The organism is Bacillus sp. EB V-12 (assembly GCF_056158125.1).
Genome location: NZ_JBUXJL010000003.1, coordinates 461,372 through 518,589, shown reverse-complemented (window position 1 = coordinate 518,589; position 57,218 = coordinate 461,372). Strand labels below are relative to the sequence as shown.

General features: G+C 34.0%; 65 protein-coding genes and 3 pseudogenes (2 of these 68 running past the window's edge). 48 read left to right on the top strand and 20 right to left on the bottom strand.

Annotated features, from left to right (window positions below; all coding sequences use genetic code 11):
- A protein-coding gene (locus ACZDYH_RS14215) for a DUF3939 domain-containing protein (protein WP_000488210.1) crosses the window boundary here: on the top strand, positions 1-317 show its 3' portion. 139 nt of this gene lie to the left of the window's left edge; 317 of the gene's 456 nt are visible here — the last part of the coding sequence; its start codon lies off the left edge, out of view; its stop codon occupies positions 315-317.
- A 213-nt stretch (positions 318-530) separates the two neighbouring features.
- Positions 531-1,475, top strand: coding sequence for an alpha/beta hydrolase (locus ACZDYH_RS14210; protein WP_000798313.1), 945 nt, complete (start codon positions 531-533; stop codon positions 1,473-1,475).
- Between the two features lie 44 nt (positions 1,476-1,519).
- On the opposite strand, the gene ACZDYH_RS14205 is transcribed toward ACZDYH_RS14210, so the two are convergent.
- Together ACZDYH_RS14205 and ACZDYH_RS14200 are read right to left on the bottom strand one after the other, a co-directional pair.
- Positions 1,520-2,521, bottom strand: a complete 1,002-nt coding sequence (locus ACZDYH_RS14205; RefSeq protein ID WP_474886437.1) for an LLM class flavin-dependent oxidoreductase — start codon at positions 2,519-2,521, stop codon at positions 1,520-1,522.
- 104 nt (positions 2,522-2,625) lie between these two features.
- The gene (locus tag ACZDYH_RS14200) at positions 2,626-2,817 is read right to left on the bottom strand and encodes a DUF3896 family protein (protein ID WP_000683359.1); all 192 of its coding nucleotides are present in this window, start codon (positions 2,815-2,817) and stop codon (positions 2,626-2,628) included.
- A 177-nt stretch (positions 2,818-2,994) separates the two neighbouring features.
- On the opposite strand from ACZDYH_RS14200, the gene ACZDYH_RS14195 reads away from it, so the two are divergent.
- Positions 2,995-4,458, top strand: coding sequence for a flavin monoamine oxidase family protein (locus ACZDYH_RS14195; RefSeq protein ID WP_001168130.1), 1,464 nt, complete (start codon positions 2,995-2,997; stop codon positions 4,456-4,458).
- 84 nt (positions 4,459-4,542) lie between these two features.
- Positions 4,543-5,127, top strand: a complete 585-nt coding sequence (locus ACZDYH_RS14190) for a GNAT family N-acetyltransferase (RefSeq protein ID WP_001068736.1) — start codon at positions 4,543-4,545, stop codon at positions 5,125-5,127.
- A gap of 24 nt (positions 5,128-5,151) precedes the next feature.
- Here ACZDYH_RS14190 and ACZDYH_RS14185 read toward each other — a convergent pair whose 3' ends face one another.
- Positions 5,152-6,054, bottom strand: a complete 903-nt coding sequence (locus ACZDYH_RS14185) for an aldo/keto reductase (protein WP_474886434.1) — start codon at positions 6,052-6,054, stop codon at positions 5,152-5,154.
- A 164-nt stretch (positions 6,055-6,218) separates the two neighbouring features.
- Here ACZDYH_RS14185 and ACZDYH_RS14180 point away from each other — a divergent pair, with 164 nt between their 5' ends.
- The gene (locus tag ACZDYH_RS14180; RefSeq protein ID WP_000613422.1) at positions 6,219-7,169 is read left to right on the top strand and encodes a CobW family GTP-binding protein; all 951 of its coding nucleotides are present in this window, start codon (positions 6,219-6,221) and stop codon (positions 7,167-7,169) included.
- A gap of 112 nt (positions 7,170-7,281) precedes the next feature.
- Here ACZDYH_RS14180 and ACZDYH_RS14175 read toward each other — a convergent pair whose 3' ends face one another.
- Positions 7,282-7,752: a GNAT family N-acetyltransferase gene (locus ACZDYH_RS14175; RefSeq protein ID WP_221839539.1), complete on the bottom strand. Its 471-nt coding sequence runs from the start codon at positions 7,750-7,752 to the stop codon at positions 7,282-7,284.
- Between the two features lie 138 nt (positions 7,753-7,890).
- Entirely contained in the window at positions 7,891-8,841 is a 951-nt protein-coding gene (locus tag ACZDYH_RS14170; RefSeq protein WP_001126148.1) for a metal ABC transporter substrate-binding protein, read from the bottom strand.
- 265 nt (positions 8,842-9,106) lie between these two features.
- On the opposite strand from ACZDYH_RS14170, the gene ACZDYH_RS14165 reads away from it, so the two are divergent.
- The gene (locus ACZDYH_RS14165; protein WP_000540932.1) at positions 9,107-9,256 is read left to right on the top strand and encodes a hypothetical protein; all 150 of its coding nucleotides are present in this window, start codon (positions 9,107-9,109) and stop codon (positions 9,254-9,256) included.
- Positions 9,257-9,371: 115 nt separating this feature from the next.
- Entirely contained in the window at positions 9,372-10,031 is a 660-nt protein-coding gene (locus ACZDYH_RS14160; RefSeq protein WP_001042733.1) for an oxidoreductase, read from the top strand.
- 29 nt (positions 10,032-10,060) lie between these two features.
- On the opposite strand, the gene namA is transcribed toward ACZDYH_RS14160, so the two are convergent.
- A complete protein-coding gene (namA, locus tag ACZDYH_RS14155; protein ID WP_001086180.1) occupies positions 10,061-11,098 on the bottom strand; it encodes an NADPH dehydrogenase NamA in 1,038 nt (345 codons plus the stop codon).
- A 133-nt stretch (positions 11,099-11,231) separates the two neighbouring features.
- Between namA and ACZDYH_RS14150 the strand changes: the two genes are divergently transcribed.
- From ACZDYH_RS14150 to ACZDYH_RS14125, 6 genes are all read left to right on the top strand, one after another.
- A complete protein-coding gene (locus tag ACZDYH_RS14150) occupies positions 11,232-11,684 on the top strand; it encodes a methylated-DNA--[protein]-cysteine S-methyltransferase (protein WP_000283907.1) in 453 nt (150 codons plus the stop codon).
- Between the two features lie 7 nt (positions 11,685-11,691).
- Positions 11,692-12,696 carry a DUF2628 domain-containing protein gene (locus ACZDYH_RS14145; protein ID WP_002023926.1) on the top strand — a complete coding sequence of 335 codons (1,005 nt, stop codon included), beginning with the start codon at positions 11,692-11,694 and terminating at the stop codon, positions 12,694-12,696.
- An 84-nt stretch (positions 12,697-12,780) separates the two neighbouring features.
- Complete coding sequence (locus tag ACZDYH_RS14140) at positions 12,781-14,442, top strand: peptide ABC transporter substrate-binding protein (RefSeq protein ID WP_000824278.1); 1,662 nt, start codon at positions 12,781-12,783, stop codon at positions 14,440-14,442.
- 59 nt (positions 14,443-14,501) lie between these two features.
- Positions 14,502-14,918 carry a FosBx1 family fosfomycin resistance bacillithiol transferase gene (gene fosB / locus ACZDYH_RS14135; RefSeq protein WP_000943774.1) on the top strand — a complete coding sequence of 139 codons (417 nt, stop codon included), beginning with the start codon at positions 14,502-14,504 and terminating at the stop codon, positions 14,916-14,918.
- Between the two features lie 13 nt (positions 14,919-14,931).
- Entirely contained in the window at positions 14,932-15,477 is a 546-nt protein-coding gene (locus ACZDYH_RS14130; protein ID WP_400855422.1) for a short-chain dehydrogenase, read from the top strand.
- A 13-nt stretch (positions 15,478-15,490) separates the two neighbouring features.
- Complete coding sequence (locus ACZDYH_RS14125; protein ID WP_000858832.1) at positions 15,491-16,102, top strand: phosphoserine phosphatase 1; 612 nt, start codon at positions 15,491-15,493, stop codon at positions 16,100-16,102.
- Positions 16,103-16,147: 45 nt separating this feature from the next.
- Here the strand turns inward: ACZDYH_RS14125 and exsB are convergent, their stop codons facing one another.
- Entirely contained in the window at positions 16,148-16,726 is a 579-nt protein-coding gene (gene exsB, locus ACZDYH_RS14120; RefSeq protein ID WP_000817498.1) for an exosporium protein ExsB, read from the bottom strand.
- 181 nt (positions 16,727-16,907) lie between these two features.
- Between exsB and cotH the strand changes: the two genes are divergently transcribed.
- The 8 genes from cotH to ACZDYH_RS14080 all read left to right on the top strand — a co-directional run bounded on the left by cotH (position 16,908) and on the right by ACZDYH_RS14080 (position 24,757).
- A complete protein-coding gene (gene cotH / locus ACZDYH_RS14115) occupies positions 16,908-17,984 on the top strand; it encodes a spore coat protein CotH (protein WP_000938001.1) in 1,077 nt (358 codons plus the stop codon).
- Between the two features lie 104 nt (positions 17,985-18,088).
- Entirely contained in the window at positions 18,089-18,706 is a 618-nt protein-coding gene (locus tag ACZDYH_RS14110; RefSeq protein WP_000153583.1) for an NUDIX hydrolase N-terminal domain-containing protein, read from the top strand.
- Positions 18,707-18,810: 104 nt separating this feature from the next.
- Complete coding sequence (uptA, locus tag ACZDYH_RS14105; protein ID WP_000880691.1) at positions 18,811-19,413, top strand: undecaprenyl phosphate transporter UptA; 603 nt, start codon at positions 18,811-18,813, stop codon at positions 19,411-19,413.
- A 97-nt stretch (positions 19,414-19,510) separates the two neighbouring features.
- Entirely contained in the window at positions 19,511-20,890 is a 1,380-nt protein-coding gene (locus ACZDYH_RS14100) for a putative polysaccharide biosynthesis protein (RefSeq protein ID WP_474886427.1), read from the top strand.
- Between the two features lie 331 nt (positions 20,891-21,221).
- Complete coding sequence (locus ACZDYH_RS14095; RefSeq protein ID WP_000932389.1) at positions 21,222-22,163, top strand: magnesium transporter CorA family protein; 942 nt, start codon at positions 21,222-21,224, stop codon at positions 22,161-22,163.
- 198 nt (positions 22,164-22,361) lie between these two features.
- Entirely contained in the window at positions 22,362-23,258 is an 897-nt protein-coding gene (locus ACZDYH_RS14090) for a permease (RefSeq protein WP_000418716.1), read from the top strand.
- Positions 23,259-23,261: 3 nt separating this feature from the next.
- Positions 23,262-24,131, top strand: coding sequence for a TIGR03943 family putative permease subunit (locus tag ACZDYH_RS14085; RefSeq protein WP_000488043.1), 870 nt, complete (start codon positions 23,262-23,264; stop codon positions 24,129-24,131).
- Between the two features lie 119 nt (positions 24,132-24,250).
- A complete protein-coding gene (locus ACZDYH_RS14080; protein WP_000141164.1) occupies positions 24,251-24,757 on the top strand; it encodes an acyl-CoA thioesterase in 507 nt (168 codons plus the stop codon).
- Between the two features lie 126 nt (positions 24,758-24,883).
- Here the strand turns inward: ACZDYH_RS14080 and ACZDYH_RS14075 are convergent, their stop codons facing one another.
- Positions 24,884-24,970, bottom strand: coding sequence for a YjcZ family sporulation protein (locus ACZDYH_RS14075; RefSeq protein ID WP_000505094.1), 87 nt, complete (start codon positions 24,968-24,970; stop codon positions 24,884-24,886).
- A 160-nt stretch (positions 24,971-25,130) separates the two neighbouring features.
- Between ACZDYH_RS14075 and cls the strand changes: the two genes are divergently transcribed.
- From cls to ACZDYH_RS14055, 4 genes are all read left to right on the top strand, one after another.
- Positions 25,131-26,315 (top strand): cardiolipin synthase, encoded by a 1,185-nt coding sequence (cls, locus tag ACZDYH_RS14070; protein ID WP_002023919.1) that lies wholly within the window; start codon positions 25,131-25,133, stop codon positions 26,313-26,315.
- Positions 26,316-26,350: 35 nt separating this feature from the next.
- Positions 26,351-26,809 (top strand): spore coat protein, encoded by a 459-nt coding sequence (locus ACZDYH_RS14065; RefSeq protein ID WP_000340527.1) that lies wholly within the window; start codon positions 26,351-26,353, stop codon positions 26,807-26,809.
- Between the two features lie 225 nt (positions 26,810-27,034).
- Positions 27,035-27,214 (top strand): hypothetical protein, encoded by a 180-nt coding sequence (locus ACZDYH_RS14060; protein WP_001045960.1) that lies wholly within the window; start codon positions 27,035-27,037, stop codon positions 27,212-27,214.
- A 101-nt stretch (positions 27,215-27,315) separates the two neighbouring features.
- Entirely contained in the window at positions 27,316-27,939 is a 624-nt protein-coding gene (locus tag ACZDYH_RS14055; protein WP_049107633.1) for an NAD(P)-dependent oxidoreductase, read from the top strand.
- A 24-nt stretch (positions 27,940-27,963) separates the two neighbouring features.
- Here ACZDYH_RS14055 and ACZDYH_RS14050 read toward each other — a convergent pair whose 3' ends face one another.
- From ACZDYH_RS14050 to ACZDYH_RS14040, 3 genes are all read right to left on the bottom strand, one after another.
- Positions 27,964-28,446 carry a DUF456 domain-containing protein gene (locus ACZDYH_RS14050; protein WP_000217339.1) on the bottom strand — a complete coding sequence of 161 codons (483 nt, stop codon included), beginning with the start codon at positions 28,444-28,446 and terminating at the stop codon, positions 27,964-27,966.
- Position 28,447: 1 nt separating this feature from the next.
- Complete coding sequence (locus tag ACZDYH_RS14045) at positions 28,448-29,755, bottom strand: hemolysin family protein (RefSeq protein ID WP_000353738.1); 1,308 nt, start codon at positions 29,753-29,755, stop codon at positions 28,448-28,450.
- Between the two features lie 208 nt (positions 29,756-29,963).
- On the bottom strand, positions 29,964-30,833 hold the full coding sequence (locus ACZDYH_RS14040) for a hypothetical protein (protein WP_000055265.1): 870 nt from the start codon (positions 30,831-30,833) through the stop codon (positions 29,964-29,966).
- 256 nt (positions 30,834-31,089) lie between these two features.
- Between ACZDYH_RS14040 and cbpA the strand changes: the two genes are divergently transcribed.
- The 4 genes from cbpA to ACZDYH_RS14020 all read left to right on the top strand — a co-directional run bounded on the left by cbpA (position 31,090) and on the right by ACZDYH_RS14020 (position 34,473).
- A complete protein-coding gene (gene cbpA, locus ACZDYH_RS14035) occupies positions 31,090-31,737 on the top strand; it encodes a cyclic di-AMP binding protein CbpA (RefSeq protein ID WP_001220526.1) in 648 nt (215 codons plus the stop codon).
- A gap of 456 nt (positions 31,738-32,193) precedes the next feature.
- Positions 32,194-33,531, top strand: coding sequence for a branched-chain amino acid transport system II carrier protein BrnQ4 (gene brnQ4 / locus ACZDYH_RS14030; protein WP_011110049.1), 1,338 nt, complete (start codon positions 32,194-32,196; stop codon positions 33,529-33,531).
- Between the two features lie 65 nt (positions 33,532-33,596).
- Positions 33,597-33,926 (top strand): chaperone CsaA, encoded by a 330-nt coding sequence (gene csaA, locus ACZDYH_RS14025; protein ID WP_001263013.1) that lies wholly within the window; start codon positions 33,597-33,599, stop codon positions 33,924-33,926.
- Complete coding sequence (locus tag ACZDYH_RS14020) at positions 33,907-34,473, top strand: DUF1572 domain-containing protein (RefSeq protein WP_474886419.1); 567 nt, start codon at positions 33,907-33,909, stop codon at positions 34,471-34,473. The genes csaA and ACZDYH_RS14020 overlap by 20 nt, the downstream gene beginning before the upstream one ends.
- Here the strand turns inward: ACZDYH_RS14020 and ACZDYH_RS14015 are convergent.
- Together ACZDYH_RS14015 and ACZDYH_RS14010 are read right to left on the bottom strand one after the other, a co-directional pair.
- Complete coding sequence (locus tag ACZDYH_RS14015) at positions 34,446-34,751, bottom strand: hypothetical protein (protein ID WP_002164560.1); 306 nt, start codon at positions 34,749-34,751, stop codon at positions 34,446-34,448. The genes ACZDYH_RS14020 and ACZDYH_RS14015 overlap by 28 nt on opposite strands.
- Positions 34,752-34,755: 4 nt before the next feature.
- The gene (locus ACZDYH_RS14010; protein WP_048535520.1) at positions 34,756-35,052 is read right to left on the bottom strand and encodes a hypothetical protein; all 297 of its coding nucleotides are present in this window, start codon (positions 35,050-35,052) and stop codon (positions 34,756-34,758) included.
- Between the two features lie 88 nt (positions 35,053-35,140).
- On the opposite strand from ACZDYH_RS14010, the gene spoIIP (ACZDYH_RS14005) reads away from it, so the two are divergent.
- The 4 genes from spoIIP (ACZDYH_RS14005) (at position 35,141) to ACZDYH_RS13990 (ending at position 38,271) form a co-directional block, all read left to right on the top strand.
- Entirely contained in the window at positions 35,141-36,295 is a 1,155-nt protein-coding gene (gene spoIIP / locus ACZDYH_RS14005; RefSeq protein WP_001079278.1) for a stage II sporulation protein P, read from the top strand.
- Between the two features lie 256 nt (positions 36,296-36,551).
- On the top strand, positions 36,552-37,049 hold the full coding sequence (locus ACZDYH_RS14000; RefSeq protein WP_000617576.1) for a GNAT family N-acetyltransferase: 498 nt from the start codon (positions 36,552-36,554) through the stop codon (positions 37,047-37,049).
- An 11-nt stretch (positions 37,050-37,060) separates the two neighbouring features.
- Positions 37,061-37,801: a M15 family metallopeptidase gene (locus tag ACZDYH_RS13995; protein ID WP_000747647.1), complete on the top strand. Its 741-nt coding sequence runs from the start codon at positions 37,061-37,063 to the stop codon at positions 37,799-37,801.
- 23 nt (positions 37,802-37,824) lie between these two features.
- Positions 37,825-38,271, top strand: a complete 447-nt coding sequence (locus ACZDYH_RS13990; protein ID WP_474886416.1) for an NUDIX hydrolase — start codon at positions 37,825-37,827, stop codon at positions 38,269-38,271.
- Between the two features lie 216 nt (positions 38,272-38,487).
- On the opposite strand, the gene ACZDYH_RS13985 is transcribed toward ACZDYH_RS13990, so the two are convergent.
- Positions 38,488-39,705, bottom strand: coding sequence for an MFS transporter (locus ACZDYH_RS13985; protein WP_113304843.1), 1,218 nt, complete (start codon positions 39,703-39,705; stop codon positions 38,488-38,490).
- Positions 39,706-39,979: 274 nt separating this feature from the next.
- Here ACZDYH_RS13985 and ACZDYH_RS13980 point away from each other — a divergent pair, with 274 nt between their 5' ends.
- The 6 genes and pseudogenes from ACZDYH_RS13980 to ACZDYH_RS13955 all read left to right on the top strand — a co-directional run.
- Positions 39,980-40,408, top strand: coding sequence for an NfeD family protein (locus tag ACZDYH_RS13980; protein ID WP_113304844.1), 429 nt, complete (start codon positions 39,980-39,982; stop codon positions 40,406-40,408).
- Positions 40,409-40,410: 2 nt separating this feature from the next.
- Complete coding sequence (locus tag ACZDYH_RS13975) at positions 40,411-41,379, top strand: SPFH domain-containing protein (RefSeq protein ID WP_000226251.1); 969 nt, start codon at positions 40,411-40,413, stop codon at positions 41,377-41,379.
- A gap of 20 nt (positions 41,380-41,399) precedes the next feature.
- Positions 41,400-42,605: a stage II sporulation protein P gene (gene spoIIP, locus ACZDYH_RS13970; RefSeq protein ID WP_306426789.1), complete on the top strand. Its 1,206-nt coding sequence runs from the start codon at positions 41,400-41,402 to the stop codon at positions 42,603-42,605.
- Positions 42,606-42,694: 89 nt separating this feature from the next.
- Positions 42,695-43,285: a histidine phosphatase family protein gene (locus tag ACZDYH_RS13965; protein WP_086388644.1), complete on the top strand. Its 591-nt coding sequence runs from the start codon at positions 42,695-42,697 to the stop codon at positions 43,283-43,285.
- Positions 43,286-43,291: 6 nt separating this feature from the next.
- Positions 43,292-44,068, top strand: a complete 777-nt coding sequence (locus tag ACZDYH_RS13960) for a Cof-type HAD-IIB family hydrolase (RefSeq protein WP_000278974.1) — start codon at positions 43,292-43,294, stop codon at positions 44,066-44,068.
- Positions 44,069-44,098: 30 nt separating this feature from the next.
- Positions 44,099-44,602: pseudogene (locus ACZDYH_RS13955) on the top strand (MFS transporter); the annotation flags it as partial.
- 8 nt (positions 44,603-44,610) lie between these two features.
- On the opposite strand, the gene ACZDYH_RS13950 reads toward ACZDYH_RS13955, so the two are convergent.
- Positions 44,611-45,072 (bottom strand): DinB family protein, encoded by a 462-nt coding sequence (locus ACZDYH_RS13950; RefSeq protein WP_000498002.1) that lies wholly within the window; start codon positions 45,070-45,072, stop codon positions 44,611-44,613.
- Positions 45,073-45,243: 171 nt separating this feature from the next.
- On the opposite strand from ACZDYH_RS13950, the gene alr reads away from it, so the two are divergent.
- Complete coding sequence (gene alr, locus ACZDYH_RS13945) at positions 45,244-46,419, top strand: alanine racemase (protein WP_002182683.1); 1,176 nt, start codon at positions 45,244-45,246, stop codon at positions 46,417-46,419.
- A gap of 22 nt (positions 46,420-46,441) precedes the next feature.
- Here the strand turns inward: alr and ACZDYH_RS13940 are convergent.
- From ACZDYH_RS13940 to ACZDYH_RS13930, 3 genes and pseudogenes are all read right to left on the bottom strand, one after another.
- Positions 46,442-46,704, bottom strand: a pseudogene (locus ACZDYH_RS13940) (class I SAM-dependent methyltransferase); the annotation flags it as partial.
- The gene (locus ACZDYH_RS13935) at positions 46,705-47,574 is read right to left on the bottom strand and encodes a GNAT family N-acetyltransferase (RefSeq protein ID WP_086388647.1); all 870 of its coding nucleotides are present in this window, start codon (positions 47,572-47,574) and stop codon (positions 46,705-46,707) included.
- A 23-nt stretch (positions 47,575-47,597) separates the two neighbouring features.
- A pseudogene (locus ACZDYH_RS13930) lies at positions 47,598-48,476 on the bottom strand (nitrate reductase).
- Between the two features lie 399 nt (positions 48,477-48,875).
- On the opposite strand from ACZDYH_RS13930, the gene ACZDYH_RS13925 reads away from it, so the two are divergent.
- Together ACZDYH_RS13925 and ACZDYH_RS13920 are read left to right on the top strand one after the other, a co-directional pair.
- Entirely contained in the window at positions 48,876-50,084 is a 1,209-nt protein-coding gene (locus tag ACZDYH_RS13925; RefSeq protein WP_149149524.1) for a macrolide family glycosyltransferase, read from the top strand.
- Positions 50,085-50,264: 180 nt separating this feature from the next.
- Complete coding sequence (locus ACZDYH_RS13920; RefSeq protein ID WP_000755127.1) at positions 50,265-51,110, top strand: YitT family protein; 846 nt, start codon at positions 50,265-50,267, stop codon at positions 51,108-51,110.
- Positions 51,111-51,199: 89 nt separating this feature from the next.
- Here ACZDYH_RS13920 and pdxR read toward each other — a convergent pair whose 3' ends face one another.
- Positions 51,200-52,615: a MocR-like pyridoxine biosynthesis transcription factor PdxR gene (pdxR, locus tag ACZDYH_RS13915; RefSeq protein WP_048558200.1), complete on the bottom strand. Its 1,416-nt coding sequence runs from the start codon at positions 52,613-52,615 to the stop codon at positions 51,200-51,202.
- Positions 52,616-52,744: 129 nt separating this feature from the next.
- On the opposite strand from pdxR, the gene ACZDYH_RS13910 reads away from it, so the two are divergent.
- Together ACZDYH_RS13910 and ACZDYH_RS13905 are read left to right on the top strand one after the other, a co-directional pair.
- Complete coding sequence (locus ACZDYH_RS13910) at positions 52,745-53,167, top strand: GNAT family N-acetyltransferase (protein ID WP_001101118.1); 423 nt, start codon at positions 52,745-52,747, stop codon at positions 53,165-53,167.
- A 173-nt stretch (positions 53,168-53,340) separates the two neighbouring features.
- Positions 53,341-54,468: a metallophosphoesterase gene (locus ACZDYH_RS13905; protein WP_000721376.1), complete on the top strand. Its 1,128-nt coding sequence runs from the start codon at positions 53,341-53,343 to the stop codon at positions 54,466-54,468.
- 20 nt (positions 54,469-54,488) lie between these two features.
- On the opposite strand, the gene ACZDYH_RS13900 is transcribed toward ACZDYH_RS13905, so the two are convergent.
- A complete protein-coding gene (locus tag ACZDYH_RS13900; protein WP_088345897.1) occupies positions 54,489-55,115 on the bottom strand; it encodes a DUF1648 domain-containing protein in 627 nt (208 codons plus the stop codon).
- Between the two features lie 136 nt (positions 55,116-55,251).
- Here ACZDYH_RS13900 and ACZDYH_RS13895 point away from each other — a divergent pair, with 136 nt between their 5' ends.
- The 4 genes in view from ACZDYH_RS13895 to ACZDYH_RS13880 are tightly spaced (at most 12 nt apart) and all read left to right on the top strand, a layout consistent with a single transcriptional unit that may run on beyond the window.
- The gene (locus ACZDYH_RS13895; protein WP_368935286.1) at positions 55,252-55,818 is read left to right on the top strand and encodes a GNAT family N-acetyltransferase; all 567 of its coding nucleotides are present in this window, start codon (positions 55,252-55,254) and stop codon (positions 55,816-55,818) included.
- Positions 55,819-55,824: 6 nt separating this feature from the next.
- Positions 55,825-56,385: a 2'-5' RNA ligase family protein gene (locus tag ACZDYH_RS13890; RefSeq protein ID WP_474886409.1), complete on the top strand. Its 561-nt coding sequence runs from the start codon at positions 55,825-55,827 to the stop codon at positions 56,383-56,385.
- Complete coding sequence (locus ACZDYH_RS13885; RefSeq protein ID WP_368935282.1) at positions 56,382-56,867, top strand: N-acetyltransferase family protein; 486 nt, start codon at positions 56,382-56,384, stop codon at positions 56,865-56,867. The genes ACZDYH_RS13890 and ACZDYH_RS13885 overlap by 4 nt, the downstream gene beginning before the upstream one ends.
- Positions 56,868-56,879: 12 nt before the next feature.
- A protein-coding gene (locus tag ACZDYH_RS13880) for a cupin domain-containing protein (protein WP_000688074.1) crosses the window boundary here: on the top strand, positions 56,880-57,218 show its 5' portion. Its footprint extends 27 nt past the window's final position; only the first 339 of its 366 coding nucleotides appear in the window; its start codon is at positions 56,880-56,882; the stop codon falls past the right edge of the window.

The window sequence follows — 57,218 nt, the reverse complement described above, 5'->3', positions numbered from 1 at the left end:
ATGATTTGTTAAAACCGTATTTACCTGCATTTCCAACAAATGATTTTCTCATAACGAAGGAAACGCTTGAGGTATTTGAACATACAGCAGAAAATTTAAGCCTAGTGAAAGAAATTGATGTCGTACAAAAAGCAGTAGACCAATACGTAACAGAAAAAGAAATGTTCCCAATTGTTGAAGGTAGCGAAGATCGCCTCATATGCGGAATGAAGCTAGGACCTTACTTAAATCGTAGCTTAAAAAGAGACTTATATATTTCAGAAAAACATTATTTAGTTTCAAGTAAACCAGATAGAAAAAAACAAAAGAGCGGGTAGATGTAATGAAAACAACAATACATATATTGTTGTCTTTTTTTGTTTGTTAAAATATTGATTTTTCAGTCTATTATTATTTATACTAAATGTATTGGACAGGGAAGAGTAACTATTAAGCATCATTTTGAGAATAAGGTATTGTTAGCGTGGGTTATACAAAGTGGTATAAAGATTCGCAAAAAATATTATAAAAGGTTTCGGGGGAATTGGTACATGAAAAATAGCATGACTTACATTCAATTATTAAATGAAACGTTACGTTGTTATGCAAATAAAGGAAGTTTTGAAGCGTACAATTATATAATGGAAAACGCTACAGGTGTAATAGGGAATGAGGCGCAAATATATAATTTTAAGTATGCACTCGCAAGTGCATCGGGACTTGAAAAAGAAGCATTACATTTAATGAGAGAGGCCATTATAGAAAAGGGATTCTGGTATGGAAATGAGTATTTAATTTCCGACGAAGATTTAAAATCACTACATAAATTTGAAGAATTTCATACAATGGTGCAATTATGTAAAGAAAGAGAAGAATTAGCACATAAAAAGGAAAGACCAGATGTGAAATATATATACAGCAAGAAAGAGGGAAATCTACTACTTACATTGCACGGTGACCAAGAAAATATACAAATAGTAGAACCATATTGGAAATCTGTGTTGACACAAGATTATATGTTAGCTTTACCACAGTCTTCACAAATTGAGTTTTCAGATGGATTTGTTTGGGATGATATAGAGAGAGGAAAAGAGGAATTAAAAGAGCATTACAATAAGTTTATAGAAAATCATACAGTAGAAAGTGTAATCATTGGTGGTTTTTCTGCAGGGGCGAGAGTAGCTTTATATACGATTTTACAACAAGATATAAATGTAGATGGTTTTGTTTTTATGGCACCATGGCTTCCCGAGATTGAAGAATGGGATGAGTTGTTAAGAGTGCTGCAGGATAAACATATAAAAGGATATATAGTATGCGGGGATCAAGATGAAGATTGTTTCGAATCCACGCAGCAATTTGTACAACTATTAAGAGAGAAGAATATAGAACATAAGTATAAAGTTGTGCCTGACTTAGATCATGATTATCCTATTAACTTTGAAGAGCTATTAAAAGAAGCTATTGAATATATAGGAAATGAAAACAATAAGTAGTAAGAAAAAGAGATGCATCACATGTGATGCATCTCTTTTTAGAATTATAAATTAAAAGCATTTGCTAATAAGCGATAAGACTTTAATTTATGTTCAAATTGATGAGTAATCGTGACAATCATAAATTCGTCAGTATTGTATGCTTTGCTTAAGTTTATTATTTTTTCTTTTACAGAAGACGGATCACCAACAATCATACGTTGACGATTTTCTTTTATACGGAATAAATCATAAGCGCTGTATGAATAATTTTGAGCAGTTTCAATAGAAGGTGTACCAGTAGTTCGTTTTCCTTGCTCTAATAATAAGATTGATAAATCTAAACTAGAAGCATTTTTTTCCGCTTCTTCATTTGTTTCTCCGCATATAACAAAGATGGCAACGATTGAATTAGGCTTATCTCCTAAAAATGAAGGCTGATATTGTTCTTGGTAAGCCCTCATAACTTCAGGGCCTCCGAAGCCGTTAATAAATTGTGCAAATGCGAAAGAAGCTCCGTTGTTTGCAGCAATTTTAGCGCTCTCTCCGCTAGAACCGAGCATCCACATTTCAGGAGACGTTGGGATAACTGGAGTGGCTTTTAAGTTTGCATAGTGATGGTTTTCTGGTACTTGATCATGTAAGTACATTGCAACGTCTGCAATTTGTTCTGGATATTGATCAAGTGAGACCATTTTCCCTTCTTGAAGTGCGCGAGTTGCTATTGGCATACCACCAGGAGCTCTACCAACACCGAGATCGATGCGGTTCGGATACAATGCTTCTAGAACACGGAAATTCTCAGCAACTTTATATGGGCTATAATGCGGTAACATAACACCACCTGAACCGACTCTAATACGGTCCGTTTTTGCGGCAATATGAGAAATAAGTATTTCTGGACTTGAACCGGCTAAGCTTACGGAATTATGATGTTCGGATACCCAAAAACGTGTGAATCCGAGTTTTTCAACTTCTTGTGCAAGCGTAACTGTATGTGAAAAAGCTTGGGCTGCTGTGCTACCATCTGAAATAGGTGATTGGTCTAATACACTTAACTTGATCATAGAATATACCTCTCAATCTTAATGTACATCCTATTATATATTTACTTATGAAAAATGCGTAGTGAAATGCTCAAAATGAAAAGCGGATAATCTTATTTCCGCTTTTAACGAGAAAATCCGCGTTCATAATGATTCATTTCGACTAGATTTAAAATATATTCATAGTTGTCAATTTCACGTTTTAGTTGTTCACGTTCTTTTTCAGATAGTGTCATATTGCTAAGTTTTTTACATAAGTTTTGTTTCTTTAATTCTAAATGTTTTTTTGTAGCATCATAGTCATAGGTATGTTTCATTTTTAACCACTCCTTCTTTGTAGTTGCTATATTATACGAAGTATAAAGAAAAGTGAGATCTGTCTCTTATGTACTTTTAGTGAATATTCAAATTGCAATGGTGTTATGTTTATGGGGATGTATGAATAAAATGCACTAAACCACTAACGTCCATTTGATGAAGTAAGGGGTGGAATTGTGCAGAAAGATATAATGTATAACACTGAAATGGATGAAGCGTTAAAAGTTATAGATAAAGGATTGAATAAGACGACAAGCCCAAAACAGATTATTGTAGTGGGAGCTGGTATGGCTGGGTTAGTTTCAGCCTCTTTATTAAAGGCTGCAGGACATGATGTGAAAATTTTTGAAGCAAATAACCGGGTAGGTGGCCGTATAGAAACGGTTAGAATGGAAGATACCGGATTATATTTAGATGTTGGAGCAATGAGGATTCCATATTCGCATACATTAACGATGACATATATAAGAAAATTTGGGCTACAGGTGAGACCTTTTATTAATAGGAATGAGACGGATATTATATACGTAAATGGACGGAAAACGACGTTAAAACAATATGAAAAAGATCCAAGTATTCTAAGATATCCTGTGGAAATGAATGAAGTTGGAAAAACGTCAGAGGAATTATTATTGTTAGCGGTACAGCCCATTATAAATTTTATAAAAAAGAACCCAGAAAAAAATTGGGACGTTGTAGTAAAGGATTTTGGAAGATACTCTACTGGGCAATTTTTAAAGTATCATCCTTATCAGTATAATACTTACTTTTCGCCAGTAACAATTGAGATGATTGGTGTTCTATTAGATTTAGAAGGTTTTTTGGAACGATCGTTTGTAGAGACTTTACGCTTTCTATACATTATGCAAGAGGAGAGCGGATTTTGTGAAATTGTGGGCGGGAACGATAGATTGCCAAAGTCATTTTTACCGCAATTAGAAGAGAATATTATATATAATCAAAAATTAATGAAGCTACATCAACACGATAATGGTGTGACAGCTTTCTATCGGAACGAGGAAACTTTTGAATATAGTAGTATTACAGGAGATTTAGTTATTGTTACCATTCCGTTTTCGACAATGCGTTTTGTAGAAGTAGATCCGTTTGATTCTATATCTCATGAAAAATGGAAAGCAATTCGTGAATTACATTATATGCCTGCGACGAAAATAGGAATTCAATTTAAAAGCCGATTTTGGGAAGAACAAGGACAATTAGGCGGCAGAATTATAACAGATTTGCCAATTCGTTATGCCTATTATCCAAGTTATGGAATTGGGCAGAAAGGACCGGCTATGATGTTAGGTAGCTATACATGGTCTTATGACGCGTTGTTATGGGATGGTTTATCAAAAGGTGATCGTATTTATTACGCATTACACAACTTAGCAACAATATTAGGTGGTCAAGTGTATGATGAGTTCATATCTGGAATATCAAAAAGCTGGACATTGGATCCGTATGCGCTTGGAGGATTTGCACTTTTTCAAGCAGGTCAAGAATCTGAGTTGCAACCAGCGATTGTCAAACCAGAGGGGAGAATATTCTTCGCTGGAGATCATACAACGCTATATCACGGATGGATTCAAGGTGCGATTGAATCTGGAATTCGTGTAGCGGTGGAAGTGAATGAGTAAAAGGTTTTCAATTCAGAAAATTCTTTACTATATAACTTGAGATGGATATTATTATATATAAAAGAAATATAGGGAGTGTTTACAGTGAATCCGTTATTATTCGATTTTCCTTCTGAATTTTATACTGACAGGCTTTTTATTCGAATGCCGAAACCAGGAGATGGTAAAGTTGTATATGATGCAATTCAGGCTTCAATAGAAGAACTAAAACCTTGGATGGTGTTTGCACAAAAAGAGCAAACAGAGCAAGAAGTAGAAGAAAGTATTAGAAAATCACATATTCAATTTTTGCAACGTGAGGATTTAAGATTACTAGTATTTTCGAAAGAAACAGGTGAATTTATTGCTTCAGCCGGATTACATCGTATTAATTGGGATATACCTCAATTTGAAATCGGATATTGGATTGATACAAGGTTTAGCGGAAAAGGCTATATGGTAGAGGCTGCGAAAGGTATAACGGATTACGCTTTTTCTGAATTGAAAGCAAACCGTGTAGAAATTCGTTGTGATTCTTTAAATAAGAAGAGTAGAGCGATACCTGAGAAATTAGGTTTTAAGTTAGAAGGTACGTTAGAAAGTGCGAGTGTTGCGGTAGATGGAAACGGATTAAGGGATATGTGTGTATTTGCCATGACTAGAAATACATATGAAAAAGAAGAGCTGTAAGAAAATAGCTCTTCTTTTTATGCATTATGGTACAGGATATCCATTAGAGCTTTCGAAAATTGTAAACCATTGTTGACGGTCTAAGTTAACTTTTGTAGCAAGAGCGGCAGTTTTTACGCGATCTAATTTACCAGAGCCAACGATTGGCATCATATTAGCTGGATGAGCAAGTAACCAAGCATACATAACCGTATCGATATTAGAAACACCTAGCTCAGTAGCAACTTTTTGCACAGTTTCGCGTACACGTACAGCACGTTCTGATTGACCAGTAAAGATCTCACCACCAGCAAGAGGTGACCAAATCATTGGATTGATTCGTTTTTCTTGGCATAAGTCAATTGTTCCTTTTTCAAAATGCTCAAGCTGCAATGCAGAAACTTCAATTTGGTTCGTAATAAGTGGAAAATCTAAGTACGAATTTAACATATTAAATTGTGAAGGTAAGAAGTTAGATACACCGAAGTGACGAACTTTTCCTTCTTGTTTTAATTGTGAAAATGCCTTTGCCACTTCATTTGGATCCATAAAAGGATCGGGACGATGAATAAGTAATACGTCAATATAATCTGTATGTAAATTGTTAAGTGATGCTTCTACACTTTGCATAATATGCTCTGTACTAGTATTGTAGTGAGGGACATATCGTTCTGGAAATTTCGGTGATGGGGGAGCGATTCCACACTTTGTAATAATTTGCATGTTTTCTCGTAAGGAAGGCTTTAATTGTAAAGCTTCGCCAAATAACCCTTCACACGTATATGCGCCGTAAATATCAGCGTGATCAAAAGTAGTAATTCCCATATCCATACAATCTTCAATGAAAGAAAGTAATTCTTGTTTTGTCATATTCCATTCTGCTAAACGCCAAAATCCTTGAATAATACGAGAAAATTCTAGCGTTTCAGCCATTTGAACTCGCTCCATTATAAGTACCCCCTTGATGAATAATAATGTTTTGAAAAGGCTTTCTTACTACATATTATTATATAGTTAATTAGGTGTACAGACAATAAATATGTTTTGCTACAAAAATGATTTTCTCTATATGTTATAATGTAGAAACATATAGCTATAAGGAGATGTACGAAATGATTCCAGTAACAATATTAACTGGTTTTCTTGGATCGGGGAAAACGACATTATTAAATCGTATTTTATCAGAAAATCACGGTAAGAAATTAGCGGTGATTGTAAATGAAATAGGGCAAATTGGCATTGATAATCAGTTGATTATGAATGTGGAAGAAGAAATTATGGAAATGACAAATGGCTGTTTATGCTGTACTGTACGTGAAGACTTACTTGTTGCTTTAAAACAGTTATTGGACGTAAAAGCAGAAGGGAAAATGGATTTTGATGGTTTAGTAATTGAAACGACTGGCCTTGCAAATCCAGGCCCGATTATTCAAACATTCTTTTTAGATCCAGTCATCCAATCTGCTTACCAAATTAACGGTGTTGTAACGGTGGTAGATAGTTATCATATACATAAACATTTTGAAAAAGGATTAGAAGCAAAAGAGCAAATTGCGTTTGCTGATGTTGTTTTAGTAAATAAATTAGATTTAATTGAAGAGAATGAGAAAGAAAATCTCTTGCATGAAATTCAAGGAATTAACCCGACTGCAAAGTTAATTGAGGCGACTAACTGTGAGGTAGATATACCATCTTTATTACAAATCCAAACGTTTAAAACGAAAGATACGTTGCAAATTTACCCTCATAAAGAACATAACCACTTAGAAGGTGTGAAATCATTTGTATTACGTGAAGAACGTCCGCTGGATTTACAAAAGCTTAATGAGTGGATGTCAGCTGTCGTGCAAGAGCTAGGGGAATATTTATATCGTTACAAAGGAATTTTATCGATAGACGGAGTAGATAAACGTATCGTTTTCCAAGGTGTACATACGTTATTTGCTGCTTCGTACGATAGAGAGTGGCAAGAGGGCGAAGAGCGAGTAAGTGAAGTAGTTTTTATCGGAAGAGATATTAATAAAGAGTGGTTCCAAGAACATTTCGAGGAGTGTGTGAAATAAGTCTGCGTAAATTGTAGGCTTATTTTTTATGAGTATTCTATTAGATTGCAAAACAGAATTAAATAAGGGAAAGAAACTAAAAATTGATGACTGTATAATAAAAAGCCTGTTTTCACAGGCTTGTATTTTCGTCTATTAGTAACTCCATTACAACACCTACAACTGGACCTTCATCATCAATATCCCCATTTAAGCGGAAACCAAATGATTCATACAGTCCCATTGCAAGTTTGTTGTCTGGATGTAAACTTAAGTAAATTATTTTACATTCAAATTTTTCTTGTAAGAATTGAATAAGTAAGCGAAGGAAACGTTTTGCGTATCCTTTTCCTTGATATTGTTGGTCAATCATAAAGCGATCGAGCCATACACTTTTATGTTTTACTGAATACCATCCATACATTGCGTATCCTACAAGTGTTTCGCCATCATATAAACCTACTGACGTTCCGTTTCCTTCATATAATGATTCTGCTAAAGAAAACGCGTTACTTTCAATAAATTGTTGCTGATCTTTTGTGACGTCTAAAGCAACTACTGAACGCCAATTTTTTGCTGTTACTTCACAAATGTGAAGATTCATAATTCCAACTCACCTTCTAAATTAATATAGCTTTCAAGCTAATATGGATAATTTTACTTGTTATTTTGGCCAAGTCAAGGATAAATACATAAAAAGGCAGCTGAATAACAGATTCAGCTGCCTAGAAAATATAATGGATTAGTTTGTTGCTTCTTTCAATGTATTTACGTTTTCTTCCATTAAAGTGAAGTAATCTTTATTATTTTTTGCATCATCTTCAGAAATAGTAGCTAAGTGATTTAAGCGTAAAACTTTTGTACCAGTTTCTTTTTGAATTACGGATGCTACTTTTGGAGTAGAGAACGTTTCGAATAAAATATATTTTAGATTATGTTCTTTTACTGTTTTTGTAATGTCAGCAAGCTGCTTTTGAGATGGTTCATCAGAAGCTGAAATTCCAGCGATAGGAATTTGTTTTAGGCCGTATCGTTGTTCCCAGTAACCATAGGCAGCATGAGAAACTAAAATTTCTTTCGTTTTTGCGTTCGCTACAGCTGCCTTAAATCCATCGTCTAAATCAGTAAATTTAGTTTGAAGTGCTGCAAAGTTTTTTTCGAATTCTTTTTTATGTTCAGGTTGTAATTCTACAAGTGCATTTTTAATTTTTTCTGCTTGTTTCATTGCTAGAGTAGGATCTAACCAAACATGTGGGTCTTTATCGTGATGATGTTCATCTTCTTTATGGCCATCTCCATGGTCATGATGCTCTTCTTCAGTAGAAGCACGAAGCTCAATACCTTTAGATGCATTTACAATTTTAACATTTTCTTTTTGTAATGTTTTTTCCATTTTTTCAGCAAATGGTTCTAATTCAGCGCCGTTATAAACAAATAAATCGGCTTTTGCAACTTGTACTGTTTGTTTTTGACTTGGTTCAAATGTATGTGAATCTGCACCAGGTGGGTAAATTGCTTCAACATTTACATAGTCGCCACCAATTTTCTTTGCGAAATCAGCAAGTGGGAAAATCGTTGTATAAACTGTTAGCTTTCCATCTTTCTTGGCATTACTTTCTTTTTTATTTGAGCAGCCAGCGAAAATTAAGGTAAAAATAAGTAAGAATGAAAATATAGTCAATCTTTTAGGCATGAAGTTCTCCTCTTTTCTTTTTTACGGATATATTTTCCCCAATTATAGAAGAAAAATATCATTTTAATACAAAACGGAATAATTACGTTTTAGTTTGCGAACTTAGTATAATACATCTTTAATAAAGTTGCAATAAATAATAATCATTCCGATTTGTTTTTGTTATAAATTTGTCAAATATAGGTGTATTATTTTTGCAAATGCATGCATATGTGACAACGCTGTTTTCATATATTGAAAAGGAGGTAAAGAGGGGGATGAGCGCTTGGGTTACTTAATGGAAGCTATTTTATTAATATTAGCGGTAGTATTGCCATTATCTTTCGTATTAATTTTTTTAAGAAGATTAATAAGTAATTTAGGGGACGCTACAACAATAACGAAATTACAAGAGAGAGATGAGAAAAAAGAGTGAGTAAAACACTATGCGTACGCATAGTGTTTTACTTGTGGTAAAATAAGAGCAGGAAACTCCTAAAGGTTGTATTTTACTGAAGGAGAGAAAAGTAAAATAAGAGGTATATGTATATATGAATAAGCGAACAGCGTTAATACTTGGTGCAAGTGGTTTAGTTGGACAAGAGATAACGCGTCTATTACTTGAATCAGATTACTACGATTCGGTTACTATTTTTGTAAGAGAGCCAATGCAATTGCAACATGAGAAGTTACAGCAGAAACAAGTTGATTTTTTGGTATTAGAGGAATATAAAGAGTTCTTTGCTGTGGATGATGTTTTTAGTTGCTTAGGAACAACAATAAAAAAAGCAAAAACAAAAGCAAATTTTAAAAAAGTAGATTATGAATATACGTTACGAGCTGCTTGTTTAGCTGAAAAACAAGGGGTACAAAATTTTCTTGTCGTGTCTTCTATGGGAGCGAATCCTAAATCATTTTTCTTTTATTCACAAGTGAAAGGGAAAATGGAAGAAGAATTGCAAAAGTTAGTGATCGGTGGTATTCACATTTTTAGACCATCATTATTAGTAGGAAATCGACAAGAATTTCGTTTCGGCGAACAAATGGCTGAAAAGTTATCTCGTATTATTCCTTTTATCTTTAAAGGGGCTTTCAAAAAGTATAAACCAATTTCAGCTAAAGATGTGGCGAAAGGGATGTATATAACCGCGCTGCGAGAAGAATCGGGTATCCATACTTATAATTCAAATGAAATTACAACGATAGAATAAATAAAACCGAGAAGAATGACTTCTCGGTTTTATTTATTCGTATGAATTTTCCCTGGCGCTCGCTCATATTGATACGGTTCTTCTAACTCAAAGCCAAGTTCATTGGCGGCTATTCGTGGAAAGTAAGGATTGCGAAGTAACTCACGTCCGATAAAAATTAAATCTGCTTCGTTATTGTTTAAAATTTGCTCTGCTTGTACTCCGGTCGTAATCAATCCAACTGCACCAGTTGCAATGTTAGCATGCTCTTTAATATGTTTAGCATATTGTACTTGATACCCAGGATAAACATCGATGCTTGCAGGGACAACAGCTCCAGAGCTACAATCGATTAAATCTACTCCTTGTTCTTTCATCCATTTTGTATACTGAACATAATCTTGAACTGTTAACCCTTCAGGATGATAATCATTTGCTGAAATACGGACAAATAACGGTCCGTTCCAAACTTCATTTATCGAGTCAATGATTTCGCGTAAGAAACGATAGCAGTTTTCAGGTGAGCCGCCGTATTCATCCGTCCGTTTATTAGTAAGTGGTGATAGGAATTCATTGATAAGGTAACCGTGAGCGCCATGTATTTCAATAACATCAAATCCAGCTTGTTTTGATCGTACTGCAGCTTGCTGAAAAGCTAATACAGTATTTTTAATTTGGTGTTTGCTCATTTCTATTGGCATTTTCATTGTTTCATTAAATGGAATGGCTGAAGGAGCTAACGCATCTGTTTCTAATTCTGCTTTTCTTCCGGCGTGAGCGAGTTGAATGGCAGCTTTTGCGCCGTTATCATGTATAAAAGTAGTCGTTTTATGTAAGCCTTCAATTAGGTTGTCATCCCAAATACCTAAGTCTTTGTTAGAAATTCGTCCTTCAGCTAACACCGCAGTTGCTTCAACCATAACTAAACCTACTTGGCCAGCAGCGCGAGTTCCATAATGAATGAGATGAAAATTCGTAACGCTGCCATCCTCATTCCCCGAGGAATACATACACATAGGCGACATAACGATACGATTTTTTAGTGTAACGTTCTTAATTGTATAAGGTGAAAAAAGCTTGGAATTCATCAAATAGCCTCCTTGATTGAATTTTCTTATATTTTACCATTCTCTTTTTTGTTTCTCTAATAAAACGCTTATACGAAAAATTTTGTATATTCGTGTTACAATGACTAATATGAACTGAATTGGAGGATGGCATATGTACCAGGCTTATTATGAAAGCGAATTAGGTTTGCTTGAAATTACAGCGAATCAAGAAGGAATTACGTCTGTTATATTTGTTGATGAACGACAAGAAGAAAATAAAAATGAAATGATAGAACAATGTATAAATGAGTTAGATGAATATTTTAAAGGGAAAAGAAAAGAGTTTACGGTCCCGCTGTCTGCGGAGGGAACAGCATTTCAAAAAAATGTATGGGATGCACTTTATACTATTCCATACGGCGTAAGTGCTTCATATTTAGATATTGCAGAGAAAGTTGGAAATATAAAAGCTGTACGGGCAATAGGAGGGGCAAATAGTCGGAATCCAATTTCAATAATTGTTCCATGTCACCGTGTAATAGGAAAGAGTGGAAAGCTTGTTGGATATGCTGGTGGTTTATGGAGGAAAGAGTGGTTATTAAAACACGAAGGTATTTTGAAATGACGTATGGATGGGAAGAGGGATTGTTTTGAAATGTATAAATTGTGGGCAACCTTGCGAGGAGGAACAGTTAAATTGTGCAAGTTGTCAGCGAAACTTGGATAATGAACAAGAGGAAGGTAGCTCGTTAATAGATAAAGAACTGGAAGTATATGTAGGGAGACAATATCCGTATTACAAAAGGAAATGGGATCTTGAGAATAAGCGGATTGCTAGGTGGAGCTGGAATGGTTGGGCTGCTATTTTCAATATAGGCTGGCTAGGATATCGTAAGTATTATGTACCAGCTGCTTTATTTATGTTGTTATTAGTAGCGTGTGATGCATTTTCGTATTATATGGGATTTAATGTAGCGTTGCCAATCATTAATATGGTGCCTCTTACGTTTTTATTACTCATTTTTATTCTGTTTGGAATGGGGATTTTTGCAAATGGATTATACTATCAATTTGCGGAAAGACGTATATACCGAATAAAAGCAAGAGAAATAAAAGATAAATCAGTTGAAAACTATCTAATCAATGATAGCGGCGGAACGAGCAAAATGGGAGCGACAATTGTTACTATTTTAGCAGTTGCTAGCATATTTTTTAGTCATTTCTTTTTTCCGACTGATCGAGACGTTATTCAAAAGGTTCGTACAAGCTCGCTTTATGAATATCCTTTCTTTTCAATAGGTGAATCTTTCGAAAATTATTTTCAAAATTCAGGTTGGATATATTATCGTGGAACGGAAGGGTTAGAATTAGTAGAATTCCAAGGATATAACACCGGAACGCCAAGACAAAAGGTGAAGATTCAATTTGTTGTCGATTATAAATTAGGTGAAGTGGAACCATACTCACTTATGGTTAATGGTGAATCTAAAACTGAAGAAGAGTTTTTAAAGCTGATGGAAGAAATATTTAAAGTTCAAAATCCATTTGATATAGAGGATGGATTACAAGTAAATGCTATTCAAGAAAGCGGCTGGAAAGAAATTTCCGATCGCTTTTTTCTATGTTTGTTAAAATAAATATTTAAAATAATCAGAATCTTTTGTATAATGAAATATATTATATAGGATTTAACTTATACATATAGATTGGGGGAAGGAAGAATGAAGAGAAAGACAACAACAATTGCTGCACTTGCGTTAACGACAAGTGTATTGGTTGCAGGATGTGGGAATGGTGAGAAGGCTTCGACAACGAAGAAAGAATCGAATAAGGGAATGGCCGATAAACAAGTTTTAAATTTGCTAGAAACAGCTGAAATTCCTTCAATGGATACATCTAAATCAACGGATTCTGTATCTTTCCGTGTATTTGTAAATGCAATGGAAGGTTTATATCGTCTAGATAAAGATAATAAACCAACACCAGGTATGGCAAAAGATGTGAAGATTAGTGAAGATAAAAAGACATATACATTTGAATTACGTGATGCGAAATGGTCAAATGGTGATCCAGTTCGAGCACAAGATTTTGTATATGCATGGCAACGTACATTAGATAAAGCATTAGCGGCAGAATATGCATTCATTTTATTTGATGTGAAAAATGCACAGAAAGTAAATAAAGGTGAATTACCAGCAGATCAATTGGGTGTTAAAGCGAAGGATGATAAAACGTTGGTAGTAGAATTAGAGCAACCAGCACCTTATTTTCTTGAGCTTACGTCGTTCCCTACATTTTTCCCATTAAATGAAAAATATGTGAAAGAGCAAGGAGATAAATACGGATTAGAAGCAGATAAATTAGTATATAATGGACCATTTACAATGAGTCAATGGAAACATGAACAAAATTATCAGTTGAAGAAAAATCCTAATTATTGGGATAAAGATACTGTAAAATTAGACGAAATTAATGTAAGTATTGTGAAGGAAACAAGCACGGGAGTAAATTTATATGATAGTGATCAAGCAGATCGAGTTATTTTAACTTCTGAATTTGTTGATAAATATAAAAAGAATAAGCCAGATGAATTTAAAACGAAGTTAGATCCACGCATATATTTCTTGCGTTTTAACCAAAAAAATGCAACATTTAAAAACCAAAAAGTACGTGAAGCGATTGATTTAGCATACGATAAAAAAGGAATTGCTGATGTCATTTTAAATGACGGTTCATTGCCAGCATATTTCTTAGTACCTGAAAAATTCACGACAGGTCCGGATGGAAAAGATTTCCGCTCTGTAAATAAAAACTTCCGTGATAGTAAAGATAATGCAGAGAAAGCAAAAAAATTATGGGAAGAAGCGAAGAAAGAGCTTGGTCAAGATACAATTACGGTTGAATTACTAAACGATGATAACGGTAGCCGGAAAAAAGTAGGCGACTTTATTAAGGAAGAACTAGAGAAGAACTTGCCTGGTATTAAAGTAAATTTGAAACAGCAACCATACAAGCAGAAGCTAGATTTAGAAAAGAAATTCCAATACGAATTCTCATTATCTGCATGGAGCCCTGATTATCCGGATCCAATGACTTATATTGATATGTTTGTTACTGGAAGCTCATTTAATGAAATGGATTATTCTAATCCGAAGTATGATGATTTAGTAGCGAAATCAAAAGGAGAGCTATTAAAAGATGATAAAGCACGCTGGAATGCACTTGCGGAAGCTGAAAAAATCTTAATTGGTCAAGACGCAGCAATTTCTCCTACGTACCAACAAAGTACAGCTTATTTAGAGAAGCCGTTTGTAAAAGGCATTGCTAACCATACGTTTGGCGGGGACTTCAGTTATAAATGGGCATATATTACAAAAAAATAGTATAATGAAAGGTGAGTGAATTTTCGCTCATCTTTTATTTGTATAAGGAGGAATTATAGTTGTTAAGGGGAATCAATCATATTTGTTTTTCGGTATCTAATTTAGAAAACTCTATTATGTTTTATGAAAAAGTATTAGAAGGAGAATTATTAGTTAAAGGAAGAAAATTGGCTTATTTTAACATATGTGGAGTATGGATAGCGCTTAATGAAGAGACGCATATTTCGAGAAATGAGATTCATCAATCTTATACGCACATTGCATTTTCTGTTGAACAAGAAGACTTTAAATGTCTAATACAGCGATTAGAAGAAAATGATGTTCATATTTTACAAGGAAGAGAACGTGATGTAAGAGATTGCGAATCTATATACTTTGTTGATCCTGACGGTCATAAATTTGAGTTTCACTCAGGGACACTGCAAGACCGTTTAAATTATTATAGAGATGAGAAACCTCATATGACATTTTATTAGGGAGGGATAGCATTTGCATGCACTTGTAATTGGTGGAACAGGAATGCTAAAGAAAGTTTCTATGTGGTTTTGTGAGAAAGGATTTTATGTTTCTATTATCGGGCGAGATGAAGTGAAATTAGAAAATGTTAAGCGAATGAGTTCTGCACCAGAAAATATTACATGCCTTTCGTTAGATTATCATAATGATGAAGATGTAAAGCTAGCTATTAAAAGTACAATTGAGAAAAATGGCCCAATCACATTAGTTGTTGCATGGGTACACACAAGTGCAAAGCATGTACTATCAAATATTTGTAAAGAACTAGATTTGTCGTCTAAAACATATAGTTTATTTCATATTTTAGGTAGTAAAGCATCACGTATGCCTGCACAAAAAATAGGGAGTACGCGATGGATTTATCATAGAATTATTTTAGGTTTTATTTTAGAAGATACATATGGAAGATGGCTTACTCATGAAGAGATAGCTGATGGAGTTATAAAAGGGATTGAAAGTAAACGAGCGGAGTGGATTGTAGGGAGAGTTGAACCGTGGGAATTACGACCAACATGGTGAGGGGGAGTAAGAAATGAAAACAACTATATATGTAACAAGGCATGGTGAAACAGAGTGGAATGTAGCGAAGCGAATGCAGGGACGGAAAAATTCTGCTTTAACTGAAAATGGTATAGTTCAGGCGAAACAATTAGGGAATCGAATGAAAGATTTACCAATCCATGCGATCTATAGTAGTCCGAGCGAAAGAACACTTCATACGGCAGAGTTAATAAAGGGGGAACGTGATATACCCATTATAGCGGATGAGCATTTCTATGAAATCAACATGGGTATATGGGAAGGACAAACAATCGCGGATATAGAAAACCAATTTCCAGAAGAAGTGCATCTGTTTTGGAATGAGCCACATCTTTTTCAGTCAACATCAGGCGAAAATTTTGAGGCCGTTTATGAAAGAGTAATTGAAGGGATGCAGCTTCTTTTAGAGAAGCATAAAGGACAAAACATATTGATTGTTTCTCATGCGGCAGCAGCAAAATTACTTGTAGGGCATTTCGCGGGAATTGAAATAGAAAATGTGTGGGATGATCCATTTATGCATAGTGCCAGTTTGAGCATAATAGAATTTGAAGAGGGTATTGGTAAAGTGAAACAATTTGCAGATATAAGTCACTTTCAATAAATGTAAAAAAGGCCGCAAAACGGCCTTTTTTGGGTGGTATAAAAACTAGCAGTTACGTTTTTTATACCAGAAGTGATCGAATTTCTTATTTTTGCAAGATGGGAATTTATGTCCGCCTTTGCAATCATTCCATTTGTGTCCGCTATCGTGACAGTCTTTACCATGATCACATGAATCATCGCAAGAGTGACCGTGTCTGTTAGGGAAGAATTCGCATTTTTTACAGAAACTTCGTTTTGTCCAGAAAAATTTCTTTTCAAAGCGTATGCATTTTGTAATGAATGTACAATGTTTTCTGCGAGTACGTTTTGTAACTAATACGCATTCTTTTCTACGCGTTACTTTCGTAACGAACGTCCATTTTTGAACACGTACACGTGTACATTTCGTAACAAATGTCCATTTTTTTACGTGCGTACATTTTGTAACGAACGTACAATGTTTCACGCGAGTACATCTTGTTCTTGGACATTTACCCCCAGTTGTACATTTACATCCAGTTGTACAATGATGATGAGTGAATTTATCATCATCGCATTCAAAAGTACTTGGATCTTGGTGTAAGAAATCCTCCATCCCAGCACTTTTGATTTCTTCAACAGCTTTTCTAATATCACGTTTCATAGAAATCCTCCTTATCATGTATTAAAGTGAAAAGGTATTCTTTTTCCTTAACATGATATGTATGTAGGCATCTTTCTGAACAGGACAAGAGTGTAATTTTATATAAATAGATGATTGCGGATGTATGGACAAGACAAGGCGCATACATTGAATGAAGAGAACTGAGAAGGGATGAGAAAACATGCTGCCTTCATATGATTTTTTTGTTCATCCAATGTACTTAGTGGAATTGAAAAAGGACATTTGGTCAGATAGTCCAGTGCCAGCAAAATTAACTTATGGAAAAAAGAAGTATGATATTGATATCGTATACCGAGGAGCTCATATTCGCGAATTTGAGAAAAAGTCTTATCATGTTATGTTTTATAAGCCTAAAAAATTTCAAGGTGCGAAAGAGTTTCATTTGAATTCGGAGTTTATGGATCCGTCTCTCATACGAAATAAATTATCTTTAGATTTTTTTCATGATATTGGTGTACTTTCGCCAAAATCACAACATGTATTTATAAAAATTAATGGTCAAATTCAAGGTGTGTATTTACAGTTAGAATCGGTTGATGAAAATTTTTTGAAAAATAGAGGATTACCGAGTGGTTCTATTTATTATGCGATAGATGATGATGCGAATTTTTCATTAATGAGTGAACGAGATAAAGATGTTAAGACAGAGCTCTTTGCGGGTTATGAATTTAAATATTCGAATAAAAATAGTGAAGAACAACTGAGTGAATTTGTATTTCAAGCGAATACTTTGACGAGGGAAGCCTATGAAAAAGAAATTGGGAAGTTTCTACATGTAGATAAATATTTACGATGGTTAGCAGGAGTTATTTTTACGCAAAACTTTGATGGTTTCGTTCATAACTATGCACTATATCATAACGATGAAACAAATTTATTTGAAGTTATACCGTGGGATTATGATGCGACTTGGGGGCGAGATGTACAAGGGAGACCACTTAATCATGAATATATTCGCATTCAAGGGTATAATACGTTAAGTGCAAGATTGCTAGACATACCTGTATTTAGAAAGCAGTATCGAAGTATTTTGGAAGAAATATTAGAAAATCAATTCACAGTTTCGTTTATGAGGCCGAAAGTAGAAGGGTTGTGTGAATTGATTCGCCCATATTTACTACAAGATCCATACATGAAAGAAAAATTAGAAACATTTGATCAAGAGGCTGATATGATTTATGAATATATAAATAAAAGAAGAAAGTATATACAAGACCACTTACATGAATTAGATTAATTTTGAAAGAGATTGAAACGTTATCAATCTCTTTTTTTTGTATAATAAAGATGTATCAATAAAAATGAAGTAATATATTTGATAGAGAATGGGGATGCGGATATATGACGATTAAATGGATTGATTGGGTAAAACAAATACAATCTATAGCTCAAGCGGGTTTAACGTATTCTAAGGATGTGTATGATATTGAGCGTTTCCAGCAATTACGAGATATTTCTATTTCAATGATGTCACATTACACGAAAACAGATTGGGAAGTCGTAGAGAAATTATTTGCACGTGAGACAGGCTATCAAACACCTAAAGTTGATATAAGAGCGGTTGTTTTTCAAAATGAAAAGTTATTATTTGTGAAAGAAAAAAGCGATGGGAAATGGGCATTGCCAGGTGGATGGGCTGATGTCGGTTATACGCCAACCGAAGTTGCAGCAAAAGAGGTTTTCGAAGAGACTGGTTATGAGGTAGATCATTTTAAGTTACTAGCTATATTTGATAAAGAAAAACATCAACCCTCTCCATCGGCGACGCATGTATATAAGATTTTCATTGGATGCGAGATTATTGGTGGAGAAAAGAAAACTAGTATTGAAACAGAAGAGGTGGAGTTTTTTGGTGAAAATGAATTGCCTAATTTATCAATTGCTAGAAATACAGAAGACCAAATTAAAGAGATGTTTGCCTACATGAAGGACCCGCAGAAAGAGAAATTAATAGATTAATCCTGCTTGAATTGTACATATTGTTAAAATGAAGATATTGGCAGATTGCAGCCTTTATGTAATAATGGGATGGTATGTGAAGAAAAAAGGAGATAAAAAAGAACATGTTAGCAAACATAATAGATCAGTTATTGCAATTTTTTGCAAGCTTAGGTTACTTTGGAGTAGCTCTTGCTTTAATGATTGAAGTAATCCCGAGTGAAATTGTACTTTCGTATGCTGGCTTTTTAGTAGCGAATGGTAAAATTAGTTTTGTGGGTGCAGTTATCGCCGGAACGATTGGTGGTACTTTAGCGCAAATCTTTTTATACTGGCTTGGATACTACGGAGGGCGTCCGGTTGTAGAGAAATATGGGAAATATCTACTTATTAATAAACATCATTTAGACATAGCGGAAGGTTGGTTTAAGCGTTATGGAGCAGGCGTAATATTTTCTGCGCGCTTTATCCCAGTAGTACGTCATGCGATCTCTATTCCAGCAGGGCTAGCTAAGATGCCATTAAAACTATTTACACTTTATACGGTTGTAGCGATCATTCCATGGTCAATTCTATTTATATACTTAGGTGAAAAACTTGGTGGGAATTGGCGACAAATTAAAGAGTATGCATCTGATTACACACATTACATAATTATAGGAGCTGTTCTTTTTATTGCTCTATACTTTGGTTTAAAGTATTTCAAAAAGAAAAAAGCAGCGCGTTAAAGTCAATGATTTTTCATTGGCTTTTTTTGTTTGTTTCGGTTCTAAAGAAAAGGAGTTGTCCATAATGTGTAATAATAAAGCGTAGCGGAGGAATGTGATGAAAGGGTCACCGTTTATACGTGGAACGATATTTTTAACGATGGCAACGATGATATCAAAAATGTTAGGGTTTATATATGTTATACCATTTACAGCGATGGTCGGTACGAGTGGTTACGTTCTATACACATATGCATATCGTCCTTATACCATCATGCTCAGTATAGCAACAATGGGATTACCGCTAGCTGTTTCAAAGATGGTATCAAAATATGATCAACTGAATGATTATCATACGGTTAAGAGAGTGTTGAAAAGTGGAATCGTGTTTATGTTTATAATGGGAGTCATTTCGTGTTTTACGTTATATATGCTAGCTCCGCATTTAGCTAAACTTGTCATCGATGGGAATGATCAAACGGGGAATAGTGTAGGAGCGGTTACTACTAATATTCGAATTGTAAGTTTTGCGTTAATACTTGTGCCAGTAATGAGTTTATTAAGGGGCTTCTTTCAAGGATTCCAATCGATGGGGCCTTCTGCATTAAGTGTAGTTGTAGAGCAATTTTTTCGGGTTTTAACCATTTTAATAGGAAGCTTTGTCGTTTTATATGTTTTAAAAGCTTCTGTTTCGCTAGCGGTTGGTATTTCAACGTTCGGTGCATTTATGGGAGCTGTAGGTGGATTAACTGTTTTAAGTGCGTATTATATAAGAAGGAGAAGGCACTTAAAGAAAAAAGAGATGGAAAGTATACCACAAACAACGAAATCTTTTTTCTCATTGTATAAGGAGCTCTTTACATATTCTATGCCTTTTGTTGTGGTGGGCTTAGCAATTCCGTTGTATCAGACGATTGATACATTTACAATTAATAAACTACTTATACAAATAGGGTATATGCAAGGAGAAGCGGAAAAAATTAATGCGATAATTGGTCTTGTTCAAATGGTTGTGCTTATCCCGGTATCCGTTGCAACAGCTTTTAGTATGTCTCTCGTACCAGAGATGACGAAAGCTTACACAGCAGGAAATACGAAGCTATTGTACAAACATTTTACGAGAACAAATGTATTAGTAGTAGCAATTACGGTACCGGCGGCAATTGGAATGATGGTGTTAGCCAAACCTGTATATACTCTTTTATTCGGTGCTGGAAATGATCCAGAGATGGGGAGAATCATTTTACAGTATTATGCTCCTGCTTGCATACTATTTTCTCTTTTTACAGTAACGGCTGCTATGCTACAAGGAATCAATCAACAGCAGAAGACGGTGCTAGGACTAGTGATTGGAATTATTGTGAAGATAGTTTTAAATATTGTATTGCTTCCGTATTTCGATTATGTAAGTTTTATCATTTCAACATACGCGGGCTATACGATTTCAGTCGGGTTTAACTTGTGGATGCTTTCTAAATATGTTATAAAGGCAACATAAGCTTTTAAGGCAGAGAGCACTCTGTCTTTTTCTATGTTTATCCCGCTTTAACGGGCAGTGAGACCCTCACCGCACAATTCAACGAAAGAAAAGAAGTTTGGTTGGGGGCGGATAACCCGTAAAAGCCCGATTTGTAAGGGCTAATAATTAGGGAGGATGAAGCCCCCACTGATTAAAGTTTCACTTTATAATATTTTTCTTATAAAAACGTTTTCAAAATAATTTTTCTATTGAAATTTAAACGTATGTTTCATATGCTGAGAATGGCGGTTTAAAAACTGTGATTTAAGAGAGGTAGATTCCTACATGTAAAAAGAATCGGGGTGATAGTATGTTAAATATATATTTAACAGACCGAAACGGAAAACTACAAGAGATTGAGGAAATGCAAAAGGGGTGCTGGATTAATGTACTTCATCCAACAGAAGAAGAAATTCAATATCTAGTACAAACTTTAAATGTAGACTTAGATTTCATTAAAGACCCTTTGGATGATGAAGAACGCTCTCGTATTGAAAAGGAAGACAATAATACTTTAATTATCGTGGATATTCCGACAGTTAGACATGATGAAGAAGGAAATTCGATTTATGACACGATTCCAATAGGTATGATTGTGATGCCGGATTGTTTTGTTACAATCTGCTTAGAAGAGAATCCAATTTTTGAACGTTTTATTAATCAACGTATTAAAGAATTTTATACGTTTAAGAAGACGCGCTTTGCACTTCAGCTCTTATATACGATTTCTACTTATTATTTAAGATACTTAAAGCAAATAAATCGAAAAACAATTGATTTAGAGCATCAATTAAATCAGTCAATGAAAAATAAAGAGATTTTCACATTGTTAGGCCTTGAGAAAAGTTTAGTATACTTTACAACGTCATTAAAGGCTAATAAAATTGTAATTCAAAAGTTAATGCGTAATAGTACATTTTTAAAAATGTATGAAGACGATCAAGATTTATTAGAAGATGTATTAATTGAAAATAAACAGGCTATTGAAATGGCGGAAATATATAGTCACATTTTAAGTGGAATGATGAATACTTTTAGCTCCGTTATATCAAATAATTTAAATAGTGTTATGAAACTGTTAACGTCAATTACGATCATTTTATCTTTACCGACGATGGTTTCTAGTTTCTTTGGAATGAACGTAAAGGTTCCGTTTGAAGGGGAAGCCCACGGTTTTGTAATTGTACTCATCATATGTGTAACACTATCTTTCACGTTAGCTTTTGTTTTTTGGAAGAAACGTTACTTTTAACGATAAGAAAGCTGCTCTAGCATAGTTATATAACTACGCTAGAGCAGCTTTTTTGCTATGAAATCTCAAATTTTGAATAGAATATAACTTGTACAATGTAATGTATATAAAGGGTATGTATGCCATATAAACCTTGTTCAATTAATGAAATGGGGTTAAAATTACATATTGTTAATGAAAAGTTGGAGGAAATACATCATGGAATTGTTTCAATTACCGAAAGCATTCCTGCAAATGAATACAATTTTTATCTCCATATTGATCGAAGCACTTCCTTTCGTGCTCATTGGTGTATTTATTTCAGGATTCATTCAAATGTTCGTGACAGAAGATATGGTGGCAAAATGGATGCCGAAGAACCGATTTCTGTCTGTTTTATTAGCTACTTTTTTAGGTATGTTGTTTCCGGGTTGTGAATGTGGAATTGTTCCGATTGTAAGACGATTAATCGGAAAAGGCGTTCCACCATACGCAGGGATTGCATTTATGTTAACTGGTCCAATTATTAATCCAGTTGTTTTATTTGCAACATACGTTGCCTTTGGGAGTAGTATGCACATGGTATGGTATCGTTCTATTGTAGCGATTATCGTAGCCATTATCGTTGGAATTATATTATCCTTTATGTTTAAAGAACATCAATTAAGAGATGATCACTTCCCAGAAGTGAATAATAAGCGTCCACTGCGTAAAAAAATGTGGGATGTATGTACACACGCTGTTGAGGAATTCTTCTCAATGGGAAAATATTTAGTACTAGGTGCATTAATTGCAGCAGCGGTACAAACGTTTGTACAAACTTCAACACTTCTTGCTATTGGACAAGGTCCGTTTTCTTCATCAGCTGTTATGATGGGACTTGCTTATATATTATCACTTTGTTCAGAGGCAGATGCATTTATCGCTTCTTCGTTCCAAAGTACGTTTTCAACAGCTTCACTTGTCGCGTTCCTCGTTTATGGACCGATGGTGGATATTAAAAATATGTTTATGATGCTTGCGACATTTAAAACTAAATTTGTAATTGTTGTTATAGTTACAGTTACTCTTGTTGTTTATGCAAGCTCACTACTCATTTATGCGATGGGGTGGTAGGTTATGTTTCGAGCATATATATTATTAGGTTTTACAATATTAATTGCGCAGCTTCATATTTCCGGTAACATTACGAAGTATATCAATATGAAGTATGCCTATTTATCAACAACAGCAGCAATTATTTTAGGTTTCTTAACGATTATACAAATTATCGTCGTTTTCCAAAAAGAGCACCAAAAGGAAAAAGAGAAAAATGATTGCAGTTGTGACCATAGCCATTGCGGGCATGATCATTCAAAAGATGAGAATACATGGTGGAAAAAAGCATTTTCGTACTCCTTGTTTTGTTTTCCAATTATCTCAGGGTTATTTTTCCCAATTGCGACGTTAGATTCGGATATTGTTAAAGCGAAAGGATTTCACTTTCCTGTTGCACAAGCAGAAAGTAAGGATCCATTTATGACAAGACAATTTCTAAGACCTGATACGAGCATTTATTACGGGAAAGAAGGATACCGTGGTGTAATGGAAAAAGGGAAGAAAGAGTTTGTTACGAAAGACAATATTAATTTGAAAGATGAAGACTTCCTAAAGGGTATGGAAACAATTTATAATTATCCTGGCGAGTTTACTGGGAAAAAATTATCTTTTAAAGGGTTTGTTTTTAGGGATGATTCTTCTAAAAAAGAACAATACTTCTTATTCCGTTTCGGTATTATACATTGCGTAGCAGATTCTGGTGTGTATGGTATGTTAGTGAAAAAGCCAGAAGGCGTAGAGTGGAATAATGATGACTGGATTCAAGTAGAAGGAGAGATAACTACTGAGTTTTATCAGCCGTTTCATGCGAATATTCCTGTATTAGAAGTAACAAAATGGAATAAAGTTGAACAGCCGAAAGAACAATATGTATTTAGAGGAGCCGATTGATAAAATCGGTTCTTTTTTGTGGACTAAAAGTTCTGAATGTTGTTAATATTAAACGTGTAGTTCATTTAGTATAGTGATTATTGAAATATTAGGGATAAATCATTAAAGGGGTGATAACAATGACAGAAGTAAAGGGGAAAACAGCCAATGAGTCAAGGGTGTTCAAAACGAGCCGAGTATTCCCAACAGATTTAAATGATCATAACACGCTATTTGGTGGGAAGATATTAGCGGAGATGGATATGGTTGCTTCTATTTCAGCATCCAGACATTCGAGAAAGGAATGTGTCACAGCATCTATGGACTGGGTCGATTTCTTACATCCTGTTCGTTCTTCAGATTGTGTTAGTTATGAATCTTTCGTAATTTGGACGGGAAGAACTTCGATGGAAGTGTTTGTGAAGGTAGTGGCTGAAGATTTAATTTCAGGTGAGAAGCGTATAGCGGCAACGTCATTCGTTACTTTTGTAGCACTTAGTAAGGAAAATAATCCAGTTCCTGTACCGCGTGTTATCCCTGAAACAGAAGAAGAGAAAGAATTACATCGTATTGCTGTGTTACGTGCAGAACAGCGTCATATACGTAAGGCAGAGAGTAAGAAAGTAGCCACATTGTTAACCTTTTGAGATGAATATTTAGCCATTTAAGTTACTATAGTAGGCGGAAATGGTTTTAAAATGAAAAGCGGACACCTAAAAATAGGTGTCCGCTTTTATAGTTTTTTCATCCACATATCATATGACAGTAGCTACTTAGCAGAAGCAAGCAGCACCGACGATGATTAAGAGGATAAATAATACGACTAATAGCGCAAATCCATTACCATGTGCGAAGCCCATTGTTATTTCCTCCTTTTATTTTAAGATACAACATACAATATGCAAATGAGCTATTGTTTGATATGGACATATATCATGCAATGACATATTTTCTTGAATGATAATGTAATAAAAAAGGGAAGATATAGAAATAACAGTAAGTGGAGAAAGGAATTTATCCATGAAGCACTTTTTCGCTATAATCCTTTGTTTAATAGGTGTATTCATTTGGATGAACATCGATGTGGAAATGGGGAAGGAAATGGCTAGTGAATATGAATTAGGACAAGTTCGATTAGGTGAATTTCAATTATATACGAACGGTGAAGAGTTATATAGAAAATTATTTGAGGATATAAACGATGCAGAAAAGTATATATATATCCATTTTTATATTGTAGGAAAAGATGAAATAAGCCAAGAGTTTTTACAGTTATTAGAGAAAAAAGCATCTAGCGGAGTAGAAGTGAAATTGTCAGTCGATCGGATAGGTGGATATAAGCTGAAGAAAAAGGTAATTAGCCGATTAAAGGAAAACGGTGTGAAGTTTACATTTAGTAAAAAACCGAAACTGAAAAATGTGTTCTATTCTTTGCATCAACGGAATCATAGACGTATTGTTACGATAGATGGAAAGGTATCATACGTCGGTGGTTTTAATATCGGAAAGGAGTACCTTGGACAAAATCCAAAGTTTGGGCCATGGCGTGATTATCACGTGCGCATCCATGGTGAGGGTGCAGCGGATATGGAAAGAAAGTTCGCCGAAGATTGGAAAGAAGATACAGGAGAAAAAATGCCTATACATGAAAGTATACCTACATTAGGGAATGTGAAATATCAATATTTATTTTCAAATGGAAAAGGCTTATGGGAAAAGTATGGGGCACTTTTAAAAAAGGCTAAAAAGTCTTTAATTATCGCTACACCATATTTTGTACCAAGTAAAGAAATGGTGAAAGAGTTAAAAGCTGCATTAAATCGTGGTGTTAATGTGAAAATTCTCGTGCCATTTAAAAGTGATGCCATATTGTTAAAACAAGCTGCCTATCCATATTTGAAAGATATGTTACATGCTGGAGCGGAGATTTATCAATATCGAAATGGATTTTTTCATGGGAAAGTAACAATTATTGATGGAGAAATTGTTGATATTGGGACAGCGAATTTTGATAATAGAAGTTTTTATTTAAATTGTGAGTCTAACTGTATCATATATGATAAAACAGTTGTTGATGAAGTATGGAGTCGATTACAGGTAGACTTTCATAAATCAAAACGATTTTCTGAAGAAGATTTTGAGAAAATTAGTAGATGGGATTGGTTTTTAGCGAGAATAGCGAATGTTTTAGCATCATATTTATAGTATATGGACAAAAAAAAGAGAAGGGAGGCGCTTTAATGGACTGTATGAAAGAATTAATGAAATATAGTTATATGCTAATATACAAGGTTGGAGAGTATGCTGGAAAGGTCAGAGACGAAGAATTAAAAAATCTATTACAGCACCATTTACCATATATGTTACAAGCATATAATGAACAAGTAAATTTTCAAGAAGGAGAGAATGTGCAGCATATAACCTGTGAAACAATGGAGTTTGATTTGCATGAAATGGGAAAGGAAACAGTTAGTAAATATACAGGGGATATTCATATTGCAACCAGTTATATTGCGCATTTGAAACGATTAGCTTTAAAGTTTGCTCAAGTTGCAGTGGAAGTTGCTAACCCAGAGTTTCGCTCATTTTTGGAAAATTGTTTCCTGAAAATGAACCGTTACGCTTATAGTGTGTGGCAATATGTTATGAAGAAGGAATATAAGATTACACATCTATATGAAAATGAAAAGTTTGCATGAGAAACTAAGGCGAAATGGTATGCGCCTTAGTTTTTTTACGTCTATTGAGAGAAAAAACTAGTTTTATTGTGTATCGATTGGAAATGAAATATATAAATTAAAATTAGGTTTTGTTATCGGAAAATTTACAAAAATTTACCGTATATTTACTGTTTTTCAATCTCTCCTTTAAAAATAGAGAGTAATATGAGGTTGTACATATTCTATCACAAGGAGGAAACGCAAATGAACAAATGGGTTAAATCATTAACTGCTATGGCACTTGCAAGTTCTTTATTAATGGTAGGTTGTAGTAAAGGTGAGGACAAGAAGAAAGAAGACGACACAACAACACAACAAGAGGACAAAAAGGATAAAGAAACAAGCGGAACCGAGAAGTCTACTGATTCTAAAGAAAAGAAATAAAGTAATAATAAAGCTTCCTCTTATATATGAGGAAGTTTTTTTGTTGTAAATTGACTGAGATTATTGAAAAATAGAAAGAGAATGAAAGAGGGGGAAAACAAATGAAAGTATGTATATTGGGAGCAACAGGACGAGTAGGTTCAAACATAATTAATTTAGCATTAAAGGATTCAGCTGAAGTGACTGCATTAGCGCGTGATTTAAATAGAATAGAAATACAACATGAAAGGTTAAGAGTGATAGAAGGGAATGTATTGAACGAAAATGATATAAAGAAAGCGATAGAAGGAAGTGATATAGTAATTAGTGCACTTGGAACGGATCAAAATGGAACATTAGCGAAGAGTATGCCACAAATTATAAAGGAAATGGAAGAAGATGGGGTTCGTAGGATCATAACAATAGGAACAGCTGGTATTTTACAAGCAAGAACAGATCTAAATTTATATCGTTTTCAATCAACGGAATCAAAACGGAAAACGACAACGGCAGCGGAAGATCATTTGGCTGCATATAAGGTACTAAGTAATAGTAATAATTTATGTTGGACAGTTGTTTGTCCGACACATTTAATAGATGGTGAGGCGACAGAGGTATATCGAACTGAAAAAGATATATTGCCAGAGGGTGGATCAAAAATTACAGTGGGTGATACAGCACACTTTACATGGGATCTATGTAAGAAAAATATATATGAAAATAGTCGAGTAGGTATTGCATATTAAAAAACCATCCCGAAGTCGGGATGGTTAAAAGATGATATAACACAAGAAGATGATAATCATAATGATTTGGAGAATTGCTTTCGCTACTGTACTGCTTAAAAAACCAACTACAGTAGCGACTCCAACTAGAAAAGCATCTTTTGGCGATTTTTTATGTACTAGTTCTGTTATAAATACTGATAAGAACGGTATGATAATAAGTCCGAATGGTGGGAAGAAGAACGAGCCCACAATGATAGAAATCATTCCGACACGTTCGCCCCATTTAGAACTACCGTATTTTTTTAAGAAATATCCATTTGCAATAAAATCAGCAACGAAAATGAAAAGAGTGAAAATGACTTGAATAATCCAAAAAGAAGTTGTTAATTCGCCTCCATTTATACCGAAATGGTAAATCAAATATCCAGCCCAGACAGCTAGTATGCCAGGGATAATTGGATAAATAAAGGCGAGAAATGAAACAACGAAACAGGCAATGATACAAATTGTTAATAAAACAGTCACTTTATAGCTCCTTTTTAATATCTAGTTTATGTACAGCAACTTTTTTGACTTGATGTCCATCAAGTTCTAATACTTTAAATTGAAAACCAGCGTATTCAATGGAATAGCCAGCTTCAATATTTAAGTCAACTGCTTGAGAGAGAAGCCATCCTCCGATTGTATCTAAATCACTATCATCAATATGTAGGCCAAACATATCATTTACTTCAGAAATAAGCACCTTTCCATCTAAAACAGTAAGCTTAGGTGTACGCTTTTCAATCATAGGTGATTCATCAGCATCGAATTCATCTTGAATTTCTCCAATGATTTCTTCAAGAATATCTTCCATCGTTAAAAGTCCGGCAGTACCACCATATTCATCCATAACGATTGCCATCTGAACGCGATTCTTTTGAAGGTGGACTAACGTTTTACGAATTGGAACTGTTTCAAATACAGTTAGAACAGGATGTATATAAGATTCAAGTGGTTTATAAATACCTTTCGTTTGATCATGGAATACTTCTTTCGTATTGATCATCCCAATGATATCATCTTTATCTTTTTCAATGATTGGATAGCGTGTATATTTTTCAGTAGCGACGATATCCATATTTTCTTCTAACGTATTTTCAGTAGACAAGCAAATCATTTCGGTACGAGGAACCATAATTTCTTTCGCAACTCGATCATCAAATTCAAAAATGTTATTTACATATTTATATTCGGTTTGGTTTATTTCACCGCTTTTAAAACTTTCACCTAAAATGAGTCGCAATTCCTCTTCAGAATGAGCAAGTTCACTTTCCTTCGCAGGTTCTAATCCGAGTAGTTTTGTGAAAAATATAGCTGTACTATTGAGTAGCCAAATGAATGGATACATAATTTTATCAAATAAAATAAGCGGTCTTGCAAATTTGAGTGTGATTGCTTCTGCTTTTTGAATTGCGAAAGACTTTGGAACTAATTCACCTAATACAACGTGGAAAAATGTAATAACACTAAAAGCAATAACAAAAGATAAAGTGTTAGCCATTGTTCCAGTAATATTAATTTTTTCAAAGAGCGGTCGTAGTATATGTTCCACAGTCGGTTCACCAAGCCAACCAAGCCCTAAAGAAGTGATTGTAATTCCGAGCTGACAAGCTGATAAATAAACATCTAAATTAGATAGGACGCTTCTTGCAGCTAAAGCTTGTTTATTACCTTCATTTGCAAGTTGGTCAATTCGACTTTTTCGTACTTTTACAACAGCGAATTCTGATGCAACGAAAAAGCCAGAAATAAGAATAAGTACAAAGATGAGAAAAATATTTAATATGTCCAAGCGTGTTCTCCATTCCAAGGTCTGGAATAAAGATGTCACCTCCTGCAATTATGTTATACTTTTATAATAAATCCAAATGAAAAGAATAGTCAAAGGAAAAGGGTAAATATTGGTATGTTTCTGTAATAGTTTTTGAATTTGCTGTTATTTTGTCCGCTATACAAAAGGAATAACCCCCTACTTTTAGATTATAGAGGGTTATTTTAAATTAAGGTTTTGGAACACTTCTCGTTAAAGTGTATGACTGTTGCTTGGAGTAGTTTGTGGTCCATAGTGTTTGAAGGAAAGAAAGTATGCTATATGGGATATAGAGTAGTAATAAGCCGATTGTAACAATTATAGGTGAATTTCCGCCAAATTGAACGATAAATTGTAACAGTCCATTTGCATGAAAAACGCATTCCATAAAAACGAATGAAAGAATAATGGAACCTAAAATTGATTTATGATTTGAAGTAAGCGCTAAAAACAATGTGTCTACAAGAAAAGAATCATGTTTTATTTCATATTCATTTGTGTTTTTTAAGAAAGGAATCCATTTTTTTACTGCTTGCATAACGATAATCATGGAAGTACTACATACGATGATAAATGATGAGTAGTAAGGAAGGTTTATAAATTGTGCGATGTATAGAAGTAGTAATAAGACTGAACATTGTAATACTACAGTGCAAAAAGAGTAAGGTATCCATTTCAATACAGTAGTAAACTTTTTAAACGAGTTAGGTACTTTGAAAAATAAATGGCCGATACCCAAACTTATGAAAAATCCGATCGCAAGGGTAAAAGTAAAACGAACAATCGATATAAAATATATTTCCCATATGTAAGGGAATAATGGTGTTGAATGATTAGAAGTATGTATCATTTGGTTTGCTGAGAAAAAGATAGATTCATGCATCCAATCAACCTTTGGAATTGATATAGAAGAAAGCTGTGCGAAGTTTTGAAAAATGCTAATAAATCCATTTTGATAAGAGTAATTGTGTGTAATAAAAAGAGCTGGAATAGGACTTATGGCAAAAATAAAAATAACACCAATTATAAATTTACATATATGTGAGCGTAATAAGGACATATAACCACCTACTCTTAGAATATTCAGAAAATTCTTATTCTTATTTTAGCTTTTTTTGAAAGAAGTTACAATATATTTTTCATTTAGTAATTCAGAGAGAAGATTTGATAGCAAAAATATACAAGTGAAGGATTCATGAATAAATTATGACAAGAAAATGAATAATTTTCAGAAAAATAAAATAAATTATTTATTTTTTTCTGAAAATATAATATAGTTATGGCACAGAAAGTATTTTAACATAAGGAGGCTTTTTATGAGGATTAAAGGGAATTACGTGCCGAAAAGGGAAGTTTTACTGTGCTCAAGTTCGATTACGATTGGGGAAGCGTTAGAGCATTTAAATAAAACGGGGTATCGTTGTGTACCAGTTTTAGATGAAAAAAAAGAGAAATTTTTAGGGAATATATATAAAGTAGATATTTTAGAATATAAAGGATCACTTGATGAGAGTGTAATACAATTATTAAACGATAAAGAAGGATTTGTGAGAGAAGATTCATCTTTCTTTAAAGTATTTTTTACAATAAAAAAATTGCCTTATTTATCAGTAGTTGATGAAAAAGGGGTTTTCCTTGGAATTTTAACGCATAAAAAAGTTTTTGAGTTATTAGAGGATGCATGGGGCGTTCACTCTAGTAAATACTCTGTCATGATTGGAACGCAAGACTATAATGGAGCAATCCAAAAATTATCGACAGTTTTAAAGAAATACACTGGTATTCAAAGTTTGATGACTTTTGATAATGATGCCTTATTAGTTCGTAGAATTATGTTTACATTAGGAGAAGAGTTTAACGACGGTGAATTAGAGACATTATTGAAAGATTTAGAAGATCACGGATTTAGAGTTGTGTATGTGGAAGAGATGAAAAATCCACGTGAAGTTGAAACGATAGAGTAACATACAAAAGCCATCTAATTATATTATTAGATGGCTTTTGTATGTTACGTGTATAAAGTTATTTGAAAATAACAATTGAATAATAGGTGAGATTGTAACAATATTTGTGTAAGAGAATAAAAAATGTAGATAATTTCGATTTTCAAAAAAATCAATTTGAAAATATGTTTTTATTTTGCAACTAAATATGTTACTATATGTGTGATAAAAACAAAGAGGTCTGACATCTACACTCCACGTAATAACACTCTAATGATTTGAAAATTCAAAAAAATCAAAATTCAAAATAATAATTGTATTAATGATTAGAGTAAAAATAAGGGGAATGGAGAAATTATGGAGAAAGACACTGCTTTGTAAGGGGCATATTTTATCATCTTGAGCAGAGAGGAGGATGCATAGCATATTGTAAAATATAGAGATAAACAATGAAAAAGTGCTATGCAAATGAAGAGCATGAAGGGACGTTTAAGGCCAGGTGATACGGTAGCAATTGGTTTAATGCTATTTGCATTATTTTTAGGAGCAGGAAATTTAATTTTTCCGCCAGTTTTAGGTCAACAAGCAGGAGAGAATGTTTGGATTGCTACAATAGGATTCCTTGTAACGGGAGTCGGATTACCCCTACTAGCTGTAACAGCTGTCGCGTTTGTAGAGGGGGACTTGAAAGCGCTATCTTCTAGAGTCCACCCTATATTTGCGTTTATTTTCCCATTGATTAGTTATTTAGCAATTGGACCATTTTTCGCGATTCCTCGTACTGGAGCTGTTTCGTTTGAAATGGGTATGAAGCCGTTTTTATCAGAGGCAATGGTTTCAGAGTGGTACATGCTATTTCTTTTCACGATAGTTTTCTTCGGAATAACGTGGTATTTATCATTAAATCCATCTAAATTAGTGGATTGGTTCGGAAAGTTTCTTACACCATTATTAGTATTAATTGTCGCTGTTATTGTCGGAAAGGCAATTATTGATCCAATTGGAGAGCCAGCTGCGCCGTTAGCTGCTTACAAAGAAAATGCTTTCTTTGGTGGATTTATTCAAGGATATTTAACGATGGATGCAATTAGCGCGCTTGTATTCGGAATTGTCGTTGTACAAGTTATCCGCTCTAAAGGGATAAAAGAGAGTAGTCAAATTGCAAAAATAACAGTAGTATCAGGTATTATTGCTGTACTTGGTTTAACGTTAATTTATTTATCACTTGCTTATCTTGGTTCAACAAGTACATCACTTGGTATCTCAGAAAACGGTGGCCTTATTTTAACGAATGTTGTAAATGAGCTATATGGGACGAGTGGTAAAATTTTATTAGGGCTTGTTATTATACTCGCTTGTTTAACAACTTCTGTTGGGTTAACATCTGCGTGTGCAGGTTTCTTTACAAACTTATTCCCAAAACTTTCGCATAAAACGATTGTAACAATGGTATGTGTATTTAGTTTAATTGTATCTAACCTAGGTTTAACACAATTAATCGCAGTAACATTACCTGTGTTAATGATCATTTATCCAGTTGCAATTGTATTAATCGTACTTTCGTATTTCCATAAGTGGATTGGGAAGCGTAATACAATTTATATTGGAGCTATTTTAGGTGCATTGTTAATTAGTTTCTTTAACGGTTTAGAAAGTGCGAAAATTAAAATTGACGCGATTTCTAATGTACTACAAATGTTACCGTTATATAACGAAGGAATCGGATGGTTAATTCCATCATGTATTGGCGGGATTCTCGGTTTCTTCTTCTATAAATCAAATGAATCAAGTGAATTACAAAAGAAAGGTGCTTAGGCACCTTTCTTTTTTTGAAGGGGATTTTTGTATTTTGTCTAAGTAATAATTGGGGGGAATGATAAATGGCTAATTTTGAAGATTTTTTAAATTTGGATTTGAGAATTGGAACTGTAATACATGCAGAGGAATTTAAAGAAGCGAGAGTACCAGCGATTAAACTAGCAATAGATTTTGGAGAAATCGGGATAAAGCAGTCAAGTGCTCAAATTACGAAAAGGTATATTCCAGAAGATTTAATCGGTCAACAAATCGTTGCTGTTGTAAACTTTCCACCAAAGCGTGTAGCTGGATTCAAATCAGAAGTGCTTGTGCTTGGTGGTGTTCCTGAAGCTGATGATGTTGTGTTACTTCAGCCTAATATGGAATTGCCAAATGGAACAAAAATTAGCTAGGGTGAAGGTAGGGGCTAATATGGATATCGGACGAGAATATTTGCAATGTGCGATTTCGAACTTTAAAGCAACAAAGAAACAAGGGGAACGGGCACTTTCTCAATTATCATATGAACAAATACAATGGTTTTCTCATGAAGAAACAAATAGTATAGAGATTATTATTAAGCATCTGCACGGTAATATGCGTTCTAGATGGACGGATTTTTTAACGTCTGATGGTGAAAAAACAGATCGTAATCGAGATGGTGAATTTGAAGGATGCTATCATTCAAAAGAAGAAACCCTTATAGCTTGGCAAGAAGGATGGAAATATGTTTTTAATACGATGAATACTTTAACGCCGGAACACTTATTGAAGACGGTATACATTCGCGGTGAAGCACATACTGTCATGCAAGCAATTGAAAGGCAAATTTCTCATTATGCATTGCATATTGGTCAGATTATTTACATTGGGAAGATGTTAAAAGAAAATGAGTGGGAATGTTTAAGTATTCCGAGAGGTCAGTCTGCGCGTTATGTAGAGAAAAAACGTTCAACATAATAATAAGAAAGAAACCGATAAAAAATAGGAAAAAAGAAAGTCAGCCAAATAATAGATGGTTCTGTAATCATAAGAATACTGCCAAAAATAAGTCCATATATAATAAGAAAGAAATTGAAAAGTGTATTCACAGGGAGAAATCGTGAGATGAACACTTGCTGTCGTTTAAAACAATCACTGTGAAATAAATAAAAGCGGAAGTACCATGTGGCTGTAATAAGGTCTTTCTTTCTCACAATTCTTTTTTTGCATGTATGACAGATAAATGGTGGTTGCATTTCATTACGCTCCATTTTTTATTTTCATAATAATGTGAGACAAAAGTAGGTACAAAGTGTATGTTCCTATATACGCTCCTGCAATAAGGAAAAATGGATTCAGTAAAATTCCATGAATGCTCGTCATGAAAACTAAATCTTGTATTAAAACATCGTATATATTAATGGAAATAATTGTACCAAGTGCATATAGTGCCAAGTACGCAGAAATATGTAGCACAATAGAGATTTTTGGTTGCTTAGCGGACAAATAAAAAATGAATGATAGAGCGATTGGTAATATTCCTATTAATAGCTTCAATTCATTTCACCTCATTAACAATATAGCCGAAATTTTAACGGTCTATTCTCTAGGGCTTGTACATAACTTGAAATAGAGAGGTGATAGTATGAATCGGGGCTTTTTTTTTATGAAGTTTACAAATATGCGTAAGTTAGTTTTATTTGTTATTACTACAGTGCTAGCGACTTTTTTTCTTATTAGTCTGATGGTAACCTCTATGAAAGAGACAAAGTCAACGTATTTATATAATTGGTTAAATGAGTTATCGATGAATGGTTACATGTATGTACTTGGAAAAGAGAATCATTATTTTACACAGGAGTATCGAAATTTGAATCAAGATTTTTCAATTTCTTCTTTTCTCTTTTCTATGGCTACAAATATTCGCTTTAATGATGTACGCAGTTTTGTCGGGAAAGAGCTCCCGGGATTTGGTAAGTACGATACAGAAATTGTAATTGCGGGTGAGGGTACAAATTATTCTAACTTACCGATAGAGTCGAGTGTTCCTCTTGAAGAAGTAGTGAAGGAACGGACTAGTGGAACTGGACAAGCACCTAAACAAGATACGAATAAAGAGAAAAAACAGCCGTCCCAAACGACTGGGAAGAGACAAGTTGCGTTTATTTATCATACACATAGCTGGGAATCTTATTTACCTTTACTTAACTTAACGAATGACCCGAATCCGAATAAAGCAACGAGTTCTGTGTCGAATATTTCTATATTAGGAGATCGTTTCCGTGAACAACTAGAAGGTGAAGGGATTGGAGCTACTAACGATAAGAGTGATGTTGGTCAAAAGTTAATAAGTAAAGGTTTAAACAGTAATAGTTCGTATAAAATGTCACGAGAAATTGTGCAGCAAGCTATGGCTGGAAATAAAGATCTTCAATACTTTTTTGATTTGCATCGTGATAGTGCCCGAAAGAATGTAACGACAAAAACAATTGGAGATAAATCATATGCAAAGCTTGCATTTGTAGTAGGGAAAGGAAATAAAAACTATGAAAAAAACTTACAATTAGCGACAGCTTTACATGAGGCGATTAATAAGAAATATCCAGGAGTGAGCCGTGGGGTCATTCAAAAAGGGTTCCAGACAGGAAATGGAATCTATAATCAAGACCTATCAGGACAAGCGATATTAATAGAAGTTGGCGGTGTAGATAATACAGAGGAAGAATTGAATCGATCAATTGATGCACTTGCTAAAGCATTTGGTGAATATTTTTGGCAGGCAGAAAAAGTGAATGGATAAAGTGAAATTTAAATTGGTGAGAGACCTCACCTGATGAGGAGGAATTCACAGTATTTTTGAAAAAACGTAAGTGTAATGCTTGCGTTTTTTCTTTGTAATGATGAGACGTCACAGAATAGACATAATTTGTCGTTGTTATAGTAATATCGAAATTTGTCAATTTATAGCAGGAGATTTACAAAGGGATTTTCAGGGAAGTAGAGAAAATCTTTTTATAAGGAAAACTTTTTATGATGAAACTGGTAGGGTGATTGAAGTGATTAGGGAGATCGAAATAGAAGATGCATCATCATTTTTGCAATTAAGTAAGCAATTAGATGAAGAAACGAAGTTTATGTTATATGAACCAGGAGAAAGAAAAACTACAGCTGAGCAACAAGAAAAAATGATCCATCGCTTTATAGAAAATGAATATGCAACAATATTTGTAGCAGTTGAAGATGAGAGGATAGTAGGTTTTATATTAGTGAATGGAAATAACATTCAAAGAAAGAGGCATGTGGCAACCATTGTAATTGGTATTTTACAAGAGTATAACGGGCGAGGTATTGGGACGAGATTGTTTAAAGAGGTTGAGAAGTGGGCAAAATTACATGATGTATGGCGTTTAGAATTAACAGTAATGGCCCACAATACAAGAGCTCAGGCACTATATAAAAAAGCTGGATTTGAGAAAGAAGGTGTCAAAAAAGCTGCTCTTATTATCGATGGAAAGGGCATCGATGAGTATGAAATGGCCAAATTATTAAAATAAGAGGTCGTTATATGAAAAAAAGATGGGCACTACTTGGTATTGTAGCTGCAATAATTATTATTGGAGTAGCAGGAATCAATTATAAAATGTATAAGGATAAGCAGGCGCGGGAAGTAAGTGTAAATAGCATATTTCCGAAAGCGAAAGAAACGATTGCTAATATGGATGGGGATATTGCGGTAATTAATAATCCGAATTCAATGCTTGTACTTGTAAATAAAAGTAGGCGTTTACCAGATGGGTATAGACCGCCAGATTTAGTTATTCCGAAAGTGCGCTACTCTAGTGAAGGTGATCAAGAAAAGAAAAAGATGAGAAAAGAGGCAGCGAGGGCGCTTGAGGATATGTTTCAGCAGGCTGACAACGAGCGTATTTTTCTTTTTGCAGTTTCTGGATTTAGATCTTTTGATCGACAAAAAGCATTAAATACGATGTATAAAAAACAAGACGGGGAAGCAAAAACAGCAATGTCTAGCGCGGTTCCTGGCACAAGTGAGCATCAAACTGGACTAGCTATGGATATTACGTCTCAATCTGCTAAATTTCAGTTAGAGACAGTTTTTGGGGAAACGAAAGAAGGTCAGTGGCTTTCTGAAAATGCCCATAAATTTGGTTTTGTGGTTCGATACACAAAAGCGAAAGAAACGATTACGGGCTATCGGTATGAACCATGGCACGTAAGGTATGTGGGAAATCCACAAGCTACATATTTGTATGATAATCAACTGACACTTGAAGAAGTAACAGAGTGAACAATTGAGGGGAGAGACGTACAATGACGATGTTATATAAGAAAAAAGTACATGCATATATTACAAGAGAACAAGAGGGGGTTATGCAATTACTTGTTTTTAAACATCGTGATATACATGAAGCTGGTATTCAAGTGCCAGGGGGAACGGTTGATGAAGGTGAAACGTTAGAAGCTGCTATATTGCGTGAAGTACAGGAAGAATCCGGATTGCGTCATTTATGCATAGAGCGTTTTTTAGCAGATTACATTATACATATGAAAGAAAAACAGGAGTATGAAAAACGCCACTTTTTCCATGTAACTTTACTAACAGATGTAAAGGATACTTGGGAACATATTGTAAGTGCTGGTGAGGAAGATAAAGGATTAGTATTTTGCTACGAATGGCTTGATATTGCAAAATGCCCTGAATTAGCTGGAAAACAAGGTGAGTTTTTACATTTATTAGATGAAGTATACGCACAGTAATGTAAGAGTCTGAAGCGAAGGTTAATCCGTTTCAGACTTTTTTTATTTTTCGGGAAATTAAAGGTGTTTAAATAAGGATATTGAATTTCTTTAAAGGGATATTAATTAAATTAGCTTATGCTTTTGAACAAGCGACAAAGCATAGAAAAATCCCCAACTTATCATGAATATAATAAACAAAGAGGACAGGAATCCCTGTCCTCTTTGTTTTAGTGATTAAATTGAAATATCGTTCTGCTCTGTCTTATGATATTTTAATAAACTAAAAGATAAACAAGCGGAACATAAAATAAGAATAGAAGCGATGATATAAATTGTACGAACACCGAACATATCAGTAATAATGCCAATGATAAGCATAGATAGTCCAGAGGCTGTTGAAAGAAGTGCGCCATGTGCTGTATACATTTTTGATAATAAAGAAGGGGCGACACTTGATTGTAAAACAGTCGTTTGGGAAATATCTCTAATTTGATAACATGGTCCCATTAGAACACATAGAAAAAGAGCAATAAATCCGCTGCTTGTCATACCATATAAAAATGTAAGAATGCTAAATATAAGAGAGCTAATCGACATAGATCGTATTAAATTGTTTTGAATATAGGAACTCATTTTCCATGCTAATAGACCACCGATTAACGTGCCAACATAATAACTTGTATTAATATATCCCCACCATTCTTCGCCCTTATGAAGGATAGTCGTAACGTATGCCATCGTAATAGCGCCAATCCATATTGTCCCTGCGAAAGTTTCGATTAAGTCCATATATGTAACGGTACGGAGAGAAGGATTTTGAAATAGGAGTTTCCAACCTTCCAATAAAACAGTACTTTTGGAAGCGGGAGAATCTGCTATTCTTTCAGTATGTATGGAACGTAATGAAAAATGTAATGCAATGCATCCGAAAATCATTAAAATGTTATTAATCATGATTGTAGAAGTAGCGCCAATGAGAAGAACGACAATACTCGTAAATGAATAAGCAACGGCTTGCACAATTTGTGTTGAAAAGGAAAAGATACTATTTACTTTTACTAATTTTTCTTTCGGTGTAAGGCGCGGAAGAATACCGTATAATAATGGAGCACTCCACCCGCTACATAATGAAATGACAAAAATAAAAGTTAATAGAGCTATAATGTTTGTGGATAAGACCGGGAACCAAATCATTAATAATAGTAAAAAGACTGTTTTCAACCATTGGAGCGTATATAACAGCGTATAAGATGGAAAACGATTTATTATAAGTGGTGCAGAGATGTTAGCAATTAGATTTGTGATAACTTGTAATAATGGAAAAAGAGCAGTAATAGTAGCTGATTTAGTTGCTATATAAATATGAGTTGTAATAATCATTACATATACGATGTCAGCGAGAGTAATGCATATTTTGGAACCTAAATAGTAGATTAGTGACAGGTTTCTCAATAAGAATATCACCTCTATAAAAAATAGTATTTAGTAATTGTAATAATTGTAATTTAAAAATTAAAATTTTTAAAGAATTTAATTTTTTGTCACTTTTTGAAAGGGATTTTCATGTATAATGAAGAATATATTGATATAGTATTATATTAATGATCATTGTAACGGTGAATATGTACAATAGCTTGTAGCAAACGCCCAAGTGTAAGAAAGGGCGGATAAACCATTCTTTTCTTCATATACATATAGAAAATGAGAAAGAAAGTGAGGGTTGCATATGGCTGCTTGGGTAATTTGGTTTATAATAGCTGGTATTTTATTTATCGCGGAAATGTTGTCGATTACATTTTACATGCTTTGGCTTGGAATTGGAGCTGTTGTCGGAGGTCTTATTGCTTTGTTTGCTCCTGATACACTACTGTTACAAGTTACTGTTGGTGCAATTGTAAGTTTAACTTTGACATTCTTTACGAAAAGAATTTCAAAAAACTTTCGAGAAGCAAAAGGTTTTACTGATACAGTAGATATGCTTGTTGGTAAAAGAGGGATTGTTATGCAAGCGATTACAAATGAAGCGAATGGTATTGTGAAGGTGGATGGAGATACTTGGACAGCTATTGCAGATTCTTCAATTGATGCTGGAGAAAAAGTCGTTGTTATAAAGAGGCATAGTACTATATTACAAGTGAAAAAGGAGAGTGAATAAATATGGTAGCATTAACGTTAACGATTATATTCGCACTAATTGTAGTTACATTTATCGCATTAACAATTAAAATTATTCCTCAGCAAAAAGTTGGGGTTGTTGAAAGATTTGGTAAGTTTCAACGTATAATGCACCCAGGGTTAAATATTTTAATACCAATTGTAGATCGTGTTCGTGTATATCATGACTTACGCATTCAACAAACGAATGTACCACCGCAAAAGGTAATTACGAAAGATAATGTTCAAGTAGAGATTGATACAATTATTTTCTATCAAATTGTTGAACCAGAACTTGCGACATATGGTATTTCAAACTATGAATATGGTGTTCGTAATATTACTTCAGCAACGATGCGTCAAATCATCGGTAAAATGGAACTGGATGAAACGTTATCTGGTCGTGAAAAAATTTCAACAGAAATCCGTTTAGCGCTTGATGAAGCAACAGAAAAATGGGGCGTACGTATTGAACGTGTCGAAGTTGTTGATATTAACCCGCCAAAAGATGTGCAAGCATCAATGGAAAAACAAATGAAGGCTGAGCGTAATAAACGTGCGATTATTTTAGAAGCTGAAGCAGCAAAACAAGATAAAGTCCTTCGCGCTGAAGGGGAAAAGCAAAGTAAAATCTTGATGGCTGAAGGGGATAAAGAAGCGCGTATTCGCGAAGCTGAAGGTATAAAAGAAGCAAAAGAATTAGAAGCACAAGGGGAAGCACGAGCAATTGAAGAAATTGCAAAAGCAGAACAAAATCGTATTGAATTGCTTCGTGAAGCGAATTTGGATGAGCGTATACTTGCTTACAAATCATTTGAATCATTAGCTGAAGTTGCAAAAGGACCAGCAAATAAAGTCTTTATTCCGTCTAATGCAATTGAAACACTTGGTACTCTTGGGGCAATTGGAGAAATATTTAAAGAAAAACAAGCGAAGAAACTACTTTCAAATGATACAGGAAAAGAACAATAAAAGTGAGGAAGAGAAATGGTATACCATTTCTCTTTTTTTGTGCGTATATTCTGAAAAGCTTGTACATATCCATGTATAAAGAAGGTGATGCAGTGAAAAAGTATGCAACTCGAATACATGGGAAGAAACTGATTTCGTTACTCCTTTTATATGCGCTAATAGTAATTATGATAGCGTCGATTTTGACGTCATTTTTACATACAATGAAATCGAATTATGCAAATCAATGGTTTGGAAAAGTATCGATGCAAGGTTTTGTTCAAATGATAGAAAGTGAGAATCGCTATTACGGATTTGATTATTTTAAGAAGAATAAAAGAGAGTCAGTTGGGAATTTAATGTTCTCTATCGCGACAGATTTGAAAATTAAAGATTTAAGAACATTCGTCGGTAAAGAAGTACCTGGTATGTCAAAGTATTATTCTAATATTATCGTAGCTGGGGAAGGGACAAACTTGACGAATATCCCAAATGAATCTAGTGTACCGATTGAAGAAGTAACGAAAGAACGGGAAATAGCAAAAGATAAAGTTACAGAAGCGGAAAAGAATAATCCGGTTCAGAAAAAGAACGGAGCGAAAAAAGGTGAAAGTGCAGTATATATTTATCATACACATAGCTGGGAATCCTTCTTTCCATTATTACCAGGGGCAACTGATCCATCTAGCCCAGATGTAAATGTGTCTTTACTAGGGAAACGTATGAAAGAGCAACTTGAAGGACAAGGAATTCCGGTAGTTCATGATAAAACGAATATGGGTGATTTATTAGCGAGTAAAAAGTGGGTATGGTATCAGTCATATAAAGCGTCTCATGAATATGTAAAAGAAGCATTAGCACAAAATAATAAAATTGCGTTTCCGATAGATATACACCGTGACGATCAGCGTAAGAAAGTAACAACAAAAGTAATTAACGGAAAATCGTATGCAAGATTATATTTTATAATTGGGATGGAAAATGAAGGCCGTGCTGAAAATGAAAAAATTGCAAGAGCGATCAATAGTTATTTAGATGAAAACTATTACGGATTAAGTAGAGGGATTTTTCCAAAGTATAAAAAAGATGGAAATGGCGTTTATAACCAAGATTTATCGAAAAATGCGATGTTAATTGAAGTTGGTGGTGTTGATAATACGTTAGATGAATTATATAACACAATTGATGTGTTAACAGAAGCGTTTAGTAAATATTATTGGAATGATGCGGAAAAAGTGAATGGATGAGGGACGGGAGACCGTTCCTTTTTTATTTTGGAATCTTAAAATGTGATATAATGGAATTTTATGAATATTAAATAAAGGGAGAGAGAAACATGCAAATACTACTAATACGCCACGGAGAATCAGAAGCTGATATTTTACATGTGCATGAAGGTCGAGCTGATTTTGAGTTAACTGACAAAGGGAGACAACAAGTACAAAGACTTGTACAGAAAGTGAAAAAAGATTTTTCACCAGATTTCATTTGGGCAAGCACATTAAAACGCGCTCGTGAAACGGGTGAAACATTAGCAGAAGCAATTGGTTGTCCAATTCAATTAGAAGAGGAATTAATGGAGTTTAATAATGGAGTGCAAGCAGGCTTATCATTTGAAGAAGCAAAGAAATATCCAGAGCCAAAGTTTCTTCATGATCGTTTTGAAAACGGGGAATCGTTTATTGAGTTTCGAATGAGAATAGAAGGAATCTTTTCTAAAATCTTGACAGAGAATACATATGACCGAATTGCAATTGTTGCCCATGGAGGCGTAATTAATAGTCTATTACGTGCATTTTTCAAAATGTCAATTTCAATGGACTACTATTTCAAAATGGGAGATACGGGAATAAGTTTAATTGAAATTGAGGGTGAACAAAAAACGGTGCATTTCATTAATGATACGAATCATTTGGACGGGATGTAAAGACTTATGTACAAAGTTGTATTTTTCGATGTTGACGGTACGTTATTAAGTGAGATTGATAGAAGCATGCACGAAAGTACAAAAGAAGCGGTACAAAGATTAATAGATAAAGGAATTCACGTAGTTGTTACAACTGGAAGACCATATAGTTTATGCTCACAATTTAAGGAACTAGGTATAAATACGTTTATTTCAGCAAATGGTGCACATATAAAATGTGGGAAAGAAGTTATACATAAATCAGTACTTTCAAGCGAAATCGTTCATGATATTTCAAATTTTGCTGAATTACATGGTCACAGTGTTTCTTACTTTACAGAAGAATTTGCAATGAATAATATTGCTTCCAAAGATGAACGTGTCATGCGAGCGTTAAATGAAACTTTAAATTTAGAGCAGTATCCTGACAAAGTTAGAAACTTATCAGATGAAATGTATTGCATATGTCTGTATGCTGATGACACAGAAGCTCAAAAATTCATTGAAAGATATCCAGCACTTACGTTTGAGCGTTTTCATGGTTACGTTATAAATGTATTGGAAGATAGTAAAGTATCGAAGCTAACTGCAATTCAAAAAGTATTGGAACATTTAAATATTAGTAAATCAGAAGCCATTGCCTTTGGCGATGGTGGAAATGATATTGAAATGTTGCAGTATGTAGGATTAGGAGTTGCGATGGGAAATGGTGGAGAGGAGTTGAAGAGAAGGGCTGATTTCCTTACAACGAAGGCGAGTGAAGGCGGAATTTCTTATGCGTTAAAGAAGTTGCGCATTATTTAAAACTAATAGTTAGTCAGTGTGAAAAATCCTGTTTTAATAATGGCTTTTGTTAATATGTATACTGTTTTAGGGAATTATTTGAGCTCTCCTACTTACAATTTAACTGCAGAACAAATCCTTTATTTTCGCTTAGCAGGGCTGTTTGGTATGTTGCTGTCACCACTTGCAGGTCGTTTAACAAAGAGGTTTGAAGTAAGGAAAGTTCTTCAAGGAGGATTGTTGATTGCTATTTTTAGTCTAAGTTCAATGGGCTTTGTTTCGTATCTATCTCTACTTGTAATGATGAGTGTCTGTTTTGTAATAGGTATTGCTATATCCGTTCCGTCTTTAGTTTCTCTTGTAGGTCAATTAGGAGGGAAAGCAAGGGGAATAGCAGTATCTATTTATACTTTTATTTTATTTTTAGGTACTAGTATAGGACCTATCATTTCTATTTATCTTATGAAAATAGGCGGTTATGCTCAAACATTTATTTTATTAGGAATGATACTTTTTATTGGTTTTGTAGCTTCTCTATTTATAATTAATGAATGAGTGGAAAATCACTCAAATAAAGGAATGCGAGGATCTTTCATATGCTCGCATAATAAAATATGAATTTGTCCACGATGATGATAAAAGTGTGCAACGATTTCAAGTAACCATTCAAAGCGCGAATAAGAAATACCCCAATAGGCAGTCATAACTTCTGCTAATTCTATTTGGGAGTAGGAAAGAAATGTTTTAGAGAGAAGGTTGTATCCTTCAATCATCGTTTGTTGCATGTGAGCAACTGTTACGGGCGTATGTTCTATATAAAAGGTATGTAATTCTTTTTCTGAAATACCATTTAAAATGAGTAAATCAGCATGACAAATAAGAGAAAGATGTGCACACATTTCAAATAATGATCGTTTTGAGTGAATCGGTTGTATTTTTAAATCGTTTTCACTATATTGGTTAAGCATATAAATAGAAGTATCAATAGCAACTTTTAGTTGATGCAATGCAGATTGAACAAACATTGTAATTCTCCTCGTCTCCGTATATAATAGTTTCTTGAGGATATTATATCATACTCAAAATTCCGAAAATTCTAGTAGTTTGACTAGCATAATGAAAAGTATTATATTGTAAAAGGTCATATGAAACGTGAAATAGAATGGAATGCAATTATTGAGTTAGGAGTTAGACCAATGAGTTTGAAATATGGAAGAGATACAATTGTAGAAATTGACTTAAATGCTGTAAAACATAATGTAAAAGAATTTAAAAAACATGTAAATGATGAAGAAATTAAGATGATGGCTGCTGTAAAAGCGAATGGGTATGGCCATGGGGCAGTTGAAGTTGCCAAAGCTGCAATTGAAGCTGGGATACATCAACTTGCAGTTGCATTTGTAGATGAAGCAATAGAATTAAGAGAAGCAGGAATTACTGTGCCGATTTTAATTTTAGGATACACACCAGTAGCGGCTGTAGAAGATGTAATTCAATATGACGTTATGATGACTGTTTATAGAGTAGAAGATTTACATGGTATAAATGAAATTGCAAACCGTCTTCAAAAGAAAGTACAAATTCAAGTGAAAATTGATACAGGAATGAGTCGTATCGGTTTACAAGAAGAAGAAGTTAAACCATTTTTAGAAGAATTAAACCGTATGGAGTATGTAGAGGTAGTAGGGATATTTACGCATTACTCTACGGCAGATGAAATCGATAAATCATATACGAATATGCAAACAAGTTTATTTGAAAAGGCTGTTAATACAGCGAAAGAATTAGGAATTCAAATACCATATATTCATAGTTCAAATAGTGCGGGATCAATGGAATTAAGTAACACATTTCAAAATATGGTACGCGTTGGAATAGGCGTGTACGGTATGTATCCGTCAAAAGAAGTGGATCATTCAGTCGTTTCTTTACAGCCTGCGTTGTCGTTAAAATCAAAAGTAGCTCATATTAAACATGCGAAGAAGAATCGTGGTGTAAGTTATGGGAATACGTATGTAACAACTGGTGAAGAATGGATTGCGACTGTACCAATTGGTTATGCTGATGGTTATAACCGTCAATTATCTAATAAAGGCTATGCGTTAATTAACGGGGTTCGAGTACCTGTTATTGGCCGTGTTTGTATGGATCAGTTAATGTTGGATGTTTCAAAAGCGATGCCAGTACAAGTAGGAGACGAAGTAGTATTCTACGGTAAACAAGGTGAAGAAAATATCGCAGTAGAAGAAATAGCGGATATGTTAGGTACAATAAACTATGAAGTTACATGTATGCTAGATAGAAGAATTCCGCGTGTCTATAAAGAAAATGACGAAACAACTGCAGTTGTAAATATATTAAGAAAAAACTGAATCATTTCGATTCAGTTTTTTTATTCATATCAAATGCGAATATACCCTCGTTATGTAATACGGAGTAAACTTTGTGAAACACACTTTTTAGTTCATCTAAATTAAACTATCACCGGCAGAGATGACCAGTCCCGCAACAAAGATCTAATATACGAGAGTAGGGAAGAGCATCTTGTAAAACGAGGCTGGGTAGGAGTGTTAAACAAAATGTCTCCAATGTTTATTATAGATGTTTGCTAAAATATCATAATTAGAATAAATTGTTTTTTTAACATATGTATTCACCTAAAAATTCATTAAATTATAATAGTCATGCCTCGTTTTAATTTCAAAACCACATTGTGTATATAGTTTTAAAGCGTGGATATTTTTCGTTTCGACGTCTAACTCAATTGTTGAAACTCCTTCTGTAATAAGGGTATGTACTATATTACAAAGAATATCTTTTCCGTATCCTTTACCTTGATAAGAAGGATGAACGGCGAATCCTGATAGTGTAGTAGATTGCTCTTGTTTAGAAACTGTAATTGTTCCTATCACTTTTTCAGCAATAAGGGCACTGTAAACTTGATGGGAAGATGAATTCATCATTTTTTGTAACCATGTAGCCGTATTTTCTACTGAATCACCAAAAGCTTTACTAGAAATTTTAATAAGGTCAAGAAGTGATTCTGAAGGTGCAAGAGTAAGCTGTATATTATTATCTGTTGTTTTTTGAATTTCGTTTGTTTTGAACGCCATACTATATTCACTATATAAATATGGTAACTTCATATGTTTTACAAATGCATTCCCAGAAATAGAATCCCCATTAATAATAAGAAGAGCTTCATCTGTCGCTCTATTTTGTATTTCTTTCATTGCAGTTTGTAAAAGGATAGTTCCGAAATGTTGTTTTCTAAAATGAGGATGTACAAAGCCTATTAGTTCAAGCTTTGTTGGTCTTTCGAAATCATACATATTTAAAGCGCCAATTAATTGAGTACCGTTATAAAGAAGAAAAACGTTTATATAATCTTCATTTCGATTTTTTAAAAAGTTGATATGTAAATCTGAAGAGTAATCAAGATTATCTTGTTGTCCGCAAATATAAGCTAAATCCTTCATTTGCTGTATTTCACTTTCTGTTACAGAACGCTTTTTCTGAATATCCATTGTATACTCCCTCTCATTTGTATTTAAAAATAGGATGGGTGACTTAACCATTTCTTTAATTCCACATTACCTTGCACAGATAACAGTCGGTATAAATAACGATAAGGCTATCTATATTCTTCTAAGTGAGGAATAGACATAATTGTTTCGTAACCACTTTTAAAGGCATGTGCTTCTTTTTCGGTAAGTACATATTCTAGTCCGATAAAATCAAACTCTCGCGGAGCAACAGCGTAAGCTTCAGTATCTACTAAACCCGTAATAGTTGTACCGTCAGATAAAAATTGAGTAGGATCCATATCAATTAAGACGAGTGTAGATTCCTTTGGTACGGACAGGGAAGAAAGTTGTGATTCAAAGGTAGGGAATGCATTTTTTATGCTTTCATCATCGGAATAAAACATATTCACAAGCTCTTTACTCACGTTTAAAATATGTGATTGGAATTCATCTAGTGGAACTTGGAACGTGCCAGACGGATTTCCTATGAAATCGGCTTTGAATTTATGTATTTCTGCAAGTCCTTTTCCTAGGCTGAATAAAATAGAATCTGGTTGCTCGATAAAAGATTGAACTGTGTTACCTACTAACTTTTCGACCACCACAAATTCACGGCTATTTAAAACATGTTTTTCTAATATTGTTGGGATAGGAAGATTCGTATGTTCTTGCAGCAATGTATGTACAGTTTCTAAATGATGGACGTTCCTTGGATCAATTCCAAATAGATTTTTACATCCCCACCAAAAATCATTATTTGGTTCTTCATTCATTTTAGAAGCACGAACGATAACTTCTGTATCTTCTGTTTGAACGAGAAAAACATCACTTGCATGATCTTCATAACCTGGGTGCAAGGCTTGAACGGATAGAATAGGTGAATTGAATAGTTGTTGTAACATGAAAAGACTCCTTTTTCTGTAAATTCCATAAATTCATTATATAACAGATGATGAGTTATGAGGATAAAGATAAAAAGATTGAAAGCATACTTACATTTATAGTGAAAACTCATTAAAAATATTATATTTCTCTATTTTTGTATGAATTGTCTAAAAATAATGGTGGTAATACTTGAATGTAAGACTCGTATCTTTAAATCTATGAAGAGTAAAAGTAAAATTAAGCATTCATTTATAAGATTGTGAATCACAATAATGTAGACTATAGAAAATATTTCTCAATAATAAAATGAAGAGAAAAGCATGAAGAAGTAGAATGCATTCATTTATAATAGACTTAAATTAATTAATATAATTAATTGTTAATTTTATTATATTAATTGGATAGGAGAGAATGTTATGGCAAATGTACTCGTAATAAATTTTCCTGGGGAAGGTCATATTAATCCGACTTTAGCTATTGTAAGTGAGTTAATTCAGCGAGGGGAAACAGTTGTTTCTTATTGTATTGAAGATTATAGAAAGAAGGTTGAAGCAACAGGTGCGGAATTCCGAGTGTTTGAGAATTTTCTCTCTCAAATTAATATTATGGAACGAGTAAATGAAGGTGGGAGCCCTTTGACGATGCTATCTCATATGATTGAAGCATCAGAGCGTATTGTTACTCAAATTGTAGAAGAAACAAAAGAGGAAAAATACGATTATTTAATATATGATAATCATTTTCCAGTAGGACGTATTATAGCGAATATTTTACACTTACCAAGTGTTTCATCCTGTACAACGTTTGCTGTTAATCAGTACATTAATTTTCATGATGAGCAAGAATCGAGACAAGTAGATGAAATGGATCCATTATATCAATCTTGTTTAGCGGGAATGGAAAGATGGAATAAGCAGTATGGAATGAAATGTAATAGTATGTATGATATTATGAACCATCCTGGTGATATTACGATTGTATATACTTCAAAAGAATATCAGCCACGTTCAGAGGTATTTGATGAATCGTATAAATTTGTAGGTCCATCAATTGCTACTCGAAAAGAAGTGGGGAGTTTTCCTACCGAAGATTTAAAAAATGAAAAAGTGATTTTCATTTCTATGGGAACAGTTTTTAATGAACAACCTGCTTTGTATGAAAAATGTTTTGAAGCTTTTAAAGATGTTGATGCGACAGTCGTATTAGTCGTTGGTAAGAAGATAAATATAAGTCAATTTGAAAATATCCCGAAAAACTTTAAGTTGTATAATTATGTCCCGCAATTAGAAGTTTTACAGCATGCTGATGTATTCGTGACACATGGTGGTATGAATAGTTCGAGTGAAGCGTTATATTACGGTGTTCCATTAGTTGTAATTCCGGTAACAGGAGATCAGCCATTCGTTGCAAAACGATTGACTGAAGTAGGGGCAGGAATAAGACTTAATCGCAACGAGTTAACTTCTGAATTGTTACGTGAGGCTGTAAAGAAAGTAATGGATGATGTGACGTTTAAGGAGAATAGTCGTAAAGTGGGAGAGTCGCTTAGAAATGCCGGTGGATATCAAAGGGCAGTTGAGGAAATATTCAAATTAAAAATGAAGCCGTACGTAAAGATTAAATAGATGTTAAAAACACACTTACTTTTAATTTGTAAGTGTGTTTTTAGTATTACGCGTTACATGTGTTACATAAAAATAGCGATAAAGGAGAAACTTTTCTGTATATAAATCGATACCTTTGAATTAGTAGTAAAATTACGTTAAAATAATACTAAGAAAATATATAAGTTTTGGGGGTAATGAATGAAGAAAGTATTTGAATACGTATTATTAACAATTGGCTCAATTATAGTAGCAGGTTCATTAGAGCTTATTTTAGCACCTAATGGATTAGTAGATGGCGGGGTAACGGCTATTGCTATTATGGCAAATAAAGTCGCAGGATTGCCGCTTTATGGTGTGTTCTTAGGAATTAATATCCCAATTTTATTATTTACTGCAAAAGTAATGGGAAAGAAATTTTTTATCCGTACATCTTATGCGAATGTAGTTACAACACTCGGATTAATTTATTTAAAACCATTTCCAGCAATTACGACTTCTGAGTTATTAATTGTACTTTATGGTGGAGTACTGTTTGGAATTGGTGTTGGGATTGTTGTTAAAATGGGTGGAGCAATTGACGGTTCGGAAATGTTGGCAGTTTGGATGAATAAACACTTTAATGTACCGATTAGTACATTTTTACTTGCAGTAAATGCAGTTATTTTCATTTTTGTTGCCATTTTATTTTCAATCGAACAAGCGATGTTCTCGTTAGCAATTTTCTATATTGTTACGAAGATGATTGATTTTATACTAGATGGTATTAATCAAGGTAAGAGCGTTATGATTATTTCTGGTAAGAATAAAGAAATAGGCGATTTACTTATGAAAGAATTGCAACTATCTGTTACGTATCTACATGGAGAAGGTGGTTTTTTAGGGGAGCATAAGAGAATCATTTATTGCATTACAAACCGATTCATTTATCCGAAAATGAAAGATCTCGTTCTCTCTGTAGATCCAACCGCTATAATTGAAGCTTCCTATTCAACAGAAACGACTGGTGTGAAACGTCCGGGAAGGAAAGTTAGGTCAGGTGAATAACTAGAAGAAGGCTGTCCAAAAAGTTATTTTGGAACAGCCTTCTTTTTTATTTTGTTGAATTGTTAACATGTTACAAGTTAAACCCAATGTTAACAAGTTTCCTTGCAACTAGGAAACCAAGCGTCTTTCAATAATATAGCCAACGTTTCAATTTTATTTTCCGGAATACTACCAAAGCCGAGTAATACGTATGATTCCTTACGTAAATCATTCACGAAATCATATGGAGAAAGTGGGTATAATTTAACGCTTTGTTTTTTAGCGGATTCAATCAGTTCATTTTCATTCATACTGTTATTTACACATAAAACAATATGAAGTCCGGACTGTTCGCCAAGAATTTGAACATTAGCCCCCATTTCTTTCGTAATGGATTTTACTAACGTATGATGTTTTCTTTTATATAGTGTACGACTCCGATTAAGGTGACGTTCCCAATTCCCGTTTTGTATAAAGTTAGCAAAAGCAAGTTGTTGTATTGTAGAGACTGTTTGTTTGAAAATTCCATGCAGTTCTTGATATGTTTTTAAAAGATGTGGTGGTAAAACAACATATCCCATTCGTAAAGAAGGTAAAAAAGATTTTGAGAAAGTTCCCATATAAATAACGCGTTCATTTGAATCAAGACTTTGTAAAGAAGGAATCGGCTTACCAGCGTAGCGAAACTCTCCGTCATAGTCATCTTCAATAATGTATCCATTGCAATCATTAGCCCACTTTAACAATTCTAATCTTCTAGATAAAGGCATAATAATCCCGAGTGGAAATTGGTGTGATGGTGTAACGTATGCGACATTGGAATTTGTATTGTATAAACTAGAAATATCAATCCCTTTTTCATCCAATAGTATGGGATGAATTTGTCTATCACAGCTTTTAATAATTGCGTGTATACGGTGAAATCCAGGGTTTTCAATGCCGTATTCTTTTGTAGGGCCAAGCAGTTGAAGTAGTAGCCAGAGAAGTGGCTGTGTTCCGGCGCCGATCACAATTTGATCAGGTGAAGAATGTACACCGCGAGAATGATATAAATATGTTGATATATGCTCTCGAAGAGCGAATTCACCTTGAGGATCTTCTTTGGCAAATAGTGCATTTTCGTATGTAAGTATGGATTCTTGTAATGCTCGTTTCCAATTTGTAATCGGAAATGCATTTTGATCAATAAGCCCTTGGCTACAATCATATTCAAATTTTTCTTCTATCAAATTGTTCGTCTTCTTTGCTGCATTTCGTTTTTTATTTGGGATAACGTCAATATCGAAATTTGCTACAAAAATACCACGTTTCGGTTTACTTTCTGCATAACCTTCAGCTAATAACTGTTGATAAGCTGATTCAACAGTAATGCGGCTAATATTAAGTTGTGATGCTAAATTTCTGTGTGAGGGTAGACGTGTGCCAACAGAAATAGTCCCTTGTATAATTTCAGCTTTTATATATTCGTAAATTTGCAAGTAAATAGGTGTGTTACTTTGTAATTGCAATGGGATAATAAAATCCATATAAAACTCTCCTTTAAAACTGGCCTTATAAAAAACACTTAAACTGCCACTTAAGTAAAGGGCAGTTTCTTTCTATAATAATGATATAACATTTAGAAAATTATTTAAATAGTTAAGGGAGAGTTAAAAATGAATGTTAAAGAAGTAGTAACAGAAGAGCAATTACATGAAGTATTACCTGTTTTACAGCAATTAAGAACGAAACTTTCAAAAGAGGAAACAAGCTCTTTATTTCGAAATATGAAAGAAGAAAATTATAAACTATTTTCGCTGCGTAATGAGGATGGTGAAGTTGTTAGCCTTGCAGGTGTAGCAATTTGTACGAACTTTTATAATAAGAAACACGTTTTCGTATATGACCTTGTAACAGCAGAAGCACATCGTTCAAAAAGACATGGGAAAGTATTACTTTCGTATATAGAGAACTGGGGAAAGGAAAACGAATGTGAGTCTATCGTCCTCACGTCAGCATTTTCAAGAATTGATGCTCATCGTTTTTATGAAAGAGAAGGGTATGATAAGGTGAGTTATTCTTTTCATAAAGAATTATAAAAAATAAGAAGAAGTTGTCCCGCAAAAGTTGGGAACAGCTTCTTCTTATTTTTTAAGTTATTATTAAACCGTAAATAGGTTGTAAGTTATGGTATATGTATTTGAAAAGGTTATATAGTGTATTTTGTCGAATTGTTTTAATTTAATAAAGAGAATGATTGGAGCGCTTATACTTGAAAAAAATAAAGAAACTATCAATCCCTAATGATGCTAGAGTTATCGTCATATCTGATATTCATGGAGAATTAAATCTTTTAAAAGAAGCACTACATAAAGTTAACTTTAAAGATGAAGATTATTTAATTATTAATGGAGATCTTTGCGAGAAAGGACGAGATAGCGTAGGCGTAGTAAACTACGTTATGAATCTTGTAAAGAACAATTCAAAGGTTCACGTTGTTGAAGGGAATTGTGAAGTTATAGTTGATGCTCTTCTAAATGAAAATCCTGATCTTATTAATTATTTATGTATGAGAAAGCACTCGATTTTTAATGAATGGCTAGAGCAATTGGGTTTTTCAGTTCATGAGGGCACTTCAATTCGTGAAGTGAAAGAAGCATTGTTAAGTGAATTTTCACAAGAACTATATTGGCTAACAGAGTTGCCAACAGCGATTGAAACAGAAGATTATATTTTTGTGCATGCCGGTCTAGAAGATAGAGTAGATTGGAAACAAACTGAGCGCAAAAATGCGATAGCAATGCCACAGTTTTTTAATAAATCACATAAAGCAAATAAGTATGTAATAGTTGGTCATTGGCCTGTCGTGAACTATTCTGAAGAAGCACCGTCTAACAATCCAGTTATTGATAAGGAGAAAAAAATTATTGCAATTGATGGAGGAAATGCAATTAAAGAAGCAGGGCAATTAAACGTATTTATTATTCAGAGGAAACAAACGGGCGATACGTTTTCTTATACATATGTAGACTATTTTCCAGAGTACGAAGTAATAGCGGATTTTAATGCGAATTCAGAAATGCAGGGCGGAGTGACATATCCGTATTATTACATAGAGCCTATCGAGAAGATGCAAGATTACACCGTATGTAAACAAAAGGAAACGAATAATGTGCTCACTGTAAAAAATGAATATATGAAACAACTTAAGTCAGGTGAATATACAGTGAAAACCGATATTTCTTGTGCGCAAATAAGCGTTAGGAAGGGAGATATCGTTTCTCTCATTGATGATAGTTGTTCAGGATATGATTTAATTAAAAAAGATGGCGTAGAGGGTTGGATAGAGAAAGGGATTTTAGTTGAGATAGAAAAAGTGAAAAATAAAACATTAAGCTGAAATAGGAGGGATATAACCTCCTATTTTTTTAAAGGAGTAGATTGCTTGCTGTCTTTAATAAGTAAATAAATCGTACTCGGCAGAATGATAAGCGTCATTCCTAAAAGAATTGCTAGTATAGCATAACCTCTATAGGGAGCAGAAACGATAAAAGGAAGTATCGCTAAAAAAATACCTGCTATCATCATTGAAATACTACTAATATTTGAAGCTCTTTTTTCAAGGTGCTTATCATTCCATTCTAATGAAACGGTTGATTTAGTCGTATCAATTTTGGAACTGAAATAACCTATTAATATAAATAAAAGCCCTAATGCTAAAAATATGAAATGATCAAGAGGAAGTGAAAAGCCAAGAGCAATGAGGGCGATGACAATATCGACAAAAAATAAGAATAGTAACATTGTGTTGCCGATCCAATGGAGAAATTTCTGGTTATTCGCTACTTTAGATAAAGCTAAAAATACAAAGAATAAGAAGGAACATATAATTATATTTACGATTACAAAAGTGCTTTTATCCATTGTTGATGTAGGCGTTCCATTGAAGTCCCATTTCGTAACAATATTTGATGGTAAGAAGAAATATAGAATAATATTTGTCGTAATAATAGTGAGAAATAAAGCAATACTAAATCGATTATTCACTAAATCACCAGCTTTCTAAATCAATAATTGGTATCTAATAACAAAATTATACAATATAATAAATGATATTAGTTTTGATTTTTCTGAAAAAATATTATAATTATATATGAAATAAAGAGGAATGCAGGAGGGAATTATGCAAAACGTTATATTAAAGGGGAAGAAAGTTACAATTCGTACAATAGAAGAATCAGATATAAAAACATTATGGAATATCGTATTTAAAGAAGAAAGCCCAGAATGGAAGAAATGGGATGCGCCATATTTCCCGTTCTCAATGCAAGAATACGCTTCCTATAAAGAGAAGGTGCAAACTCGTTTGCAAGAAGAACCACTGTCAAATTTAATTATAGAAAATAACGGTCAAATTATAGGGACGGTCGGATTTTATTGGGAGCATAAACCGACGCGTTGGCTGGAGATGGGAATTGTTATTTATAATCCAACTTACTGGAATGGTGGATACGGTACAGAAGCGTTAACGTTATATCGAGATTTATTATTTGAAAAGATGGAAATTGGTAGAGTAGGGCTCACGACTTGGTCTGGTAATGAACGAATGATGAAAGTAGCGGAGAAAATAGGAATGAGCTTAGAAGGTAGAATGCGAAAGTGTCGTTATTATAACGGAACATACTATGATTCTATTCGAATGGGCATGATTCGTGAAGAATGGGAAGCGCTATGTGTAACGAAGGGGTGAGAAAGATTGTACGCTATTATTGCTACATTTGATCGTGTGTTTACTCATAAAATTACAGAACTGCAAAATGAATTAACAAATGTAATTGGAACAAATCAATTAGCTGGAGTAGAACCTCATATAACGATTGCGGATTATAATGAGTTAGATGTTCATTTGTATACGGAGAAACTAGGGGAGTTTGTAGCTATTCGAGAAAATATAGACGCAGTAACTTTTCCTTCTGTTGGAATTTTTCCTACTAATGGAACGGTCTTTCTAGCGCCGACCGTTACCGATGAATTGTTAAAACTTCATTATTCTTATCATGATTATTTTAAAACTTTTCATGACAACCCAAATTCATATTACGTACCGGGAAAATGGGTTCCGCATTGTACAATTGCAAATAGATTACATACAAAGCAGTTTTTAAGTGTAATGGAATATATTTATGGAAAGTTTAATTTTGCAACAGCTTCAATTGAGAAATTAAAATTAATTAAGGTGAATTATGAAAATGGTTTTGCCGTTTCTTCTAGTATATTAGCAGAATATAATTTAAAGAGAATGGAGACATCGAGATGACATATATAATTAGAGAAATGAAGCAAGAAGACATTCACGCTGTACAATCAGTAGCAAAAATAGCTTGGCATGATACATATGAAGGCATTATTCCGAGAGAAATTCAAGATAGTTTTTTAGACGAGGCATATTCTGATGAAAAAATGAAATATCGTCTTAAAAATACGCATTTATTCGTTGCGGAAGAAGAGGGTGAAGTAATAGGGTTTGCGAACTTTTCACCTGTTAGACTACAAAACGAAGCGGAATTAGGTGCGATTTATTTGTTACCAGATCAGCAAGGAAAAGGGATCGGAAGTGCTTTATTACAAAAAGGAATTAAAGCATTAAATGGGATACGGAAATTGTACATACATGTAGAAGCAGCAAATAAAAAAGGAAAACGCTTTTATGAAGCGAAAGGTTTTGCTGAATTAGAGCAATTTGAAGAAGACTTTGAAGGACATATGATGCAGACAGTAAGGATGGTTTTATACGTATAAGGAGAACTAGTAATGAAAATTTTTGATTTTAGTGAAAAAGTAGGAAAGCACCTATCAGTATTTCAATCTAATTTCATCATGTCGAAAATATTAAACCATCGAGGAAATATACATATCGGTGCTATGCATTTACACGAGAATGGAATCATCGGTAATCATGAAGCAGTTGTATCTCAACTGCTTCTTATTGTGGACGGGACAGGATATGTATGTGGAGTAAATAAAGAAAAGATAAAGATAGAGGCGGGACAAGCTGTGTTTTGGGAAAAGGGAGAGCTCCATGAAACAAGTACAGAACATGGATTAACGGCAATTGTTATGGAAGCGGAGAATCTTGAACAAGCGATAGTA

What these genes read in the sequence shown, in the direction of transcription:
- ACZDYH_RS13950 (WP_000498002.1), bottom strand. Translation starts at nt 45,072, where the DNA reads ATGTTTGTTCAATCTGCATTGCATCAACTAAAAGTTGCTATTGATACT.
- ACZDYH_RS14065 (WP_000340527.1), top strand. Translation starts at nt 26,351, where the DNA reads ATGGACTGTATGAAAGAATTAATGAAATATAGTTATATGCTAATATAC.
- ACZDYH_RS14100 (WP_474886427.1), top strand. Translation starts at nt 19,511, where the DNA reads ATGAAAGGGTCACCGTTTATACGTGGAACGATATTTTTAACGATGGCA.
- ACZDYH_RS13935 (WP_086388647.1), bottom strand. Translation starts at nt 47,574, where the DNA reads ATGGATATTCAGAAAAAGCGTTCTGTAACAGAAAGTGAAATACAGCAA.
- ACZDYH_RS14015 (WP_002164560.1), bottom strand. Translation starts at nt 34,751, where the DNA reads ATGCAACCACCATTTATCTGTCATACATGCAAAAAAAGAATTGTGAGA.
- ACZDYH_RS14040 (WP_000055265.1), bottom strand. Translation starts at nt 30,833, where the DNA reads ATGTCCTTATTACGCTCACATATATGTAAATTTATAATTGGTGTTATT.
- ACZDYH_RS13980 (WP_113304844.1), top strand. Translation starts at nt 39,980, where the DNA reads ATGGCTGCTTGGGTAATTTGGTTTATAATAGCTGGTATTTTATTTATC.
- ACZDYH_RS14090 (WP_000418716.1), top strand. Translation starts at nt 22,362, where the DNA reads ATGGAATTGTTTCAATTACCGAAAGCATTCCTGCAAATGAATACAATT.
- ACZDYH_RS13990 (WP_474886416.1), top strand. Translation starts at nt 37,825, where the DNA reads ATGACGATGTTATATAAGAAAAAAGTACATGCATATATTACAAGAGAA.
- ACZDYH_RS14150 (WP_000283907.1), top strand. Translation starts at nt 11,232, where the DNA reads ATGTACCAGGCTTATTATGAAAGCGAATTAGGTTTGCTTGAAATTACA.
- ACZDYH_RS14185 (WP_474886434.1), bottom strand. Translation starts at nt 6,054, where the DNA reads ATGGAGCGAGTTCAAATGGCTGAAACGCTAGAATTTTCTCGTATTATT.
- csaA (WP_001263013.1), top strand. Translation starts at nt 33,597, where the DNA reads ATGGCTAATTTTGAAGATTTTTTAAATTTGGATTTGAGAATTGGAACT.
- ACZDYH_RS14170 (WP_001126148.1), bottom strand. Translation starts at nt 8,841, where the DNA reads ATGCCTAAAAGATTGACTATATTTTCATTCTTACTTATTTTTACCTTA.
- ACZDYH_RS13920 (WP_000755127.1), top strand. Translation starts at nt 50,265, where the DNA reads ATGAAGAAAGTATTTGAATACGTATTATTAACAATTGGCTCAATTATA.
- ACZDYH_RS14060 (WP_001045960.1), top strand. Translation starts at nt 27,035, where the DNA reads ATGAACAAATGGGTTAAATCATTAACTGCTATGGCACTTGCAAGTTCT.
- pdxR (WP_048558200.1), bottom strand. Translation starts at nt 52,615, where the DNA reads ATGGATTTTATTATCCCATTGCAATTACAAAGTAACACACCTATTTAC.
- ACZDYH_RS14080 (WP_000141164.1), top strand. Translation starts at nt 24,251, where the DNA reads ATGACAGAAGTAAAGGGGAAAACAGCCAATGAGTCAAGGGTGTTCAAA.
- ACZDYH_RS14055 (WP_049107633.1), top strand. Translation starts at nt 27,316, where the DNA reads ATGAAAGTATGTATATTGGGAGCAACAGGACGAGTAGGTTCAAACATA.
- ACZDYH_RS13885 (WP_368935282.1), top strand. Translation starts at nt 56,382, where the DNA reads ATGACATATATAATTAGAGAAATGAAGCAAGAAGACATTCACGCTGTA.
- ACZDYH_RS14200 (WP_000683359.1), bottom strand. Translation starts at nt 2,817, where the DNA reads ATGAAACATACCTATGACTATGATGCTACAAAAAAACATTTAGAATTA.
- cotH (WP_000938001.1), top strand. Translation starts at nt 16,908, where the DNA reads ATGCTGCCTTCATATGATTTTTTTGTTCATCCAATGTACTTAGTGGAA.
- ACZDYH_RS14125 (WP_000858832.1), top strand. Translation starts at nt 15,491, where the DNA reads ATGAAAACAACTATATATGTAACAAGGCATGGTGAAACAGAGTGGAAT.
- ACZDYH_RS14160 (WP_001042733.1), top strand. Translation starts at nt 9,372, where the DNA reads ATGAATAAGCGAACAGCGTTAATACTTGGTGCAAGTGGTTTAGTTGGA.
- ACZDYH_RS14075 (WP_000505094.1), bottom strand. Translation starts at nt 24,970, where the DNA reads ATGGGCTTCGCACATGGTAATGGATTTGCGCTATTAGTCGTATTATTT.
- ACZDYH_RS14205 (WP_474886437.1), bottom strand. Translation starts at nt 2,521, where the DNA reads ATGATCAAGTTAAGTGTATTAGACCAATCACCTATTTCAGATGGTAGC.
- ACZDYH_RS14085 (WP_000488043.1), top strand. Translation starts at nt 23,262, where the DNA reads ATGTTTCGAGCATATATATTATTAGGTTTTACAATATTAATTGCGCAG.
- cbpA (WP_001220526.1), top strand. Translation starts at nt 31,090, where the DNA reads ATGAGGATTAAAGGGAATTACGTGCCGAAAAGGGAAGTTTTACTGTGC.
- ACZDYH_RS14140 (WP_000824278.1), top strand. Translation starts at nt 12,781, where the DNA reads ATGAAGAGAAAGACAACAACAATTGCTGCACTTGCGTTAACGACAAGT.
- exsB (WP_000817498.1), bottom strand. Translation starts at nt 16,726, where the DNA reads ATGAAACGTGATATTAGAAAAGCTGTTGAAGAAATCAAAAGTGCTGGG.
- ACZDYH_RS14145 (WP_002023926.1), top strand. Translation starts at nt 11,692, where the DNA reads ATGGGAAGAGGGATTGTTTTGAAATGTATAAATTGTGGGCAACCTTGC.
- ACZDYH_RS14175 (WP_221839539.1), bottom strand. Translation starts at nt 7,752, where the DNA reads ATGAATCTTCACATTTGTGAAGTAACAGCAAAAAATTGGCGTTCAGTA.
- namA (WP_001086180.1), bottom strand. Translation starts at nt 11,098, where the DNA reads ATGAATTCCAAGCTTTTTTCACCTTATACAATTAAGAACGTTACACTA.
- ACZDYH_RS14210 (WP_000798313.1), top strand. Translation starts at nt 531, where the DNA reads ATGAAAAATAGCATGACTTACATTCAATTATTAAATGAAACGTTACGT.
- ACZDYH_RS13965 (WP_086388644.1), top strand. Translation starts at nt 42,695, where the DNA reads ATGCAAATACTACTAATACGCCACGGAGAATCAGAAGCTGATATTTTA.
- ACZDYH_RS13895 (WP_368935286.1), top strand. Translation starts at nt 55,252, where the DNA reads ATGCAAAACGTTATATTAAAGGGGAAGAAAGTTACAATTCGTACAATA.
- ACZDYH_RS13960 (WP_000278974.1), top strand. Translation starts at nt 43,292, where the DNA reads ATGTACAAAGTTGTATTTTTCGATGTTGACGGTACGTTATTAAGTGAG.
- ACZDYH_RS13910 (WP_001101118.1), top strand. Translation starts at nt 52,745, where the DNA reads ATGAATGTTAAAGAAGTAGTAACAGAAGAGCAATTACATGAAGTATTA.
- spoIIP (WP_001079278.1), top strand. Translation starts at nt 35,141, where the DNA reads ATGAATCGGGGCTTTTTTTTTATGAAGTTTACAAATATGCGTAAGTTA.
- ACZDYH_RS13975 (WP_000226251.1), top strand. Translation starts at nt 40,411, where the DNA reads ATGGTAGCATTAACGTTAACGATTATATTCGCACTAATTGTAGTTACA.
- ACZDYH_RS13925 (WP_149149524.1), top strand. Translation starts at nt 48,876, where the DNA reads ATGGCAAATGTACTCGTAATAAATTTTCCTGGGGAAGGTCATATTAAT.
- uptA (WP_000880691.1), top strand. Translation starts at nt 18,811, where the DNA reads ATGTTAGCAAACATAATAGATCAGTTATTGCAATTTTTTGCAAGCTTA.
- ACZDYH_RS14110 (WP_000153583.1), top strand. Translation starts at nt 18,089, where the DNA reads ATGACGATTAAATGGATTGATTGGGTAAAACAAATACAATCTATAGCT.
- ACZDYH_RS13995 (WP_000747647.1), top strand. Translation starts at nt 37,061, where the DNA reads ATGAAAAAAAGATGGGCACTACTTGGTATTGTAGCTGCAATAATTATT.
- ACZDYH_RS14180 (WP_000613422.1), top strand. Translation starts at nt 6,219, where the DNA reads ATGATTCCAGTAACAATATTAACTGGTTTTCTTGGATCGGGGAAAACG.
- ACZDYH_RS14020 (WP_474886419.1), top strand. Translation starts at nt 33,907, where the DNA reads ATGGAACAAAAATTAGCTAGGGTGAAGGTAGGGGCTAATATGGATATC.
- alr (WP_002182683.1), top strand. Translation starts at nt 45,244, where the DNA reads ATGAGTTTGAAATATGGAAGAGATACAATTGTAGAAATTGACTTAAAT.
- cls (WP_002023919.1), top strand. Translation starts at nt 25,131, where the DNA reads ATGAAGCACTTTTTCGCTATAATCCTTTGTTTAATAGGTGTATTCATT.
- ACZDYH_RS14095 (WP_000932389.1), top strand. Translation starts at nt 21,222, where the DNA reads ATGTTAAATATATATTTAACAGACCGAAACGGAAAACTACAAGAGATT.
- brnQ4 (WP_011110049.1), top strand. Translation starts at nt 32,194, where the DNA reads ATGAAGGGACGTTTAAGGCCAGGTGATACGGTAGCAATTGGTTTAATG.